This is a genomic window from Mycolicibacter engbaekii, assembly GCF_002101585.1.
Taxonomy (GTDB): Bacteria; Actinomycetota; Actinomycetes; order Mycobacteriales; family Mycobacteriaceae; genus Mycobacterium; species Mycobacterium engbaekii.
This window is the reverse complement of the sequence record NZ_LQOT01000007.1, coordinates 1-57,671: the sequence shown is the minus strand read 5'-3', so window position 1 is coordinate 57,671 and position 57,671 is coordinate 1. Positions and strand designations below refer to the sequence as shown.

At 70.2% G+C, this 57,671-nt stretch carries 45 protein-coding genes and 3 pseudogenes (1 of these 48 running past the window's edge); 17 read left to right on the top strand and 31 right to left on the bottom strand.

Features of this window, described 5'->3' with window-relative positions:
• Together tyrS and AWC02_RS01040 are read right to left on the bottom strand one after the other, a co-directional pair.
• Window positions 1–1,212 carry the 5' portion of a tyrosine--tRNA ligase gene (gene tyrS / locus AWC02_RS01045; RefSeq protein WP_085126417.1) on the bottom strand. 57 nt of this gene lie to the left of the window's left edge, so 1,212 of the gene's 1,269 nt are visible here — the first part of the coding sequence; the start codon lies at window positions 1,210–1,212; its stop codon lies beyond the left edge, outside the window.
• 17 nt (window positions 1,213–1,229) lie between these two features.
• Window positions 1,230–1,841 (bottom strand): DNA-3-methyladenine glycosylase, encoded by a 612-nt coding sequence (locus AWC02_RS01040; protein ID WP_085126415.1) that lies wholly within the window; start codon window positions 1,839–1,841, stop codon window positions 1,230–1,232.
• A gap of 64 nt (window positions 1,842–1,905) precedes the next feature.
• Between AWC02_RS01040 and AWC02_RS01035 the strand changes: the two genes are divergently transcribed.
• Genes AWC02_RS01035 through AWC02_RS01025 form a run of 3 tightly spaced genes read left to right on the top strand, consistent with a single transcriptional unit; the run spans window position 1,906 to window position 4,048 of the window.
• Complete coding sequence (locus tag AWC02_RS01035) at window positions 1,906–2,664, top strand: ABC transporter ATP-binding protein (protein ID WP_085126413.1); 759 nt, start codon at window positions 1,906–1,908, stop codon at window positions 2,662–2,664.
• The gene (locus AWC02_RS01030) at window positions 2,598–3,428 is read left to right on the top strand and encodes an ABC transporter permease (RefSeq protein ID WP_085126411.1); all 831 of its coding nucleotides are present in this window, start codon (window positions 2,598–2,600) and stop codon (window positions 3,426–3,428) included. Before AWC02_RS01035 ends, AWC02_RS01030 begins: the two co-directional genes overlap by 67 nt.
• Window positions 3,425–4,048, top strand: coding sequence for a TetR/AcrR family transcriptional regulator (locus tag AWC02_RS01025; protein WP_085126409.1), 624 nt, complete (start codon window positions 3,425–3,427; stop codon window positions 4,046–4,048). The genes AWC02_RS01030 and AWC02_RS01025 overlap by 4 nt, the downstream gene beginning before the upstream one ends.
• Here the strand turns inward: AWC02_RS01025 and AWC02_RS01020 are convergent.
• Together AWC02_RS01020 and AWC02_RS01015 are read right to left on the bottom strand one after the other, a co-directional pair.
• Window positions 4,014–4,238, bottom strand: a complete 225-nt coding sequence (locus AWC02_RS01020; protein WP_085126406.1) for a Trm112 family protein — start codon at window positions 4,236–4,238, stop codon at window positions 4,014–4,016. The genes AWC02_RS01025 and AWC02_RS01020 overlap by 35 nt on opposite strands.
• On the bottom strand, window positions 4,235–7,222 hold the full coding sequence (locus AWC02_RS01015; RefSeq protein ID WP_085126404.1) for an acyl-CoA synthetase: 2,988 nt from the start codon (window positions 7,220–7,222) through the stop codon (window positions 4,235–4,237). The genes AWC02_RS01020 and AWC02_RS01015 overlap by 4 nt, the downstream gene beginning before the upstream one ends.
• 115 nt (window positions 7,223–7,337) lie before the next feature.
• On the opposite strand from AWC02_RS01015, the gene AWC02_RS01010 reads away from it, so the two are divergent.
• Window positions 7,338–9,116, top strand: coding sequence for an ABC-F family ATP-binding cassette domain-containing protein (locus AWC02_RS01010; protein WP_085126435.1), 1,779 nt, complete (start codon window positions 7,338–7,340; stop codon window positions 9,114–9,116).
• 75 nt (window positions 9,117–9,191) lie between these two features.
• Here AWC02_RS01010 and AWC02_RS01005 read toward each other — a convergent pair whose 3' ends face one another.
• Window positions 9,192–9,842 (bottom strand): SIMPL domain-containing protein, encoded by a 651-nt coding sequence (locus tag AWC02_RS01005; RefSeq protein ID WP_085126433.1) that lies wholly within the window; start codon window positions 9,840–9,842, stop codon window positions 9,192–9,194.
• 96 nt (window positions 9,843–9,938) lie between these two features.
• The gene (locus tag AWC02_RS01000; protein WP_085126431.1) at window positions 9,939–10,607 is read right to left on the bottom strand and encodes a M15 family metallopeptidase; all 669 of its coding nucleotides are present in this window, start codon (window positions 10,605–10,607) and stop codon (window positions 9,939–9,941) included.
• 138 nt (window positions 10,608–10,745) lie between these two features.
• Here AWC02_RS01000 and AWC02_RS00995 point away from each other — a divergent pair, with 138 nt between their 5' ends.
• On the top strand, window positions 10,746–11,417 hold the full coding sequence (locus AWC02_RS00995) for a biliverdin-producing heme oxygenase (RefSeq protein WP_085126402.1): 672 nt from the start codon (window positions 10,746–10,748) through the stop codon (window positions 11,415–11,417).
• Here the strand turns inward: AWC02_RS00995 and argH are convergent.
• The 11 genes from argH to pheS all read right to left on the bottom strand — a co-directional run bounded on the left by argH (window position 11,407) and on the right by pheS (window position 24,977).
• Window positions 11,407–12,819, bottom strand: coding sequence for an argininosuccinate lyase (argH, locus tag AWC02_RS00990; RefSeq protein WP_085126400.1), 1,413 nt, complete (start codon window positions 12,817–12,819; stop codon window positions 11,407–11,409). The two genes, AWC02_RS00995 and argH, sit on opposite strands and share 11 nt — an antisense overlap.
• A complete protein-coding gene (locus AWC02_RS00985) occupies window positions 12,816–14,012 on the bottom strand; it encodes an argininosuccinate synthase (protein ID WP_085126398.1) in 1,197 nt (398 codons plus the stop codon). Before AWC02_RS00985 ends, argH begins: the two co-directional genes overlap by 4 nt.
• A gap of 29 nt (window positions 14,013–14,041) precedes the next feature.
• Window positions 14,042–14,530, bottom strand: a complete 489-nt coding sequence (locus AWC02_RS00980; protein WP_085126396.1) for an arginine repressor — start codon at window positions 14,528–14,530, stop codon at window positions 14,042–14,044.
• Window positions 14,527–15,453, bottom strand: a complete 927-nt coding sequence (gene argF / locus AWC02_RS00975) for an ornithine carbamoyltransferase (RefSeq protein WP_085126394.1) — start codon at window positions 15,451–15,453, stop codon at window positions 14,527–14,529. Before argF ends, AWC02_RS00980 begins: the two co-directional genes overlap by 4 nt.
• Window positions 15,450–16,625 carry an acetylornithine transaminase gene (locus tag AWC02_RS00970; protein WP_085126392.1) on the bottom strand — a complete coding sequence of 392 codons (1,176 nt, stop codon included), beginning with the start codon at window positions 16,623–16,625 and terminating at the stop codon, window positions 15,450–15,452. The genes argF and AWC02_RS00970 overlap by 4 nt, the downstream gene beginning before the upstream one ends.
• Before the next feature lie 61 nt (window positions 16,626–16,686).
• Window positions 16,687–17,556: an acetylglutamate kinase gene (gene argB / locus AWC02_RS00965; protein ID WP_085126390.1), complete on the bottom strand. Its 870-nt coding sequence runs from the start codon at window positions 17,554–17,556 to the stop codon at window positions 16,687–16,689.
• Window positions 17,553–18,758, bottom strand: a complete 1,206-nt coding sequence (argJ, locus tag AWC02_RS00960) for a bifunctional glutamate N-acetyltransferase/amino-acid acetyltransferase ArgJ (protein ID WP_085126388.1) — start codon at window positions 18,756–18,758, stop codon at window positions 17,553–17,555. Before argJ ends, argB begins: the two co-directional genes overlap by 4 nt.
• Window positions 18,755–19,813: an N-acetyl-gamma-glutamyl-phosphate reductase gene (argC, locus tag AWC02_RS00955; RefSeq protein ID WP_085126386.1), complete on the bottom strand. Its 1,059-nt coding sequence runs from the start codon at window positions 19,811–19,813 to the stop codon at window positions 18,755–18,757. Before argC ends, argJ begins: the two co-directional genes overlap by 4 nt.
• Before the next feature lie 55 nt (window positions 19,814–19,868).
• The gene (locus tag AWC02_RS00950; protein WP_085126384.1) at window positions 19,869–21,335 is read right to left on the bottom strand and encodes a dihydrolipoyl dehydrogenase family protein; all 1,467 of its coding nucleotides are present in this window, start codon (window positions 21,333–21,335) and stop codon (window positions 19,869–19,871) included.
• Window positions 21,336–21,435: 100 nt separating this feature from the next.
• Entirely contained in the window at window positions 21,436–23,925 is a 2,490-nt protein-coding gene (gene pheT, locus AWC02_RS00945) for a phenylalanine--tRNA ligase subunit beta (protein WP_085126382.1), read from the bottom strand.
• Entirely contained in the window at window positions 23,925–24,977 is a 1,053-nt protein-coding gene (pheS, locus tag AWC02_RS00940; protein ID WP_085126380.1) for a phenylalanine--tRNA ligase subunit alpha, read from the bottom strand. Before pheS ends, pheT begins: the two co-directional genes overlap by 1 nt.
• A gap of 337 nt (window positions 24,978–25,314) precedes the next feature.
• Here pheS and AWC02_RS00935 point away from each other — a divergent pair, with 337 nt between their 5' ends.
• Window positions 25,315–25,857 (top strand): hypothetical protein, encoded by a 543-nt coding sequence (locus AWC02_RS00935; RefSeq protein ID WP_085126378.1) that lies wholly within the window; start codon window positions 25,315–25,317, stop codon window positions 25,855–25,857.
• A gap of 146 nt (window positions 25,858–26,003) precedes the next feature.
• On the opposite strand, the gene AWC02_RS22765 is transcribed toward AWC02_RS00935, so the two are convergent.
• Entirely contained in the window at window positions 26,004–30,104 is a 4,101-nt protein-coding gene (locus AWC02_RS22765) for a PGRS repeat-containing protein (protein ID WP_207567970.1), read from the bottom strand.
• A gap of 131 nt (window positions 30,105–30,235) precedes the next feature.
• Window positions 30,236–31,141, bottom strand: coding sequence for an adenylate/guanylate cyclase domain-containing protein (locus tag AWC02_RS00920; protein WP_085126376.1), 906 nt, complete (start codon window positions 31,139–31,141; stop codon window positions 30,236–30,238).
• A 155-nt stretch (window positions 31,142–31,296) separates the two neighbouring features.
• Between AWC02_RS00920 and AWC02_RS00915 the strand changes: the two genes are divergently transcribed.
• Window positions 31,297–32,403, top strand: coding sequence for an oxygenase MpaB family protein (locus AWC02_RS00915; protein ID WP_085126374.1), 1,107 nt, complete (start codon window positions 31,297–31,299; stop codon window positions 32,401–32,403).
• A gap of 19 nt (window positions 32,404–32,422) precedes the next feature.
• Here the strand turns inward: AWC02_RS00915 and AWC02_RS00910 are convergent, their stop codons facing one another.
• The 4 genes from AWC02_RS00910 to infC are packed head-to-tail and all read right to left on the bottom strand — an operon-like array spanning window position 32,423 to window position 34,545.
• Window positions 32,423–33,205, bottom strand: coding sequence for a TrmH family RNA methyltransferase (locus AWC02_RS00910; protein WP_085126373.1), 783 nt, complete (start codon window positions 33,203–33,205; stop codon window positions 32,423–32,425).
• 13 nt (window positions 33,206–33,218) lie between these two features.
• Window positions 33,219–33,617 carry a 50S ribosomal protein L20 gene (rplT, locus tag AWC02_RS00905; protein ID WP_085126371.1) on the bottom strand — a complete coding sequence of 133 codons (399 nt, stop codon included), beginning with the start codon at window positions 33,615–33,617 and terminating at the stop codon, window positions 33,219–33,221.
• Window positions 33,618–33,669: 52 nt separating this feature from the next.
• Complete coding sequence (rpmI, locus tag AWC02_RS00900; protein ID WP_046285567.1) at window positions 33,670–33,864, bottom strand: 50S ribosomal protein L35; 195 nt, start codon at window positions 33,862–33,864, stop codon at window positions 33,670–33,672.
• Between the two features lie 27 nt (window positions 33,865–33,891).
• On the bottom strand, window positions 33,892–34,545 hold the full coding sequence (gene infC / locus AWC02_RS00895) for a translation initiation factor IF-3 (protein WP_109560808.1): 654 nt from the start codon (window positions 34,543–34,545) through the stop codon (window positions 33,892–33,894).
• Window positions 34,546–34,933: 388 nt separating this feature from the next.
• Between infC and lysX the strand changes: the two are divergent.
• The 4 genes and pseudogenes from lysX (at window position 34,934) to AWC02_RS23000 (ending at window position 40,973) form a co-directional block, all read left to right on the top strand.
• A pseudogene (gene lysX / locus AWC02_RS00890) lies at window positions 34,934–38,187 on the top strand (bifunctional lysylphosphatidylglycerol synthetase/lysine--tRNA ligase LysX).
• Between the two features lie 17 nt (window positions 38,188–38,204).
• Window positions 38,205–39,515 carry an alpha/beta hydrolase gene (locus AWC02_RS00885; protein ID WP_207567969.1) on the top strand — a complete coding sequence of 437 codons (1,311 nt, stop codon included), beginning with the start codon at window positions 38,205–38,207 and terminating at the stop codon, window positions 39,513–39,515.
• Between the two features lie 10 nt (window positions 39,516–39,525).
• On the top strand, window positions 39,526–39,765 hold the full coding sequence (locus AWC02_RS00880) for a hypothetical protein (RefSeq protein WP_085126427.1): 240 nt from the start codon (window positions 39,526–39,528) through the stop codon (window positions 39,763–39,765).
• A 3-nt stretch (window positions 39,766–39,768) separates the two neighbouring features.
• Window positions 39,769–40,973, top strand: a pseudogene (locus AWC02_RS23000) (winged helix DNA-binding domain-containing protein).
• Here the strand turns inward: AWC02_RS23000 and AWC02_RS00870 are convergent.
• On the bottom strand, window positions 40,942–41,706 hold the full coding sequence (locus tag AWC02_RS00870; RefSeq protein ID WP_085126367.1) for a hypothetical protein: 765 nt from the start codon (window positions 41,704–41,706) through the stop codon (window positions 40,942–40,944). The pseudogene AWC02_RS23000 and the gene AWC02_RS00870 sit on opposite strands and share 32 nt — an antisense overlap.
• A gap of 90 nt (window positions 41,707–41,796) precedes the next feature.
• Here AWC02_RS00870 and AWC02_RS00865 point away from each other — a divergent pair, with 90 nt between their 5' ends.
• Complete coding sequence (locus AWC02_RS00865; protein ID WP_237160268.1) at window positions 41,797–42,477, top strand: TetR/AcrR family transcriptional regulator; 681 nt, start codon at window positions 41,797–41,799, stop codon at window positions 42,475–42,477.
• 12 nt (window positions 42,478–42,489) lie between these two features.
• Here AWC02_RS00865 and uvrA read toward each other — a convergent pair whose 3' ends face one another.
• Window positions 42,490–45,396 carry an excinuclease ABC subunit UvrA gene (uvrA, locus tag AWC02_RS00860; RefSeq protein ID WP_085126366.1) on the bottom strand — a complete coding sequence of 969 codons (2,907 nt, stop codon included), beginning with the start codon at window positions 45,394–45,396 and terminating at the stop codon, window positions 42,490–42,492.
• A gap of 57 nt (window positions 45,397–45,453) precedes the next feature.
• Here uvrA and AWC02_RS00855 point away from each other — a divergent pair, with 57 nt between their 5' ends.
• On the top strand, window positions 45,454–46,140 hold the full coding sequence (locus AWC02_RS00855) for an MBL fold metallo-hydrolase (protein ID WP_085126423.1): 687 nt from the start codon (window positions 45,454–45,456) through the stop codon (window positions 46,138–46,140).
• A gap of 13 nt (window positions 46,141–46,153) precedes the next feature.
• On the opposite strand, the gene AWC02_RS00850 is transcribed toward AWC02_RS00855, so the two are convergent.
• Window positions 46,154–46,600: a universal stress protein gene (locus AWC02_RS00850; protein ID WP_046318176.1), complete on the bottom strand. Its 447-nt coding sequence runs from the start codon at window positions 46,598–46,600 to the stop codon at window positions 46,154–46,156.
• A gap of 235 nt (window positions 46,601–46,835) precedes the next feature.
• On the opposite strand from AWC02_RS00850, the gene AWC02_RS00845 reads away from it, so the two are divergent.
• Window positions 46,836–48,392: a glycosyltransferase family 39 protein gene (locus AWC02_RS00845; protein ID WP_237160267.1), complete on the top strand. Its 1,557-nt coding sequence runs from the start codon at window positions 46,836–46,838 to the stop codon at window positions 48,390–48,392.
• Here the strand turns inward: AWC02_RS00845 and AWC02_RS00840 are convergent.
• Window positions 48,376–49,790, bottom strand: a pseudogene (locus tag AWC02_RS00840) (MFS transporter). The gene AWC02_RS00845 and the pseudogene AWC02_RS00840 sit on opposite strands and share 17 nt — an antisense overlap.
• Before the next feature lie 86 nt (window positions 49,791–49,876).
• Window positions 49,877–52,051 carry an excinuclease ABC subunit UvrB gene (gene uvrB, locus AWC02_RS00835; protein ID WP_085126364.1) on the bottom strand — a complete coding sequence of 725 codons (2,175 nt, stop codon included), beginning with the start codon at window positions 52,049–52,051 and terminating at the stop codon, window positions 49,877–49,879.
• A 70-nt stretch (window positions 52,052–52,121) separates the two neighbouring features.
• Between uvrB and AWC02_RS00830 the strand changes: the two genes are divergently transcribed.
• Together AWC02_RS00830 and AWC02_RS00825 are read left to right on the top strand one after the other, a co-directional pair.
• Window positions 52,122–52,655 carry a ribonuclease FAU-1 family protein gene (locus tag AWC02_RS00830; protein WP_237160266.1) on the top strand — a complete coding sequence of 178 codons (534 nt, stop codon included), beginning with the start codon at window positions 52,122–52,124 and terminating at the stop codon, window positions 52,653–52,655.
• A gap of 40 nt (window positions 52,656–52,695) precedes the next feature.
• Complete coding sequence (locus tag AWC02_RS00825; RefSeq protein WP_085126362.1) at window positions 52,696–53,121, top strand: hypothetical protein; 426 nt, start codon at window positions 52,696–52,698, stop codon at window positions 53,119–53,121.
• Window positions 53,122–53,125: 4 nt separating this feature from the next.
• Here the strand turns inward: AWC02_RS00825 and coaE are convergent, their stop codons facing one another.
• Entirely contained in the window at window positions 53,126–54,346 is a 1,221-nt protein-coding gene (coaE, locus tag AWC02_RS00820) for a dephospho-CoA kinase (protein ID WP_085126360.1), read from the bottom strand.
• 25 nt (window positions 54,347–54,371) lie between these two features.
• Complete coding sequence (gene rpsA, locus AWC02_RS00815; protein WP_046318187.1) at window positions 54,372–55,811, bottom strand: 30S ribosomal protein S1; 1,440 nt, start codon at window positions 55,809–55,811, stop codon at window positions 54,372–54,374.
• 163 nt (window positions 55,812–55,974) lie between these two features.
• On the opposite strand from rpsA, the gene AWC02_RS00810 reads away from it, so the two are divergent.
• Window positions 55,975–57,111: a PrsW family intramembrane metalloprotease gene (locus AWC02_RS00810; RefSeq protein ID WP_419179188.1), complete on the top strand. Its 1,137-nt coding sequence runs from the start codon at window positions 55,975–55,977 to the stop codon at window positions 57,109–57,111.
• A gap of 40 nt (window positions 57,112–57,151) precedes the next feature.
• Here AWC02_RS00810 and AWC02_RS00805 read toward each other — a convergent pair.
• Window positions 57,152–57,671, bottom strand: a 520-nt coding sequence (locus AWC02_RS00805; protein ID WP_133055591.1) for an HNH endonuclease signature motif containing protein, incomplete at its 5' end; no start/stop codon positions are given.

Sequence of the window (57,671 nt, the reverse complement as noted above, 5' to 3'; positions counted from 1 at the left end):
TCCATGCAGGAAGTCCTGGGGCTGCGGCGTCCATTCCTCGCTGTCGACGCGCACATTGTTGACCGACACACCGCCCTCGCCGATGGTGCGCCGGGCGGCCCCACGACTGGCCGACAAACCGGTGGCGACCAGCAGATCCACAATGCCGTCGGCGCCGCCGGGTTCCAGGCGGGCCACCTGCGTCTCCTGTAGGGCCGCCGTCAGGGTGGCCTCGTCGAGCCGGGACAGCTCTCCCCTGCCGAACAGCGCCTGGCTGGCCAGCTCGACCGCCTCGGTGGCCGCCTGCCCGTGCACCAGCGTGGTGAACTCGCGCGCCAGGGCGCGCTGGGCGGCCCGCTCGTGCGGGCGCGCCGCGGTCGCCTCCTCGAGTTCGGCCAGCTCCTCGGCCGTCAGGAACGTGAACCAGCGCAGATACCGGATCACGTCGGCGTCGGCGGTGTTGAAGAAGTACTGGTACCAGGCATAGGGACTGGTCATCTCCGGATCCAGCCACAGGCTGCCGCCGCCGGTGGACTTGCCGAACTTGGTGCCGTCCGCGGCGGTGACCAGGGGCACCGTCAGTGCGTGCACGGTCGCGCCCAGTTTCTGGCGCACCAGCCGGACGCCGGCGATGATGTTGCCCCACTGATCGGAGCCGCCGATCTGCAGCGCGCAGCCGTAGCGCTGATGTAGCTGCACGTAGTCGTTGGCCTGCAACAACATGTAGCTGAACTCGGTGTAGGAGATGCCCTCCTCGAGGCGGCGCCGGATGGTGTCGCGGTCGAGCATCACGTTGACCGAGAAGTGCTTGCCGACATCGCGCAGGAACTCCACCGCCGACAGCGGCGCGGTCCAGTCCAGGTTGTTCACCACCACCGCGCCGGTCGGCCCGGTGTCGAAGTCGACGAAGCGCTCCAGCTGTCCGCGGATCCGCTCGGACCACTGCGCCACGGTGTCGGCGGTGTTGAGGGTGCGCTCGCCGCTGTCGCGGGGGTCGCCGATCAGCCCGGTGGCGCCGCCGGCCAGCACGATGGGCCGGTGCCCGGCCCGCTGGAATCGGCGCAGCGCCAGCAGTGGCACCAGATTCCCGGCATGCAGGCTCGGCGCGGTGGGGTCGAAACCCGCGTAGACCGTGATCGGCCCGCGGGTCACCTCGGCGGTCAGTGCGTCCAGGTCGGTCGACTGGGCGATCAGCCCGCGCCAGCTCAGCTCGTCGAGAATCGTCGTCGGCATGGATCGATTTTCCCGGATCAGTCCGAGGCGCCCGGCGCCGGTGCCCGCGGGCTGCGTCGGTAGGCCGAAACCTCGGGCGTTCCGGCTGCCCACAGCCGCCAGGGCCGGTCGGCCGCGCGGCTGACGCCCACCCGCGGTCCGGCCTGCGCGGCCAGCGGCGCGCCAAGCCGCAGCCGCACCGGACTGCGCGGGTCGAACAAGTCGATTCCGTTGTCCGCCATGGTGATTCCCAACGCCGAACACAGGTTGCCGGGTCCGCGGGCCAGCGACTCCCGCGGTAGCACCTGGCCGCGCCGGCCGCGAGCCACCGGCTCGCCCGCGGCGACCACCGCCGCCCGCAGCAGCACCGCGGCGGCCGTCCCGTCCGGGCCGCAGACCACATTGGCGCACACGTGCATGCCGTAGCTGCGGTAGGTGTAGAGGCGCCCGGGCGGGCCGAACATCACCGCGTTGCGCGCCGTGGGCCCCCCGTAGGAATGCGCCGCCGGGTCCGGCCAGGGGCCGTGCGGCACGCCGCCGTAGGCCTCCACCTCGACGATCGTCGCGTCCACCCCGCGGCAGCTGAGGGTGGCGCCGAGCAGGCGCTGGGCGGCCGTGAGCGGATCCACGGCCAGCCGCACAGCGTTCACCCGGGGAATTCTGCCTGGTCCCGGCCTCTTGACAGGGCGCCGGGCCGGGCCGATTATTCATCACATGATGATTTCATCGCGCGGTGAATTCTCGGGGGACGCTCCGGCCATCTCCGTCGATCACCTGCGCGTCATCCGGGGCAAGCGCCCGGTGCTACACGACCTCTCGGTCCAGATCTGCCCGGGCACCATCACCGGGCTGCTCGGGCCGTCCGGCTGCGGCAAGACCACCCTGATCCGCTGCATCGTCGGCACCCAGCGCATCGCCGGCGGCCGGGTGGAGGTGCTGGGCAGCCCGGCCGGCTCGCGGGAGCTGCGCCGCCGGGTCGGCTACATGCCGCAGGACGCCACCATCTACGACGACCTGCGGGTGCTCGACAACGTGCGGTACTTCGCGGCGCTGGCCGGGGCCGACTCCCGCGAGGCGGACGAGGCGATCGCCGCCGTGGATCTGCAGGACCACCGCGGCGACTACTGCGCCAACCTGTCCGGCGGGCAGCGCGCCCGGGTCTCGCTGGCCTGCGCCCTGGTCGGCCGGCCGGACCTGCTGGTGCTCGACGAACCGACCATCGGCCTGGACCCGGTGCTGCGCGCCGAACTCTGGCAGCAGTTCGGCGCGCTGGCCCGGCGCGGCACGACGCTGCTGGTGTCCAGCCATGTGATGGACGAGGCCGACCACTGCGGCGATCTGCTGCTGATGCGCGAAGGCAGGCTGCTGGCGCGCACCACACCGCAACGACTGCGAGAGGAGACCGGATGTCACGCGATGGAGGAGGCGTTCCTGTCCGTCATCCGGCGCACCACCGCGCTCCGGGCAGGCTGAGCGCACTGCTGGCACCGCGGCCCTTCGTGGCCACCACGCTGCGGATTCTGCGCCAGCTCGCCGGCGACCACCGCAGCGTCGCGATGATCCTGCTGGTCCCCAGCCTGGTCATCGCCCTGATGTATTTCATGCTCTCCGACGCCGTCCATCCGCCGGGCACGCAGTCGCCGTTCAACGCCGCGTGCCTGGTCCTGCTGGGCCTGTTTCCGCTGTTCCTGATGTTTGTCATCACCGCGATCACCATGCAGCGCGAACGTGCGTCGGGAACCCTCGAGCGCATCCTGACCACCCCGCTGCGCCGGGGCGACCTCCTTGCCGCCTACGGGACGGCGTTCTCGGTCGCGGCGGCCGCCCAGGCCACCCTGGCGTGCGTCGTCGCGTTCTGGCTGCTGGATTTCCACACCGCGGGCAGCCCGGCCTGGGTGTTCGGCATCGCGATCATCAACGCGGTGCTCGGTGTCGGCCTGGGCCTGCTGTGCAGCGCGTTCGCCCGCACCGAGTTTCAGGCCGTCCAGTTCATCCCGTTGGTGATGGTGCCGCAACTGCTGCTGGCAGGGATCATCGTGCCGCGGGCGGCGATGCCGGACTGGCTGCAGTGGGTGAGCAACGCCCTGCCGGCCAGTTATGCCCTCGACGCGCTCCAGCAGGTGGGCGCGCACCCGGATCTGACCGGGACCGCGGTGCGCGACATCGCCATCGTGCTGGCGTTCGCGGTCGCCGCACTGGGCCTGGCCGCGGTCACCCTGCGGCGGCAGACACCGTGACGCCCGCCGCGCCGCCCAGCCGCCGGCCGGGGCGCCCCTCGGGCGCCTCGGACACCCGCGAGAGGATCTTGACCTCCGCCCGGGAGCTGTTCGCCGCCAACGGCTTCGCCCACACCGCGATCCGGGCGGTGGCCGCCCGGGCCGGCGTCGATGCGGCGCTGGTGCACCACTACTTCGGCACCAAGCAGCAGCTGTTCGCCGCCGCGGTCGAACTGCCGGTCGATCCGATGATGGTGCTGGGGCCGCTGCGGCAGACCCCGGTGGAAGACCTCGGGCACGTGCTGCCCGAACTGCTTCTGCCGCTGTGGGATTCGCAGACCGGAACCGGGATGATCGCCGCGATGCGCTCGCTGCTCACCGGGGCGGAGGTACCGCTGGCGCGGTCGTTCTTCCGCGACATCGTGGTGGCCGAGCTCGCCCCGCGCGTCGACGAACCGGCCGGGACCGGCGTCCTGCGCGCCGAGTTCGCCGCCAGCCAGCTGATGGGTGTCGTGGTCGCCCGCTACATCGTGGGGCTGGAGCCCATCGCCTCGCTTCCGGCGCGCGAGATCGTGGCGATGATCGGTCCCACCCTGCAGCGTTATCTCACTGGGGAGCTGCCGGACCCGCTTGGGCGATGAGCGCGGCGTGCTCCTCGTCGCCGATGGGTTCGGACTCGTCGATCAACAACACCGGGATGTCGCCGTCGATCCGGTAAGCCCGGCGCAGCCGGGGGTTGTACAGCGCACCAGCACCGGAGCGCTGCACCAACAGCAACGGGCCGCGGTCGGCCGGGCACACCAGGATGTCGAGCAGATCTTGCGGGATCACGGACGGCCGCCGGCCAGTTCGGTGCGCACCGCGGTGGTCAGGCGTTTGAACTGCCGGCTGGTGGCGTCGTAATACCAGGCGTTGCGTCCGGCCTTGGGCAGCCCCGCCTCCCGCAGACCGCCGACCACCGGACGGTAGACGGTGCTCAGCGCCAGGTCGGGCACCACGTGGATCAGGTCGGGCCCGGTACCGGCGGGAATGGCCGCCATCGCCTCGGTGAGGTCGGCGGCGGTGATCGTGGCGCCCGCCTGCACCGTGACCGCCGACACCACCAGGTCACCGCCCTCGGTCGGCACCCGGTAGGTCACCCCCAGGTCGACACCGGTGACCGCACTGAGCGCATCGGTGATGACCACCGGGAACGCGATCCCCCGGTCGGTGGCGATGCGCGACGAACGCCCGCCCACCAGCCAGTAGTCACCGTCGGCGTCGCGCCGGAACAAAAACTCCGTGGAGATCCAGGTGTCGGCCGGGGCGAACACGCCGCGCTTGACCGACGCCGCCGGGTCGATCGGCCCGCGCGGTTTGGCCAGCAGCACCCCGACTTCGTCGGTCTCGGCGACGCGCACGAAGCCCCGGTCGTCTTCCAGGATCAGGTCGAGTTCGGAGTCATAAGCCGCCAGCTCCACCTCCACCGCGCCGGGCAGCGGGCGGCCCTTGCTGCCGACCTTGACGCCGGAGACGTTGGCCAGCACGGCCTGGCCGTCCTTGGTGGCGAAGAACTCCACCACGTTGGCCGGGGCGAACACCTCGGTGACCCGGTTCCACAGGCCGATGGGCATACCCGAGCCGATGAACAGTCGCACCGGGTGGTTGCCCTGCAAGACGAAGTTCGGGTCGTCGATGACCTCGCGCAGCATCGCCCAGGTGTAGGACACCACGCTGACCCCGTACCGGCGCACCTCGGCGACGAACGTGTCCGGATTCAGACCACGCGACAGCGCGATGCGCGCCCCACCGACCACCGCACCGCCGAGGCTGACCAACAGCCCGGACTCGTGGTGGAGCGGGGTCAGGCAGTACACCGTGTCGTTCGGCCCCAGCGCCGCCGCCGAGGCGGTGCCGAAAGCCGAGAGCGCCCACCGGAAGTTGGTGATCTGCTTGGCCACCAGCTCGCCGCCGGCGTTGCCGAAGGCCACGAACGCCAGGTCGCGTGCGAATCCCGGGTTGGGGCGGTACCAGCCGGGCAGTTCCACCGCGTCGGGGTCGATCTGCTCCATGTCGATGACGTTGAGGTCGGTCGGCAAATCGAGGTCGCGGGCTTCACCGCCGCCGAGCACCAGCACCTGGCAGCCCAGTTCCCGGGCGGCGTCGCCGGCCAGGTCCAGGGTGTCGGGGTCGACGATGATGTCGGAGAAGCCGGCCAGCCGGGCCGCGGGCAGCAGATCCCCGTCCGTCGGCATGAGCACGGCCACCGCGCCCAGCCGGGACAGCGCCGCGATCGCGACCAGGGCGCTGGGCCGGGTGGCCATCAGCACTCCCACATGGACGCCCTGGCGCACCCCGACCTCGATCAGGCCGCGGACGACGTTGTCGATGCGCTTGTTGACCGCCTCGTAGGTGTGCACCCGCCCGTCGAACAGCAGGAATTCGCCGTCGGGTGAGTCCGCGGCCTGTTCGTCGATGATGCGGCCCAGCGAGATTCGGGTGTGGTCGTTGATCTGCCCCAGCCGGGCCAGCCGCGGCAGGGTCCGGGCGGTCTCCACCGCCATGGTGCGCACCGACTTCTGCGCCGCCACCAGGGCGTCGGCGGCACCGCGGGCCAGCGTCAGGGCCACCCCCGAAGCCTCGCCCAGGCCGTGCGCGATCCGCGACGTCATCGCGACGCCGCCGCTGCTGGCTCCCCGGGCGGGCTGCTCGGACATCAGCGCCACCCCGGCCGGCTGCGGCCCCATCCCGGACTGCCACAACACCCAGCGCGCCACCGTCGGCCAGGTCTGCTCGGCGGCCTTGGACCCCACCACCAGACCGAAATGCCCCGCCCGCAGCAGGTATTCGAAGACCTTGGCATCCGGGGCGGCACGGCGGATGCCGCGCACGGCCGCCGGCTGCCCGATGTCGTCGACCTCGCCGACGAACGCCAGCACCGGGCAGGTGATGTCGGTCAGCGTGACCAGTTGCCCGTTGATGGCGAAACCACCGGTCATCATCCGGTTGTGGGCGATGAACTGCTTGAGCAGCTCGGAGATCGCCGGGCCCGACCAGGCGATCCAGCCCTCGGACTCCAGGAACCGCCGCTGCGCCTCCCGCGGCAGCAGCGCCTCCCGGTCGTGCAGCTGGCGCATGAAGTCGATCCGGGCCTTGGCGGTCTTGAGCGGGTCCATCATCTGGAAGCCCACCCGGGCCTGCCAGCCCGAGATATCCAGCCGGTTGAAGACGTGGTCGGCCATGAAGCCGGCCACGTTGGCGGCAAGGTTGGGCGGGACGCCCATGGGCAGGGCGGCCAGGGTGTCCACCGGCGATCCGAACGCAATGATGCTGGCGATGCTCTTCGAATGCCGGTACGCCCCGGCCTGATAGGCGAACATGCCGCCCTGGGAGTAGCCGGCCAGGTGCACGTCGCGCCCGGTCGTCTCGGCGACGGTGTCGATGGCCTGGCTCAGCCCGACGATGTGGTCGGCCAGGTTGCGGCGCATGCCGCCTTCGATCTGGTCCGGCGAGCCGAAGTCGATGACCCAGGGGTCGAGGCCGGCGTCGTGCAGGATCCCGACCGCGCCCTCCTCCTGGGTGACGTCCCACATGTTCGCCGACATCATCATCGGGTGCACCAGCAGCACCGGCGGTCCGGGCTGGGGGTGTCCCGGCCGGCTGTCCGGCGGGAAGTACCGCCGCAGCTTGTACATCGGGGTGCTCTCGACGATCTGGAACGGTGAGGGGACGGTGCCGGTCTCCAGACCGCCCCAGCGCAGCACCTCCAGGCCGTTCTGCGCGGTGGCCATCAGCCATTCGACCGGCCGGCTGACGGCCGACAAGTTCAGATCCACCGCTGCTCCCTACACTTCGCGCGCCCGATCAAATGACGTGCACATTCTGGCACATCAGTGCCGCCAGTCCGGCTGGTTCACCATTCGGCAACGGGCAGGCAGTACCGTTCCTGCGGTGGCACACCTGCTCGGAGCTGAGGCCCTGCACCTGCGCTACCCCACCGGTGTGGTGTTGGACTCAGTGACTCTGGGAGTCAACGACGGCGCCCGGATCGGGATCGTCGGCCGCAACGGGGATGGCAAGTCGTCGCTGCTGCGGCTGCTGGCCGGGGCGGTGACCCCGGATTCGGGCCGTGTCACCCGGCGCAGCGGCCTGCGCGTCGGGTTGCTGGACCAGGCCGACACCCTCGACCCCGCCCGCACGCTGGGAGCGTCGCTGGTCGGTGAGCAGGCCGACCACGAATGGGCGTCCAACCCGCGGATCCGGGATGTGGTCGACGGACTGGTGGCCGACATCGCCTGGGACGCAACCATCTCGGAGCTGTCCGGCGGGCAGCGCCGGCGAGCCCAGCTGGCAGCACTGCTGATCGGCGAGTGGGACGTGATCTGCCTCGACGAGCCGACCAACCACCTCGATGTGGAGGGCATCACCTGGCTGGCGCGCCACCTGCAGCAGCGCTGGGCCCGCAACAGCGGCGGCCTGCTGGTGGTCACCCACGACCGGTGGTTCCTCGACGAGGTGGCCACCACCACCTGGGAGGTGCACGACCGCATCGTGGAGCCGTTCCAGGGCGGCTACGCGGCCTACGTGCTGCAGCGGGTGGAGCGCGACCGGATGGCCGCGGCAAGCGAGGCCAAGCGGCAGAACGTGTTACGCAAGGAGCTGGCCTGGCTGCGCCGCGGGGCCCCGGCGCGCACCTCCAAGCCGAAGTTCCGCATCGAAGCCGCCAATGCGCTGATCGCCGACGTCCCGCCGCTGCGCAACGACGTCGAGCTGATGAAGCTGGCGACGGCGCGGCTGGGCAAAGACGTGATCGACCTGCTGGACGTGTCGGTCTCCTTCGACGGCAAGCCGGTGCTGCGTGACGTCGAGTGGCGGATCGGGCCCGGTGAGCGCACCGGGATCGTCGGGGCCAACGGCGCCGGGAAGTCCACCCTGCTGGGTCTGATCGCCGGGACGGTGGTGCCCGACAGCGGCCGGGTCAAGCGCGGTAAGACCGTGCGACTGGGCATGCTCGACCAGCAGTCGACGGAGCTGGCGTCCCTCGCCGAGGACCGCGTGGCCGACGTGCTGGGCCGGCTGCGCAACGACTACCAGGTCGACGGCAAGGAGATGACGCCGGCGCAGCTGCTGGAGCGCCTCGGGTTCGGCAGCGCACAGCTCTCGGCCCGGGTCGGTGAGCTCTCCGGTGGCCAGCACCGGCGGCTGCAGCTGATGCTCACGCTGCTCGCCGAGCCCAACGTGCTGGTGCTCGACGAGCCCACCAACGACGTCGACACCGACATGCTGACCGCCACCGAGGATCTGCTGGACTCCTGGCCGGGCACCCTGATCGTGGTATCCCACGACCGGTATCTGCTGGAGCGGGTCACCGACCAGCAGTACGCGATCCTGGATGGGCGGCTGCGGCACCTGCCGGGCGGGGTCGACGAGTATCTGGCGCTGGCCGCCGAGATGCGCCGGGCACCGGCCGCGCGCCCCGCCGCGCCCGCCGCGGCCGGCGGTCCGCTGTCAGGGGCCCAGCTGCGTGCCGCGCAGAAGGACCTGGCCGCCGTGGACCGCCGGCTGGCGAAACTGGCCGAGCAGATCGAGGCCAAGCATCACCAGCTGGCCGACCACGACCAGTCCGACCACGTGGGCCTGGCCGAGCTCACTCGGGAACTGCGGGCGCTGGAGGCGGAGGTCACCGAGCAGGAAAGCCGCTGGCTGGAGCTCTCGGAGCTGGTGGAGTAGGTCGTAGGTCCCGCGTTCACAGTCCGGAAAGCCCGTTTGCCGTCTTGGACATCGATCTGAGTCAAGCGCTGTTCGTCACTGGACCTCGTGGGCGACGAAACGTGCCGTGACAGTGGCAGACAGCTCGATGTGGTTTGGCTCCAGCACTACCTCGGCCCCGTCATTGGCCGATCCCGTGCGCATCGGCGCGGCAACGCCGCCATACGACTGGCCGTCTTGGTCGACCACCTCAAGGGGACGGACTTTACCGAGCCCTAACGCGTCGGCATACTGCTGGGCGCGGGTGACGGCATCGCGAACAGCATAGGTTCGGGCTTTGACTATTAGCTTCGCGCGCAGCTTATCGGTGAGGGACCACTTGACCCGTTCCAGCCGGAAGCCTTCGACATTCGAGATCCCCTGGCTCACCCAGCGCGACAATTCAGCGAAGTCACGGAACTTCACCTCTAGGTCGACGGCGGCATGGTGAACAAGCGGAAGTTGTTTGCCGTCCCGGTTCCATGGTCGTTCAGACCGTGTACGCAATTGGTTGGCAGACCACCAGGTGACTGAGCCGTTGTCCCGCAGGGGGCTGATCGACGTCTTCACCGCTTCTAAGTCACGCGCCACGCGGTCGTACACCGGCTCCATCTGCGGGCCCTGGTAGGCGACCGTCACATGAGCGGTCCCTCGTTCGGGGGCGTGGAACGACGAGAATGATCCGCGTACCGAAATTTCAGTCGACATGCCAGACAACATAACGGCGGTGTAAGACAAACAAGTCCGCGCCGGAATCCGAATCGGGCACAACCAGACGGCGCTGTGTCGCCAACTGCCGTCACCTCAGCGCTGTTCGAAATGCTGGTAGTCCACCGGCGAGCGCCAGTTTCCGCCCCAGGTCCAGCCCGCGTCGGTGAAGGCGCGCACCGCGTCGTCGCCGGCATGCAGCAGGCCCGGTGCGCTGCTGGCGCGATTGAGGTAGGTCGCGGCGTTGTGCGGCTCGAACCCGTCGCCGTCGACTGACGGGTTCAGCAGCGGGTTGACGTCGATGGCGCGCCCATAGGCGTGCAGCGCCCAGTTGCCCGAGCCCGGGATGCGCCGGCAGTTGAACGCCGAGGTGTTGTTGTCCTCCATCGACAGTTCGTCGTCGCCGCCCCGGTAGGCGGCCGCCGGCCGCATCTTCTCGATCGGGAAGTCCAGCCGGTAGAGGCGCTCGAACACCGCGATCACCTGTGCGACCAGTTCTTGATGCACGATCAGCTCGCCGCGGTGCGGTAGGTCGTCGAAGCCGAGGTGAGTCAGCGTCACGCGCCGCAGTTGCTCAGGGCCGACCGGGCAGCCGGGTCGCCAGGTGGCGCCGAGGTCGGCGGCCGTTACGGCCTCGACGACGGGCTCGATGCCGGCTTGTCCGCCCGGCGGCGGTGCAGCCACCGGCGCGGTGCCCGGCGGCGGTGCAGCGCCGCACTGCGCCAGCACCAGGCAGGCCGCGCCCGCGGTCGCGGCGCGCCTCAGGGTGCACAAGGTCCGGCTGCCGTTGATTCGCTCACGCTAGCCCAACGCGACGCACCGGACGGCGCACCGGGACCGGTGTCGGCGGGTTCATTACGCTGATGGGCGGCGCGCTCGGACCGACCAGGGAATGGATGGGAAATGTCGATGCAGGCCCAGGTGGACCCCGATGCCCTCCGTTCGTTGTCCACCGCGATGCGGGAGGGATCGCAAGCCGCGCACGACGCCGCCGAGGCCTCACCGTTCGTGTCGGAACTGATGGGCGGCAACGTCAACGAACAGGGCTACGCCGACTACCTTGCGCGGTTGCGGATGATCTATGCCGCTCTGGAAGAGGCGGTGCGGCAGCGCCGCGACAGCCCACTGGTGGCGTCGGTCTACGACCCTGAGCTGGAGCGGGTGGCGGCCCTCGACAGCGACCTCGACTTCTGGACGAACGGGACGGCTCGGGCCGTGGATTCGCCTGCCGCTCAGGCGTACTGCGAGCGGATCGCCATCGCCTCAGACGGCGCCCTGCTGGCCCACCACTACACCCGCTATCTGGGTGATCTGTCCGGCGGCCAGGCCATCGGGCGCGTGCTGGACCGCACGTTCGGGCTCGACGGCGCCGGCCTGGCGTTCTATGAGTTCCCGGTGCGGGCGAAACCGTACAAGGACGCCTACCGTGCCCGCCTCGACAATCTCGGCCTTACACCCGACGAGATCGACGGGGTGGTCGATGAGGTCCGGTTCGCGTTCGGGCTGAACCAGGACCTGTTCGACGAGCTGGCCGGGAATCTGGCCGCGTATCGGCGCGCAGACGTCAGCCGTTGAGCCAGCGGCGCTGGTCGGCGGCACGCTCGCGCAGACCCGCCAGCTGCTCGGCCACCCGCACCGGCGCAGTCCCGCCGCGGGCATCGCGGGATGCCACTGAGCCCTCGACGGTCAGCACCTCGCGCACCTGCGGAGTGAGGTCGGCGCTGATGGCGGCCAGCTCCGCGTCGGTCAGCTCATCCAGCCCGACGCCGCGCTGCTCGGCCGCCTGCACCGCGGCGCCCGCCGCCTCGTGTGCGACGCGGAACGGAACACCTTGGCGCACCAGCCATTCGGCGATGTCGGTGGCCAGGGTGTAGCCGGCGGGAGCCAGTGCGGCCATCCGTTCGGTGTCGAACCGCAAGGTGCCCACCAGGCCGGCCATCGCGGGCAGCAGCAGCTCCAGCTGCGCCACCGAGTCGAACACCGGCTCCTTGTCCTCCTGCAGGTCCCGGTTGTAGGCCAACGGCTGAGCCTTGAGGGTGGCCAGCAGACCGGTGAGGTTGCCGATCAGCCGGCCGGACTTGCCGCGGGCCAGTTCGGCGATGTCAGGATTCTTCTTCTGCGGCATGATCGAGCTGCCGGTCGACCAGGAGTCGTGCAGCACGGCATAGCCGAATTCGGTGGAACTCCACAAGATGATGTCCTCGGCCAGCCGGGACAGGTCGACGGCGATCATCGCGAACACGAAGGCGGCCTCCGCGGCGAAATCGCGCGCGGCGGTGGCGTCGATCGAGTTGTCCGCGGCCGCGGTGAAGCCGAGTTCGGCGGCGATGGCGTCCGGGTTCAGGCCCAGCGACGAGCCGGCCAGCGCACCCGAACCGTACGGGGACACCGCTGCGCGGGCGTCGAAGTCGGCGATGCGGTCCACGTCGCGCAGCAGCGGTTGGGCGTGGGCCAGCAGGTGATGCGCCAGCAGCACCGGCTGCGCGGACTGCAGGTGCGTCTTGCCCGGCATGATCGCGCCGGGGTGGGCGGCGGCCTGCTCGGCCAGCGCCTCGACCACGTCGAGCACCCCGGCGGCCACCCGGCGCACCGCGTCGCGCAGCCACAGCCGAAACAGGGTGGCCACCTGGTCGTTGCGCGAGCGCCCAGCGCGCAACCGGCCGCCCAGCTCCGGCCCCACCCGGTCGATCAGGCCGCGTTCCAGCGCGCCGTGCACGTCCTCGTCGGTGACCAGGGGCCCGAAGCTGCCGTCGGCGACATCCTCGCCGAGGCTGTCCAGGCCGACCAGCAGCCCGTCACGCTGCTCGGCGGTGAGCAGCCCGGCGTCGTAGAGCACCTTGGCGTGCGCCTTGGACGCGGCGATGTCGTAGGGCGCCAGCACCCAGTCGAAGTGGGTGGACTTGCTCAGCGCCGCGAGCGCGTCGGACGGTCCTTCGGCGAACCGCCCGCCCCACAGTGATCCCTCGTTGGTGCTCACCCCAAGTCCCGGCGGGCGGAGATCTTCGAGCTCAGGCCGTGGATCTGGACGAAGCCGCGGGCGGCGCTCTGGTCGAAGGTGTCGCCCTCGTCATAGGTGGCCAGGTTGAAGTCATACAGCGACTCGGCGCTGCGCCGGCCGTTGACGATGATGCTGCCACCGTGCAGGACCAGGCGGATGTCGCCGGACACGTGCTGCTGGGTGTCCTCGACGAACACCTCCAGCGACCGCTTGAGCGGGCTGAACCACAGGCCGTCGTAGGTGAGCTCGCCCCACTTGCGGTCTACGCCGCGCTTGTAGCGGCCCAGTTCCCGCTCCAGGGTGACGTGCTCGAGCTCGGTGTGCGCGGTGATCAGCACCATGGCGCCGGGCGCCTCGTAGATCTCGCGGCTCTTGATGCCCACCAGCCGGTCCTCGACCACGTCGAGCCGGCCCACGCCCTGCGCGCCGGCCCGGGTGTTGAGCTCCTGGATGATCTGCAGGACGCTGAGCGGGCGCCCGTCGATGGCCACCGGGCGGCCCTTGTCGAAGCTGATGATCAGCTCGTCGGGGGCGTTGAAGTTGACCGTCGGGTCCTCGGTGTAGTCGTAGACGTCCTTGGTGGGGGCGTTCCACAGGTCTTCGAGGAAGCCGGTCTCCACCGCGCGGCCCCAGACGTTCTGGTCGATGGAGAACGGCGAGCGCTTGGTGACGTTGATCGGGATGTCGTTCTGCTCGGCGAAGGCGATCGCCTTCTCGCGGGTCCAGGCGTAGTCGCGGACCGGGGCGATCACGTCGAGTTCGGGCGCCAGCGAGGCGAAGCCGACCTCGAAGCGGACCTGGTCGTTGCCCTTGCCGGTGCAGCCGTGCGCCACGATGGTGCCCCCGTGGCTGCGCGCGGCATCCACCAGGTGCTTGACGATCAGCGGCCGGCTGATGGCCGACACCAGCGGGTAGCGGTCCATGTAGAGCGCGTTTGCCTTGATGGTGGGCAGGCAGTACTCGTCGGCGAACTCGTTGCGGGCGTCCACCACGACGGCTTCCACGGCGCCGCAGTCCAGTGCCCGCTGCCGCACCACCTCCATGTCCTCGCCGCCCTGGCCGAGGTCGATGGCGACCGCGACCACTTCGCGGCCGGTCTCCTTGCCGATCCAGCTGATCGCCACCGAGGTGTCCAGGCCACCGGAATACGCCAGGATGACGCGTTCGGACATCGAGATCTCCTTGCTGTGTGCTCTTGGTCTTACTGCAGGTCGTTGAGGGCGGCGGCCAGTTCGGCGCCGGTCATCGGCTCACGGGCCGCTACGAAGATGGTGTCATCCCCGGCGATGGTGCCGACCACGTACGGTAGCGCGGCCCGATCGATGGCACTGGCCAGGTAGTCCGCCGCCCCGGGTGGGGTGCGCAGCACGGCGAGATTACCGGTGGCGTCGGTGGACACCAGCAGCTCCCCCAGCAGCCGGCACAGCCGGTCGGTTCCGCCGGAGACCGCGCGCACCGGGCTGCCGTCCTCGGGCACCACATACACCCCGGCTCCCCCGTCGACGCCGCGCAGTTTGACCGCGCCCAGTTCTTCGAGGTCGCGCGACAAGGTGGCCTGGGTGACCTCGATGCCGTCGGCGGCCAGGATCGCGGCCAGTTCGGTCTGGCTGCGCACCGCTGCCGAGGACAGCACCTCCACGATGCGGGCCTGGCGGCCCACCCGCGTGACGCTGCTGTCGGCTCGGCTCATCGCGACCGGTCCAGCAGCCACACCAACAGCGCCTTCTGCGCGTGCAGCCGGTTCTCGGCTTCGTCCCACACCGCACTGTGCGGCCCGTCGATCACCGCATCGGTGATCTCGTCGCCGCGGTGGGCCGGCAGGCAGTGCAGCACGGTGACGTCCGAGTCGGCCAGCGCCACCAGTTCGTCGTTGATCTGGAAGGGCCGGAACGGCGCCACCCGGTCCAGGCCGTCGTCCTCCTGGCCCATCGAGGTCCAGGTGTCGGTGACCAGCACGTCGGCGCCGGTGGCGGCCTTGGCGGCATCGGCGGTGAGGGTGATCGAGGCGCCGGTGTCGGCGGCGCGGGCCTGCGCGGCGGCCACCACGGCGGGGTCCGGGGTGAAGCCATCCGGGGCGGCGACGGTGACGTGCAGTCCGGCGGTGACGCCGCCCAGCATCAGCGAGTGCGCCATGTTGTTGGCGCCGTCGCCCAGGTAGGTCAGTTTCAGGCCCTTGAGGTCGCCCTTGCGCTCGGCGATGGTCTGCAGGTCGGCCAGCACCTGACAGGGGTGGAACTCATCGGAGAGCGCGTTGACGATCGGCACCGTGGCGGTCGAGGCCATCGCCGTCAGGCGGTCCTGGGCGAAGGTGCGCCACACGATGGCGTCGACGTAGCGCGAGAGCACCTGTCCGGTGTCTTCCAGGGTTTCGTCGCGGCCCAGCTGGGTGGAGCGGCCGTCGACGACGACGGCGTGGCCGCCGAGCTGGGCGATGCCCAGCTCGAAGGAGAACCGGGTGCGGGTGGAGTTCTTGTCGAAGATCACCGCGACCCCGCGGGGGCCCTCGAGCGGCCGGGCGCTGAACGGCTTGGCTTTCAGTTCCGCTGCCAGTGCCAGGATTTCGGCCTGCTCGGCCGGGGTGACGTCGTCGTCGCGCAGGAAGTGCCGAATCATGACTGAGCCTCGTTCGCGGTGTCGAGCACTGCCGGCAGGGCAGTGATGAAGCTGTCGATCTGTTCTTCGGTGATGATCAGCGGTGGCGCGAGCCGGACCACGCCGGGCGCGGCGGCGTTGACCAGGAAGCCGGCCTGGCGGGCGGCGAGCTCGACGGCCTTGGCCTTCGGCTCGCGCAGCACCACGCCCTGCAGCAGGCCCTTGCCGCGGACATGGTCGATCAGCGGATGGGCCAGCTCTTCGATGCCGTGGCTCAGCGTCTTGCCGAGTGTGCCCGCCTTGGCGATCAGGTCGCCTTCAACCAGGGCCTCCAGCACCGCCAGCGCGGCCGCGGTGCACACCGGGTTGCCGCCGAAGGTGCTGCCGTGGCTGCCCGGGGTCAGCAGGTCGCCGGCCGCACCGACGGCCAGGCAGGCGCCGATCGGCAGCCCGCCGCCCAGGCCCTTGGCGAGCGTGACGATGTCGGGGACGATGCCGTCGTGCTGGTGTGCGTAGAAGGCGCCGGTGCGGCCGATCCCGGTCTGGACTTCGTCGAGCACCAGCAGCGCACCGTGGGCGGCGGTGATACCGCGCGCCTGCGCCAGGTAGCCGGCGGGCGGTGTGACCACGCCGCCCTCCCCCATGATCGGTTCCAGGAACACCGCGGCAGTGGTCGAATCCACCGCGGCGGCAAGCGCCTTGACGTCACCGTAGGGAACGTGGACCACCTCGCCGGGCAGCGGCTCGAACGGCGCCCGCTTGTCGGGCTGTCCCGTCAGGGCCAGCGAACCCATGGTCCGGCCGTGAAACGCGCCTTGGGCGGCAACGATTTTCGTCTTGCCGGTGAGCCGGGTCATCTTGAAGGCCGCTTCGTTGGCCTCGGCTCCCGAGTTGCAGAAGAACACCCGCGCCGGAACACCCAGATGTCCGACCAGGCCCTCGGCCAGGGCGATGCCCGGTTCGGTCGCGTACAGGTTGGAGGTGTGGCCCAACGTGTTCAGCTGGCGGGTGACGGCCTCGATCACCGCCGGGTGCCGGTGACCGAGCACGTTGACCGCGATCCCGCCGAGCAGGTCGAGGTAGCTCTTACCGGCCTCGTCGGTCACCACCGCGCCCTCGCCGCTGACCAGGGCCAGCGGCGGGGTGCCGTAGTTGTTCATCATCACCGCAGACCAGCGGTCCTGCAGGGTCATTGGCGCCACTCCTCCTCATCGCTCCGCAGGCTCCGCTCTGCATCGTCGTGGACGCGAGTCATCAGGGGTTTACCACCTTGGTTCCGGTGCCGGCATCGGTGAACAGCTCGACCAGGACGCAGTGTTGGACCCGGCCGTCGATGATGTGGGCGCTGGGCACCCCGCCGCGCACGGCGCGCAGGCAGGCTTCGACCTTGGGGATCATGCCGGACTCCAGGGTCGGCAGCAGCCGCTCCAGGGTCGCGGTGTCGATCTCGCTGACCAGCGAATCGGTGTTGGGCCAGTCGGTGTAGAGGCCGTCGACATCGGTGAGCATCAGCAGTTTCTCGGCCCGCAGGGCTTCGGCCAGCGCGGCCGCAGCGGTGTCGGCATTGATGTTGTGCACCACCCCGTCCGGGTCGGGTGCCAGGGTGGAGACCACCGGGATCCGTCCCGCGGCAATGAGGTCCAGCACCGCGGCGGCGTTGACCTTCTCGACGTCGCCGACCAGGCCGATGTCGGTGTCGACCCCGTCCACGGTGACGCTGCGGCGAACCGCGGTGAACAGCGCGGCGTCCTCACCGGTGATGCCGACCGCGTACGGGCCGTGGGCGTTGATCAGGCCCACCAGTTCCCGGCCGACCTGGCCGAACAGCACCATGCGCGCCACATCGAGCACTTCGGGCGTGGTGACCCGGAAGCCGCCCTTGAAGTCGCCTTCGATGCCGAGCTTCTTGAGCATGGCGCTGATCTGCGGGCCGCCGCCGTGCACCACGACCGGGTGGATGCCGCAGTTGCGCAGGAACGCCATGTCGGCGGCGAACGCGTGCTTGAGGGTGTCGTCGGTCATGGCGTTGCCGCCGTACTTGACGACGACGATCCGGCCGTGCAGCTGCTTGAGCCAGGGCAGGGCTTCGGCCAGCACCTGGGCTTTGACGTGTGTGGGAATCATGAGGAGTACGCGGAATTCTCTTCGACGTAGGCGTGGGACAGGTCGGTGGTGCGCACGGTGGCCTGCCCGACGCCGATGTCCAGTTCCACCTTGACCTCGATGTCGGCCGCGGACAGGTCGACCTCGCGGGCGCCGGGCATCGGCATGCCCGCACTGAAGACCGGGAAGCCGTTGAACGACACCGTGATCCGGTCCGGTTCGATGGTGAACGGCACCATCCCGATGGCGGCCAGCACCCGGCCCCAGTTGGGGTCCGAGCCGAACAGCGCGGTTTTGACCAGGCTGTCGCGGGCCACGATCCGGGCGGCGACCAGGGCGTCGCTGTCGTCGGGCGCGCCGGTGACGGTGATGGCCACCCGTTTGGTGACGCCCTCGGCGTCGGCCTGCAGCTGGGCGCACAGGTCGTCGCAGACCGCCAGCACCGCGGCGTCGAGCTCGTCGCGGCTGGGCGTGATCTCGCTGGCTCCCGACGACAGCAGCAGCACGGTGTCGTTGGTGGAGCAGCTGCCGTCGACGTCCAGCCGGTCGAAAGTCAACGCGGCGGCCCGGCGCAGCGCGCCGTCGAGCGCCGCGGCGTCGACTTTGGCGTCGGTGGTCAGCACCACCAGCATGGTGGCCAACGACGGCGCCATCATCCCGGCGCCCTTGGCCATGCCGCCCACTGTCCAACTGTCCTTGTGGTGCAGCGCAACCTGTTTGGGGACGGTGTCGGTGGTCATGATGGCGCGGGCGGCGTCGTCTCCGCCGACCAGGCCGCCGGCCATCGCCTGCACCACCTCGGTGACCCCGGACAGCAGCTTGTCCATGGGCAGCCGGTCGCCGATCAGGCCGGTGGAGCAGACCGCGACCTCGATCGCTCCGGTCTCGGTGCCCCAGGCCGACAACGCGGCCGCGACCGCCTCGGCGGTGGCGTGGGTGTCCTGGAAGCCGCCCGGGCCGGTGCAGGCGTTGGCGCCGCCGGAGTTGAGGATCACCGCCCGCAGCCGGCCGGACGTGAGCACCTGGCGGCTCCACTGCACCGGCGCGGCCTTGACCTGGTTGCTGGTGAACACCCCCGCGGCGGCGTAGTCCGGCCCCTCGTTGAACACCAGCGCCAGGTCCGGCTTGCCCGAAGCCTTGATGCCGGCGGCGATTCCGGCGGCCCGGAAGCCTTCGGGTGCGGTGACGCCCTGCTCGCGTACCAGGGTGTGGCCGGCGGTCACGGTGCCACTCCCACCACGGACAGGCCTTCGGTCTCCGGCCAGCCCAGCGCCAGGTTCATCGCCTGCACCGCCGCTCCACCGGTGCCTTTGACCAGGTTGTCGATCGCGGCGATCGCGATGAACGTCGAGGCGTCCGCGTCGAGGTCCACCGCGAGATGCGCGGCGTTGCTGCCGATCACCGATCCCGTCTTGGGCAGCTGGCCCTGCGGCAGCAGGTGCACGAACGGCTCGTCGGCGTAGGTCTTTTCGTAGGCCGCGCGCAGCTCGGACAACGGCGCGGTGGTTTTCGCGGTGCAGGTGGCCAGGATTCCCCGCGAGGCCGGGATCAGCACCGGGATGAACGCGACCCTGACGTCGCGCTGGGTGACCGCGCGCAGGCCCTGGCCGATCTCCGGGGTGTGCCGGTGCACGCCGCCGATGTTGTAGGCCCGCGCCGATCCGATCACCTCCGAGCCCAGCAGGTCGACCTTGGCGGCCTTGCCCGCACCGGAGGTGCCGCTGACGGCCACCACGGTGACATCGGGCTCCACCAGGCCGGCGGCGACGGCCGGGAACAGCGCCAGCAACGCCGCGGTCGGGTAACACCCGGGGACCGCGATCCGCCGGGCGTCTTTGAGTTTGTCGCGCCCGCCGGGCAATTCGGGCAGCCCATAGGGCCACGTCCCGGCGTGCGGCGAGCCGTAGAAGCGTTCCCAGTCGCCGGGGTCGCCCAACCGGAAGTCGGCTCCGCAGTCGATGACCACGGTGTCGTCGCCGAGCTGTTCGGCCAGCTCCGCCGAATGTCCGTGCGGCAGGCCCAGGAACACCACGTCGTGGCCGGCCAGAACGCTCACGTCGGTGGGTTCCAGCACCCGGTCGGCCAGCGGTACCAGGTGCGAGTGCTGTTCGCCCAGGGTGCTGCCGGCGTTACCCGCGGCGGTCAGGGCGCCGATGCGCAGCCGGCCGTCGGCGTAGGCGGGATGCCCGAGCAGCAGCCGCAGGATTTCCCCGCCGGCGTAGCCGCTGGCGCCGGCCACCGCCACGTTGATCGCTGTAGTCACCGGGCGATTCTGCATGACTATGCGGCCATATGCAAACTAATTACGCTACGGGCGCGCCGCCCGAAGGGTGTCACGTCACGCCGGCCGGGGTCTGGGTCACCGCGGCGTCGCGGTAGGCCTCCAGCAGCCGCAGCCACACCTCGCTGATGGTCGGAAAGCACGGCACGGCATGCCACAACCGGCTGATCGGCACCCGGCCCGCGACGGCCACGGTGGCCGAATGCAGCAACTCGGCCACCCCCGGGCCGACGAACGCGACGCCGAGCAGGTACTCGTTGTCGACGTCGACCACCATGCGCGCCCGCCCGCGGTATCCGTCGGCGTGCAGCTGGGCGCCCACCACGGCATCACCGATCTCCACGTCCACCACATGCACCCGGTGGCCGGCACGCTGGGCCTTTTCGGCGGTGAGGCCCACCGCGGCCGCTTCGGGGTCGGTGAAGAACACCTGCGGCACCGCGTGGGTGTCCGCTGTCGCGGTGTGGCAGCCCCACGGCGCGGGGTCCAGCGGCCGCCCGGCCGCGCGGGCGCCGATCACGTCGCCGGCGATGCGGGCCTGGTACTTGCCCTGGTGGGTCAGCAGCGCCCGGTGGTTGACGTCGCCGCACGCGTACAGCCAGCCGTCCTCGACGGCGCGCACCCGGCAGGTGTCGTCGACCTCCAGCCAGTCACCCGGGGTCAGTCCGACGGTCTCCAGCCCGATGTCGGCGGTCGCCGGCCGGCGGCCGGTGGCGAACAGGATCTCGTCGACCTCCAGCGCGCTGCCGTCGGTCAGTTCCACCTGCACCGGCCCGTCCGCCTCGCGGCGCTGCAGCCGGGCGACCGAGACGCCGAAGCGCACATCGACTCCCGCGTCGGTCAGCCCGCCGGCCACGTACTCCCCGACGAACGGCTCCATCCGCGGCAGCAGCCCCTTCCCGCGCACCAGCAGCGTCACCGCCGAACCCAAACCCTGCCAGGCCGTGGCCATTTCCACCCCGACGCCCCCGGCGCCGACGACGGCCAGACGCCGCGGGACCGAGGTCGCTTCGGTGGCCTCCCGATTGGTCCACGGGCGCACCTCGGGGATGCCGGGCAGATCCGGAAGCGCCGCACGGGTTCCGGTGCAGACCACCACCGCCTGCCGGGCGATCAGCCTCACCTCGCCGCCGGGCGTGGTGACCACCACGCGCCGCGGGCCGTCCAGGCGGCCGTCGCCGCGCACCAGGGTCGCGCCGATTCCGGCGATCCAGTCCGCCTGCCCGTCGTCGTGCCAGTCCCCCACGTAGTGGTTGCGCCGTCCGAACACCGCGGCGGTGTCGATCGCCGAACTGACGGCCTGGCGTGCGCCGGCCACCCGGCGGACGTCGTCGAGGGCCAGCACCGGCCGTAGCAGTGCCTTGCTGGGCACGCAGGCCCAGTACGAGCACTCGCCGCCGATGAGTTCGCGCTCGACCACCGCCACCGTCAGCCCGGCGGCCCGGGCGCGGTCGGCGACGTTCTCCCCGACCGGTCCGGCGCCCAGAACGATCACGTCGTAGGTTTCGGCTTCGTTCATCGGGCGGACCCCCTCGAAGTCACGCGGCAGGACGGGCGCCTCCCAGCATGCCCGAGCAGGGGGTTTCGCAACAGCCCGCGAACGCACACACCCGCAGGCGTCAGCGCAGGGCGGCGCCCACGGCCTCTCCGGCGCGGGCGACCGCGGCGTCGCGGGCCGCGCTGGCCTCGTCCTCGGTCAGCGTCCGGTCGGCGGCCCGGAAGCGCAGCGCGAACGCCAGCGACTTGCGGCCCTCCCCGACCTGCGGGCCGGTGTAGACGTCGAACAGCGCGATGTCCTCCAGCAGCTCCCCGGCGCCCTCACGCACCGCGTCGGCCACCGACTGCGCGGTCACCTTCTCATCGACCACCAGCGCCAGGTCCTGGAACACCGCCGGGAACGGCGACACCCGGGGCGCCGGCAATGAGGGCGTCACGGCGATGGCGTCCAGGTTCAGCTCCACCGCGCAGGTGCCCTTGGGCAGCCCCGCTCGTTCGATGACGGCCGGATGCAGCTGCCCGGCATGACCGATCAGGGTCTCGCCGACCAGTACCTGCGCGCAGCGGCCCGGGTGCCAGGGCAGATACGCCCCGGAGCGCAGCGTGACCTCGACGCCGCTGGCCCGGGCGATCACCCGGGCCGCCTCGATGGCGTCGGCGGCTTCCACGGGACGGCCCGGACCCCACGGCCCGCGGGGTTCGGCCAGGCCGGTCAGCGCGACCGCGACGTGCTGCGGCTGGCGCGGCAGAGCCGCGTCGATTCCGGCGATCTCGGCGTCGGTCGGGCGCCGGGCGGGCGTGACGGCCGGGAACTCGGCCGCCTCGGCAGGCTGCACCACCTGCGCGATGGTGAACAGGGCGACGTCGCCCATGCCCCGGGAGACGTTGCGGTTCAACGCTTCCAGCAGGCCGGGCAGCAAAGTGCCGGCCAGCTGCGGCCGGTCGGCCTCCAGCGGGTTGAGCACCGACACCGTGGCGCGGCGGGGGTCGTCGGCCGCCAGCCCCCAGGTGTCGAAGACCCCGGCGGGCAGAAACGGCGAGGTGAGCACCTCGACATAGCCGGCCAGGGCCAGCGATTTGCCGATCGCGCGGCGCCGGCGCTGGGTGGCGGACAGCCCGCGTCCCGCCGGTGCCGTGGGCAGCACCGAGGGGATGGTCTCCAGACCCTCCAGCCGCAGCACCTCCTCGACCAGGTCGGCGGGTTGCCGCAGGTCCGGACGCCAGCTCGGCGGGGTGACAATCAGCACGCCGGCGTTGCGGGCCACCTCGCAGCCGGTCTGGGTGAGCCGCCGGGCGGTGGTGCCCTCCGGGTAGCCGACCCCGGCGACCCGATCGGGCAGGTCGGCCGCGATCTGCACGGCGGGCGGGCTCCAGTTGTCCACCGGGGGCTCGCCGCGCCAGTCGGTCAGGCCCGGTTCGATGACTCCCCCGGCGATCTCAGCCAGCAGCTGCGCACAGCGGTCCAGCACGCCCACCGAAATGGCGGGGTCGACGCTGCGTTCGTAACGCCGGGCGGCCTCGCTGGGCAGGTGCAGCCGCCGCGCGGTCCGCGACACCGCCGCGGGATCCCAGATCGCGGCCTCCAGCAGCACATCGGTTGAGTCCTCGCGCATTTCGGTGCTGCCCGAACCCATCACGCCGCCGATCGCCGCGGTGGCGACGTCGTCGACGATCAGCACGTCCACCGGTTCCAGCTTGCGTTCGACGTCGTCCAGCGTGGTGACGGTCTCGCCCGGGCGGGCGAAGCGGACGTCGAATCCGCCGGTGATGCGGGCGCGGTCGTGGGCGTGCATCGGGTGACCGAGTTCGACCATCACGTAGTTGGTGGCGTCGACGGCCGGGGAGATGGCCCGGATGCCGCAGAGCGCCAGGCGGCGTTGCAGCCACCACGGCGATACCGCCGCGGGGTCGATACCGGTGACGCTGCGCAACGCGAAGCGGCGCACCCCGGTGCCCGGCTGCACGCTCAGCGGCCAGGCCTCGCCCTCGGCGGGCAGCGGAGTCACCACCTGCGCGGAGGCCGGGTCGAGGTAGTCCAGGTCCAGGGCGCAGGCCAGGTCACGCGCCAGCCCCCGCACCGACATGCAGTAGCCGCGGTCAGGGGTGATGGCCAGCTCATAGACCACGTCGTCGAGGCCCAGCACTGCGGTCGCGTCCGCGCCCGGTTCGGCGGTGCCGGCCGGCAGCACCAGGATGCCCGAGTGGTCGGTGCTCAGCCGGATCTCGGCGGCCGAGCAGATCATGCCGTCGGAGGTGCGTCCGTAGGTCTTGCGGGTCGCGATGGCGAAGTCGCCGGGCAGCACCGCGCCGGGCAATGCCACCACCACCAGGTCGCCGACCGTGAAATTCCTGGCGCCGCAGACGATGTCGCGCAATTCCGCTTCGCCGACGTCCACCCGGCAGGCCCGGATCGGCTTCTTGAACTCGGTGAGCTCTTCGATCTCGGCGACCCGTCCGACCTTGAACGGCCCAGTGACCGGGCCCAGGGTGTGGACGCCTTCGACCTCGTGGCCGATCCGCAGCAGCGCCTGCTCGAGTTCCTCGGCGGTGATGTCAAACCCCGGCGCACCGGCGATCAGGGTCTCCCGCAACCAGCTGTAGGGAATGCGCATCAGGCACCCACCCCGAACGGCAGGGAGAACCGGACATCGCCTTCGACCATGTCACGCATGTCCGGAATTCCGTTGCGGAACTGCAGGGTTCGCTCCAATCCCATGCCGAATGCAAAACCGGAGTATTCCTCCGGGTCGATGCCCACGGCGCGCAGCACGTTGGGGTGCACCATGCCGCAGCCGCCCCACTCCACCCAGCCCGGCCCGCCCTTCTTGCCCTCGAACCAGATGTCGACCTCGGCCGACGGCTCGGTGAACGGGAAGAAGTGCGGGCGGATGCGGGTTTTGGCGGCCGGCCCGAACTCGGACCGGGCGAAGGCGTCCAGCGTCCCGCGCAGGTGCGCCATGGTCAGTCCGCGGTCGACCGCCAGCCCCTCGACCTGGTGGAACACCGGGGTGTGGGTGGCGTCGAGCTCGTCGGTGCGGAAGGTGCGCCCGATCGAGACCACGTAGACCGGCAGTTCCCGGGCCAGCAGGGCGCGGATCTGCACCGGTGAGGTGTGGGTGCGCAGCAGTTGCCGAGATCCGGGCGGGGCGATGTGGAAGGTGTCGGAGTCGCTGCGCGCCGGATGGTCGACCGGGAAGTTCAGCGCGTCGAAGTTGAAGTGCTCGGCTTCGACCTCCGGCCCTTCGGCCAGCTCCCAGCCCATGGCGATGAAGGTGTCGGCGACGTGTTCGGCCAGCATGGTGATGGGGTGGCGGGCGCCGACGGGTTTGCGTGCCGAGGGCAGGGTGACGTCGATGCTTTCGGCGGCCAGCACGGCGGCGTCGCGTTCGGCGCGCAGCTCCGCCAAGCGCTCGTCGTAGGCGCGCTGAGCATCGCTGCGGGCGGCATTGACCCGGCGGCCCGCGTCGGCACGGTCGGCCTTGTCCAGTTTGGCCAGGGCCTGGCGGGCCAGGGCCAACGGCGCCCGGTCACCCAGGTGCTCGGTTTTGGCCTGCGCCAGCGCGTCCAGGTCGGCTGCCGCGGCGAACGCGGCCTGCGCTGCCTGCAGCGCGGAGGTCAGGGTCGCCTCGGAGATGACGGACGGGTCGACTGGTTGTTGGCCCACGCGACGAGACTCTCCTTGCTTTCGGGAGTTGACTTGGAAGCGTTTCGAGGACGACCCCGGACACCTCGGCCTTGATGAGCAGCCGGTCCAGATCATATAGAGCACGTCGCAAACCGCCACAGTGAGCTGCGTGGAACCCCTGGGCACCATCGCATCCTGGGGAACACACGTAAGAAATCCTGTGTCGAAACCGACTGAAATAACAGTTGAACCTTGGAAAACCCTCAGCTACTGTCCTTATTTATCTACTTTCGTCAGTCTTTCTCCACTGGAGGACACGGTGAAGCCTTTGCAAGCCGCCTTAGTACATGCCGGAGTAGCACTTGCCACGGCAAGTGTGCTTGTCTCCACTCCAGTTGCCGTTAATGCCTCGGGACTGGCCAACTACGACATCACTCTCACCGCGGACGCGCAGGACCTGGGCGACCCGTTCGGTGTTATCCAGCACATCTTCGAAGAATCCGAGCACCAGTTCTCCACGGGCTTCGAGTACGTGTCCCTCGGCGAGCTCGCGCTGGGCGCCAGCCAGCTGGCCGCGGGATTCGCGAATGCGTTTGTCTATGCGCCGCTGGCCGGCGCGCTGACGGTATTCGACGCGGCAGTGGGGCAAGACCCCGTCTGGTTGAGTGTGCCCGACTTCTACTTTCTGGCTTTCGACCTCGAAGACACGTTCGAGCAGGTCGACTATATGCTCGGCCAAGCTTTCGACCAGATCGCCCAGAGCTTCGATGAATTCGCCGCCGGAGACTTCAACCTGGCCGCGGCCAGCTTGGCCTACGGCTTCACCAACATCTTCACCGACATTCCCCTGCAGCTCCTGGTGGGTGCGGTTTCCCTGTTCGACGGGTTCGACGACGTCGACGGGTTCGACCTGTTCTAGAAGCAACCCTTCGAGCCACTTCGGGGAACCGGTGTCGTTCCTGGGAAGCGATGCACGCACAACGCCCGGCCGGAAACTCCGGCCGGGCGTTTGTGCGATCTACCGCTGATCGATCAACCAGCAGAGGTGCGGGACAACCCCGCCTCCTACTCGTTGCCGGCAGGCTCGGCGCCCGCGCCGCCGGCGCCGCCGTCGCCACCGCTGGTGGTGGTGGGGGTAGCGGGCTTGACGCCGGCCTCGCCGGCCACGTTGCCCGCCTTGCCGCCGGTGCCGCCGGTGCCGCCGACACCGCCCCTGATGTTGCCGAGGCCGTCGCCGCCCTTGCCGCCGCTACCGCCGTCGCCACCTGTGCCGGTGGTGTCGGCGGCGGTGCTGCTGCCGCCGGCACCGCCGTTGCCGCCGGCGCCCACCATGACGGCCCGGCCGTTGGTCGGCGCGGCGCCACCCGGCAGGAGCAGGCTGCCGCCGGCCCCGCCGTCGCCGCCCTTGCCGCCGTTTCCGCTGGTGCTGCTGCCGCCGGCGCCACCGGCGCCACCATTGGCGGCCCGCCAGCTGCCGTCTCCGCTGTTGCCGCCCGTGCCGCCGTCCCCACCGTCGCCGGTGGTGCCGGTGCCGCCGGCGCCGCCCGCACCGCCGGCGCCGCCGGAGCTGAACTTGTTGCCGCCGGAGATCCCTTCATAGCCGTTGCCGCCGTTGCCGCCGTCGCCGCCGGTCTCCCCGTTGCCGCCGGCGCCACCGCGGCCGCCGTTGCCGCCGAAGCTCAGGATCTGGCCCTTGCCGGTCACACTGCCGTTGACGTCGCTCCAGCCGGTGCCCTTGGCGCCTTGGCCGCCGGTACCGCCCTGGCCGCCCTGGCCGCTGGCGCTGGTGCCGCCGGCGCCACCGGCGCCGCCGCTGCCCCCGGCGACGGTGCCCTGGCCTCCGGCACCGCCGTTGCCACCGTTACCACCGGGGCCGCTGTCGGCGGCGTCCTTGGCACTGTCGGTGGCCGCACCACCGGCGCCACCGGCGCCGCCGTTGCCACCCCAGATGACCTCGGTGCTGCCGTCGTTGTCATCGTCGGCTCCGCCGGCACCGCCGTTGCCGCCGTTGCCGCCGCCACCCGTGGTCCCCGCGCCGCCGGCGCCCCCGGCACCGCCCGCTCCGGAGACGCCCAGGACGGTGCCCGCCCCGAACTTGTTGGCGAAACCGTCGATGCCCCAGGTGCCGTCGGACTTCCAGCCGGTGGCCACGCCGCCGGCCCCGCCGTCGCCGCCGTTACCGCCCTTGCCCTCGCCGGTGACGGCGCCACCGTCGCCGCCCTTACCGCCGACACCGCCGTACTGGGTGCCCTCGCCGGCCTTACCGCCCGTGCCGCCGTCGCCGCCGGCGCCCTTGACGGCCGCGCCGCCCTTACCGCCGGCCCCGCCGTTGCCGCCCCGGGTGGCCACGGAGCTGCTGTCTTCGGAGAGCTTGGCTGTGGCGTTGCCGCCGTTACCGCCGTCACCGCCGTCGCCCTCGGTCGTGCCGCCGGCGCCGCCCTTACCGCCGGCTCCGCCGTTACCCCCGGTCAGGGCGTTGCCGGTCTCGTCCTGTTCCGCGTTGCCACCGGCACCGCCGTTGCCGCCGTGGCCGTGGGTGCCGCCGCTGCCGCCGTCGCCGCCGGCGCCGCCGTTGTGGTGCAACTCGGTGCCCGCGGCACCGTTGCCGCCGTGGCCGCCCTGGGCCGTGTCGATGACCCCTACGCCGTCGGCGCCGGCGGTCCCCGCTTTGCCGGTGCCCTCGGCACCGCCAGTGCCTGCCTCGCCGGCGGCACCGCCCTTGCCCGCAGCGCCGGCGTTACCGGCGTTGCCGCCAATGCCGCCCGAGCCGAAGCCGTACTGGCCCCGGTGATCCCAGTGCCCCGCGGCGCCGTTACCGCCGTCGCCACCCGCACCGCCCTTGCCGCCCAAACCACCGTCGCCGCCGTCGCCGTTGGCGCCGCTGTTGCCGGACTCCGAAGTGCCGCCGGCACCACCCGCGCCGCCCTTGCCGCCGTCAAAGCCCGTGCCGCCGTTGCCGCCCTTGCCGCCGGCGCCGTTGTTCTCGCCGACGATGCCGGGGCCGCCCTTGGAGCCGGTCACGCCGTGATCGCCGTTGCCGCCCTTGCCGCCGGCGCCGCCGTTACCGCCGTCGCCGGACTCCGAAGAGCCACCGGCACCGCCGGCACCGCCGTTACCGCCGTTGCTGACCGATCCGTCGCCGCCGTTGCCGCCGTTACCGCCATTGCCGCCGTCGCCGGTGGTGCCGGCGCCGCCCGCACCGCCAGCACCGCCGTTGCCGCCGCCGTTGCCGTCGCCGCCGTTACCGCCGTTACCGCCGTAGTCGTGTGCGCCGTCGGCGTCGGCGCCTGCACCGCCCGCGCCGCCGTGACTGGCCTCGACCGGCTGCAGGCTGCCGGCATCGCCCGCCAAACCCTTAGCGGCGCCCTCGCCGCCGGCCTCGCCGCCGGCGCCGGCAGTGCCGGCCACCGCGCCGTTCGCGCCGGCCTGGCCGCCGTCGCCGCCCGCACCGTCGAGGCCGCCAGAGCCGTTCACGCCCCAGACACCGGTCGCACCGGCGCCGCCGTCACCACCGGCACCGACCGCGCCGCCGTTGCCGCCGCGGCCGCCGTTGCCGTTCAGGCCCGCTTTGCCCACGTCATTGGTGCCCTGCAAGCCACCCGCGGCACCGCCCTTGCCGCCGGTGCCGCCATGGAAGCCGTTACCGCCCTGGCCGCCGGCCTGGCCCGCGCCGTCGTTGACACCGCTGACGCCATCGGCGCCGTTGCCGCCCCTGATGCCGGCGTGCCCGGCGCCGCCCACGCCGCCCACGCCGCCGTTGCCGCCGTTGCCGGCCTCGGCGCCGCTGATACCGCCCTGCCCGCCGACACCGCCGGTACCTCCGGTGGCGCCTACATAGGTGCCGCTGATGCCACCGGCACCGCCGTCACCGCCGCGGCCGCCGTTGCCGATCTGGCCGCCGGTACCGCCCTGGCCGCCCTGACCACCGTTACCGGCGCTGCGCGTGTCGTCATCACCCCCGGCGCCCCCGGCGCCGCCGGTACCGCCCTGGCCGCCATTACCGGTCTCGCCGCCGTTACCGCCGTTGCCCCCGGCGCCGCCGTTGCCCGCCACATGGTCGGCGGTGGCGTCCACACCGGCACCGCCGGTACCGCCCCTGCCGCCATCGCCGAGGGTCGCGGTGTCCTCGCCGGCTGCGCCGGTGCTGCCCAGCGCGCTGCCCGCACCGCCGTTACCGCCCTGGCCCCCGACACCGCCGGCACCGCCCACGCCGCCCGTGCCGCCGTTGAGGTTGTCGGCGTCGCCGGCCGCACCGGTGCCGCCCTGGCCGCCGGCCCCGCCGACACCGCCCTTGCCGCCCGCACCGCCGCTGCCGAAGATCGAGTCGCTCGCGGCGCCACCGTTGCCGCCCCGGCCGCCCTCACCACCGGTGCCGCCGATGCCGCCCACGCCGTTGCCGCCGTCCAGCCAGGTGCCGGCCAGCCCGGTCTCGCCGGTCAGGCCGACTCCGCCGGCGCCACCGGCACCGCCGATGCCGAACAGCCAGCCCAGGCCGTCGCCGCCGTCGCCGCCGTTGCCGCCCTCGCCACCGGCGCCACCGGCGCCACCGATACCCATGAACCAGCCACCGGCACCACCGTCGCCGCCGTCTTGACCGGCAATCCCGGCGCCGCCGGCACCACCGTTGCCGAACCACCCGGCGTCGCCGCCGTCGCCGCCGCCGACGAGGCCGTCCTCGCCCGCGGAGTAGCCGGCGCCACCGTCACCGAACCAGAGGCCACCGGTCCCGCCGTCGGGGTTGTCCGCGGTGCCGTCGATGCCGTCGCCGATATAGAACTGACCTTCTGGAGCCCAGCTGTTGACCGTGTCGATGATCCACGCGTTGGCCGGATTGTCGATCCAGGAGTCCACAAACGTGTACATCGGTTGGTAGACCAGCACGTTGAACAGCCCGGTCAGGTCAAACGGGTTGGCGTCCGCCAAGCCCGGGTCAGCCGACCAGTTGAACCACGACCCGATGTCCCAGGCAGTGCTGTCCCAACCGGTCGCCGAATCTGTGACGGCGAAAAGATCAGTGAGCCAATCGAAATCCCAGTCGGCGTTGGCCTCAGGCGACGCGGCCAGCGGGGCCACACCGAACGACAGGAACGCTGCCGCCGTCCCACCGGCGCCTACCAGCCGATTCTTCTTACGCCCGTGGTTGCGACGCTGCTCCCGACGTGACATGACTCCCCGCTCCTGCATAAAGGCGACCTGTGGAAAACCGGTCAATAGTTATGGTGCTCACCGCAGGGTATTCCAAGGAACGGGGTTCATCCACTCGAAAGGGCGGCCGCCGGAGCCGTGGCGAGGCAGGATCAGTCCGGGTCCGGGGCGCTCTGGCGAACTGCCTTGAGCCGGTACATCACCAGATCTGCCGGGACACCGCTGGTCTTGGCCGCGAGCACCTGACGGCGCGCCCGCTTGGCAACCACGCCCAACTCGGCCAAATCGGCCGGATCAATGCGTTTCAGGGTCGGCCCGGAGACCACGATGCCGCCCTTGATGGCGCGTTCCATGACCCGGGCCGCGATATTCACGTCCACCCCGAGCCAGTCGTCGGCCAACCGCTGGGGCCGGCCGGTGTGGATGCCGACCCGCATCCGCGGAGTGTGTCCGTTGACCTCGACCTCGCGAATCGCCTCTTGGGCCGCCAGCAGCGCCGCCACCGCCACCAACGGGTCGCGGAACACCGCCATCATCCCGTCCCCCATCCGCTTGACGATGCGGCCACCGGCGTCCAGCACCGGCGGCTCGATCGCCCGGGACACCCGCCGCAGCAGGGTGAGGGTGGCATCGTCGCCGGACTGCAGCGACCAGGCCGAGAAGCCGACCAGGTCGGTGAAGACCAGCGTCGCCTCCGCGTCGCCCGGTCCGCGCGAAATCCGTTTGGTCAGCGCCTGCCACACCTGCAGGGCGCCCAGGCTGACTTCCCGCGACGCCGCGGATCGGTCCCCGATCAAGCGGCCGGCCGCCCGCGCGGCCGACTCCGGCCCGCCGTCTCCGGCCGTGGACAGCGGATCACCGAACTCCGGATCGCCGGGCAACACCTGGCGCACCCGGCGAACCAGGTCCACGATCCGGATGTCGTTGGTGGTGCGGTTCAGCCACGCCGCAGCCTCGTCGAGCGAGAACTGCGGGCGACTGTTGGGGCTCTGCGGGGCGGGATTCTCCACGTTGTCCCCGAGCCCATCGGCCTCCCCGCGGGCCCGCTCGAGGTCCATGCGAATCAGCGTAAGTGGCCATATCGACCCCGGCAACGGCACCGGCAGGTGGCGCACGCCACGATCGGCTATTTTGTTGCGACGCGCCACATCTAATGTAGACAACGACTGTTGTCACAATTATCGTGGTTTCAGGTTCCCAGACAGGAGACGTGATGACCGTTACGCCGACCGCGTCCGTCGAGCAGCCCGCACAGGCCGCCGACAGCAGCGCTCCCGCCGCTCCCAAGCCGGCCCCGGCGGTGGAGCCGTTGACCTCCGATTCCCTGACGTGGAAGTACTTCGGCGACCTGCGCACCGGCATCATGGGCGTCTGGATCGGTGCGATCGAGAACATGTACCCCGGCCTGGGTGCGGGCGTCACCGACCACTCCACCATCTTGAGCGAGCCCATGCAGCGCGTCATGCGGTCGGTCTACCCGATCATGGGCGTGGTCTATGACGGTGCACGCGCCCAGCACACCGGCTCCTCGATCCGCGACTACCACCGCGACATCAAGGGAGTCGACGAACAGGGCCGCCGCTACCACGCCCTGGACCCCGACACGTTCTACTGGGCGCACGCCACGTTCTTCATGCTCATCATCAAGCTGGCCGAATACTTCGACGGCGGACTGACGCTGGCCGAAAAACGGCAGCTCTTCGACGAGCATGTGCAGTGGTACCGGATGTACGGCATGAGCATGCGCCCGGTGCCCAAGTCCTGGGAAGACTTCTGCGAGTACTGGGACCGCGTCTGCGAGGAAGAGCTGGAACTGACGCCGGCCGCCATCGACATCCTGAACATCAAGATTCCCAAGCCGTGGTTCGTGCCGATGCCCGACGCGGTGTGGCACCAGATGTTCAAGCCGGCGCTGGCCGCCCAACGCTGGGTGGCGACCGGGCTCTTCGAGCCGGCGGTGCGGGAGAAGGCCGGCCTGCGCTGGTCGGAGAGCGACGAGGTGCTGCTGCGGCTGCTGGGCAAGGTCAGCCACCTCGCGTTCAGCGTGGTGCCCGACGAGATCCGGCTGCACCCGCGCGCTTTGGCCGGCTACCGGCGTGAACAGGGCAAGATTCCCAGCGACACCCCCGTGGTGGAGGCGCCCTGGTTCGCCGGGCCGCCCAAAGAGCGGCGCCGCAGCGGCATGCACTACGTGCCGCCGGTCAGCCCGGGGATGAAGCTGGTGGAGCGCGCCGGGGCGTTGATGCACAGCACCTTCTCGCTGGCCGCCGGCGCCGGGCTGACCCCTCGGCCGCCACGCCCCCGCCGCAAGGCCGCCTGAGGCGGGCGGGGCGGCCGCGCTACTGGCGGCGCTGCACCCGCGCGCTCTGATACAGGCAGATCGCCGCTGCCGCAGCAACATTCAGACTCTCGGCGCCTCCCGACATCGGGATGCGCAGCCGGTGGTCGGCGGCTGCGGCGGCGTCGGCCGGCAGCCCCTGGGCCTCCGGACCGAACAGCCACGCGGTGCGCGCGGTCAGCACCGGATCGGCGTCGTCCAGGCTCAGCTCGCCGTCCAGCGCCGTGGCCACCACCTGCAACCCCGCCCCGTGCAACGCCGCGAGCACGGCACCGGTGTCGGCGACCACTGCCACCGGAATGTTGAAGATGCTGCCCGCCGAGGAACGCAGGCACTTGCCGTTGTAGGGATCGACGCTGTTGCCGGTCAGCACCACCAGGTCGGCGCCGGTGGCATCGGCGATACGGATCAAGGTGCCGGCGTTTCCGGGTTCGCCGATACCCACCGCGACAGCCACCAGCTGCGGCGACTCGGCCAGCGAATCCTGCAGATCGGCGTCGAAATGCGGGCACACCGCCACCAATCCGGCCGGGGTGACGGTGTCCGACAGTGCTTTTGCCGCGCGTTCGGTGATGAGGTGCACCGGCGCCTGCGCGGCGGCCAGTAGGTCGGCATGACGCTGCGCCGCCGACTCGGTGGCGAAGACCTCCAGGGCCAAGCCGCGGCTGAGCGCGGACTCGACCAGATTGGGCCCCTCGGCCAGGAAGCGCCGTTCGCGCTTCCTGGCCGCGTGCCGATGCAGCTTGACCGCCGCGACCACCCGGGCCGAACGTTCGGTCAGCATCGGCGCGTTCGGGTCAGGCAGCCTCTCCGGAGGCAGAAGCCGGCGCGTTGACATCGCTGGGCAGCGCGGCCCGGGCGACCTCGACCAGCGCGGTGAACGCCGCGGCGTCGCTGACGGCGATCTCGGCGAGGTTCTTGCGGTCCACCTCCACACCAGCGGCCTTGAGGCCCTGGATCAGGCGGTTGTAGGTGATGTCGTTGGCGCGGGCGGCCGCGTTGATGCGGGCGATCCACAGCTTGCGGAACTCACCCTTGCGGGCTCGACGGTCCCGGTAGGCGTAGGTCAGCGAGTGCAGCTGCTGCTCTTTGGCCTTGCGGTACAGCCGCGAACGCTGGCCACGGTAACCCTTCGAAGCCTTCAGGACTGTACGACGCTTCTTCTGGGCGTTGACTGCGCGCTTCACGCGTGCCATGGGATGTTCCTACTCTCGTTGTGCGTAAGGGGAAACGGTGCGAGAACGGCAATCAGCCGTTGAGCATCGCGTTGACGCGCTTGGTGTCGCTGGCGGCCACGTCGGTGCGGCCGGCCAGGCGGCGGGTGCGGGTGCTCGGCTTGTGCTCGAGCAGGTGGCGAGCGTTGGCCTTCTGCCGGACGATCTTGCCGGTTCCGGTGCGGCGGAACCGCTTCGAAGCGCCGCTGTGGGTTTTCGCCTTAGGCATGTTTCCTCAGTTCTGGTGTCGGGGTTTTCAGTTCTCGGGCTGCTGCTCGGCCGCATCCGCCGCAGGGGCGGCTGCTGCCGGGGGCTTCGCACCCGCGCCGGCATCTTCTGCTGCCTTGGCGCGGGTCTTCGCGCCGCGGTGCGGTGCCAGCACCATCGTCATGTTGCGTCCGTCCTGCTTGGCGGAGGTCTCGACGAAGCCGTACTCGGCGACGTCGGCGCCCAGCCGCTGCAGCAGGCGGTAGCCGAGCTCGGGCCGGGACTGCTCACGGCCGCGGAACATGATGGTCACCTTGACCTTGGCCCCGGCTTCGAGGAAGCGGACCACATGGCCCTTCTTCGTCGCATAGTCGTGGTCGTCGATCTTGGGACGCAGCTTCTGTTCCTTGACGACGGTCTGCTGCTGGTTCTTGCGAGACTCGCGCTCCTTTTGAGCCGCCTCGTACTTGTACTTGCCGTAGTCCATGATTTTGCAGACCGGCGGTTTGGCGGTCGGTGCGACTTCGACAAGGTCGAGATCGGCATCCGCGGCGACGCGAAGCGCATCTTCGATGCGCACTATGCCTACCTGCTCCCCGCCCGGGCCGATCAATCGAACCTCAGGTACACGAATGCGCTCGTTGACGCGGATCTCAGTGCTGATGGGACCTCCTTGGGTAGTCTTCGGTCGCGGCCGCCGCAGTGCTCGTCCGGACGCAGCGGCGCTGACCCCACCCACCAGCAAAAAAGCCCTGCATGAAGCAGGGCCCATACCGACCGATCACGGCCTGAAAAGCATCAAGCCGCCCGCGCTGTGCGCAGAGCAAGCGGTTCGCACCGCCTGCGACCGGACCACAGAACCTCTTCGGCCCGTGGTGGGAGGGAACTCCACTTGCTGTCCTGGCTTACGCCGGGACGGTCGCACAGGAGAGTGTAGCAGCAGTTCAGCACGGGTTGCGCCCACCGATCCCGCAAACCCGTCGCGCCTCACACCATGTTCGCGGGTTCTCTGCCTATTCTGCCTGGCTATGACCTTGACTGTGCCGCCCGTGCCGCGCTCGCGCAACCGGGCGCCGTCCCGGCTCCACTGGGTGCCCACCGCGGCGGCCTGGGCGGTCGGTATCGCCGCGGGTCTGTCGCTGCTGGCGAGCATGTCGCCGGTGATCCGGTGGGCCATCCGAGTGCCGCGCGAGTTCATCGACAAATACCTGTTCAACTTCCCCGACACCAGCCTGGCCTGGGCTTTCGTCCTGGCGCTGCTGGCAGCCGCGCTCAGCGCGCACAAGCGCATCGCCTGGTGGCTGCTGATCGCGAACCTGGTGATCGCCGGCGGCTGGAATGCCAGCCGGCTGCTCACCGGCAGCTCCGACCGCGTCCAGGTCATCGGCGGCGCCGCGGGCCTGGTGCTGCATGCGGCCGCGATTCTGGTGCTGGTGGCGGCCCGCAACGAATTCTGGGCCAAGGTGCGCCGTGGGGCGCTGCTGAAGTCCGCCGCGACGCTGGCCGCCGGCTGGGCGGTGGCGATACTGCTGTGCTGGGGGCTCATCGAACTGTTCCCCGGGACGGTGGAACGGCCGCTGCGGCTGCCCTATGTGGTGAATCGGGTGGTTGGTTTCGGGCTGCTCGAACCGGACCTGTTCCCCGGCAAGCCCGACCTGGGGCTGCGCGCGCTGTGCGGGCTGCTCGGGGCGCTGGCCCTGGTCGCCGCGGCCATCGTGCTGTTTTTGTCCCAGCGCTCGGACAACGCGCTGACCGGCCAGGACGAGTCGGCGATCCGCGGACTGCTCGAGCAGTACGGGCAGAACGACTCGCTGGGCTACTTCGCCACCCGCCGCGACAAATCGGTGGTGTTCGCCCCCAACGGGCGCGCCGCCATCACCTACCGGGTGGAGGTGGGTGTCTGCCTGGCCAGCGGCGACCCGGTGGGCGACCCCAGAGCCTGGCCGCAGGCCATCAACGCCTGGCTGCGGGTCTGCCGGGACTACGGCTGGGCGCCCGGGGTGATGGGCGCCAGTTTCGCCGGCGCACAGGCCTTCCGGGACGCCGGACTGAGCGCGCTGGAACTGGGCGACGAGGCGATCCTGCGGCCCGCGGAGTTCAAGCTGTCCGGCCCGGACATGCGCGGGGTGCGCCAGGCCGTCACCCGGGCCCGCCGGTCAGGCCTGACGGTGCGGATACGCCGGCACGGCGACATCGGCCCCGAGGAGATGGCCCGCGTCATCGAACGCGCGGACGCCTGGCGCGACACCGAGTCCGAGCGCGGCTTCTCCATGGCGCTGGGCCGCCTCGGCGACCCCGCCGACGCCGAGTGCCTGCTGGTCGAGGCGGTGCGGGGCGACAGCGGCGAGGTGGTGGCGATGCTGTCGCTGGTGCCGTGGGGGCACAGCGGGGCGTCGCTGGACCTGATGCGCCGCAGTCCGCAGTCCCCCAACGGCACCATCGAACTGATGGTCAGTGAGCTGGCGCTGCAGGCCGGCACCGTCGGCGTGAACCGGATCTCCCTGAACTTCGCGATGTTCCGGTCCGCTTTCGAACAGGGCGCGCAGCTGGGCGCCGGGCCGGTGCTGCGCCTGTGGCGCCGGTTGCTGATGTTCTTCTCGCGCTGGTGGCAACTGGAGACGCTGTACCGCTCGAACATGAAGTACCGGCCGCAGTGGGTGCCGCGCTACGCCTGCTACGAAGACGCCCGGCTGATCCCCCGCGTGGGCGTCGCCTCGGTGATCGCCGAAGGCTTCCTGGTGCTGCCCTTCTCGCGGCGCAGCGAGCAGCACACCGGTCAACACTCGGCCGTGCCGGAGCCGCTGGCCGCCTCCGGGCAGTTGCACAACGACGGGACGGCGCCCGACTGCCCGGAGTACGCCGTGCCCGGCCCAGCCCGGCCCCGGCTGCCCGAGCAGGTCCGGGTCCGGATGGCCAAGCTGAAGTCGTTGCAGGACAGCGGCGTCGACGCCTACCCGGTGGGGCAACCGCCCAGCCACAGCGTGCGCCAGGCGCTGGCCGGCGCCGCCGGGACCGTGTCGGTGGCCGGGCGGGTGCTGCGGATGCGCGACTACGGCGGTGTGCTGTTCGCGCAGCTGCGCGACTGGTCAGGCGAGGTGCAGCTGCTGCTCGACGACGCGGTGCTCACCGAGGCCGGCGACGCCCGCGCCGCCGACTTCAGCGCCGGAGTGGACCTGGGCGATCTGGTCGAGGCCACCGGCCGGATGGGCCAGAGCCGCAACGGGACGCCCTCGCTGCTGGTGACGCAGTGGCGGCTGATCGGCAAATGCCTGCGCCCGCTGCCCGACAAGTGGAAGGGCCTGACCGACCCCGAGGCGCGGCTGCGGACCCGCTATGTGGACCTGGCCGTCAACGCTCAGGCGCGCGAGCTGATCACAGCGCGCAGCAACGTGCTGCGCTCCATTCGGGACACCTTGTTCGCCAAGGGATTCCTGGAGGTCGAAACCCCGATCCTGCAGCAACTGCACGGCGGGGCCAACGCCCGCCCCTTCGTCACCCACATCAACGCCTACGACCTGGACCTGTATATGCGGATCGCCCCGGAGCTCTACCTCAAGCGACTGTGTGTGGGCGGCGTGGAGCGGGTGTTCGAGCTGGGCCGGGCGTTTCGCAACGAGGGCGTGGACTACAGCCACAACCCGGAGTTCACCCTGCTGGAGGCTTACGCGGCCCACGGCGACTACCTCGCCTGGATCGACGGCGCGCGTGAGCTGATCCAGAACGCCGCGGTGGCGGCCAACGGCGCGCCGGTGGTGATGCGGCCGGGACCGACGGCCGGCTCGAACCGGTCGACATCTCGGGGCTCTGGCCGGTGGTCAGCGTGCACGACGCGGTGTCGGCGGCGCTCGGCGAGCAGATCGACGCCGGCACCGAGCTGCCTGCGCTGCGCAAGTTGTGCGACCGCGCCGGCGTGCACTACCTGCGCCAGTGGGATGCCGGCGCCGTGGCGCTCGAGCTCTACGAGCACCTGGTCGAGGCCCGCACCGAGCAGCCCACCTTCTACATCGACTTCCCCACCTCCGTCTCGCCGCTGACCCGGCCGCACCGCAGCAAGCCGGGCGTTGCCGAGCGGTGGGACCTGGTGGCGTGGGGCGTGGAACTGGGCACCGCCTACAGCGAACTCACCGACCCGGTGGAGCAGCGGCGCCGGTTGCACCAGCAGTCGCTGCTGGCCGCCGGCGGCGACCCGGAGGCGATGGAACTCGACGAGGACTTCCTGGCCGCCATGGAGTACGCGATGCCGCCGACCGGCGGGCTGGGCATGGGCGTGGACCGCGTCGTCATGCTCATCTCCGGGCACAGCATCCGCGATACGCTGCCGTTCCCGCTGGCCAAACCCCGCTAGGCATACCGCGGTCCATCATGGATGGGGTGATCCTGTCCAGTGGCGAACACACCTCGCTGATGCACGGCTGGGTCCCGGTCACGGTGCAGGCGGCCGCGGTCGCGATGCTGGTGCTGGCCGTGGGCCGCCGGCCCCGGAGCTGGCTGTGGCGCCTGCCCGTGATCAGCGGCGTGGGGCTGCTGGCGGCGGGCGGCGCGTACTGGTTCGTCACCGACGACGGGCTGTCCGGCCAGCCGCCACCGGCGACCCTGTGGATGTGGATCGCGCTGACCGGCGCCGCCGCGGCGCTGCTGGTTCTGGGTTGGCGCGGTGCGGCCTGGTGGCGCCGCGGTGTGACCCTGCTGGCGGTGCCGCTGTGCCTGATCAGTGCGGGAGTGAGCCTCAACACGTGGGTCGGTTACTTCCCGACGGTGCAGAGCGCCTGGAGCGATCTGACGGCCGGGCCGCTACCCGACCAGAGTGACCTGGCCACGGTGCATGCGATCGCCGGCTCGGGCGCGATGCCGGCGCGGGGCCGGGTGCTGCAGGTCGCGATTCCCGCCGACGCTTCCCATTTCAGGCATCGCGGCGAACTGGTGTATCTGCCCCCGGCGTGGTTCGCCCACAGCCCGCCGCCGGAGCTGCCCGCCGTGATGATGATCGGCGGCGAGTTCAACACCGCCTCGGACTGGCTGCGCTCCGGGGGTGCGATCGCCGCCGTCGACGACTTCGCCGCCACCCACCACGGCAATGCACCGGTGCTGGTGTTCGTCGACTCCGGCGGCTCCTTCAACAACGACACCGAATGCGTCAACGGCCCGCGCGGCAACGCCGCCGACCATCTGACCAAGGACGTGGTGCCGTATCTGGTCTCGCACTTCGGGGTGCGGCCGTCGCACTGGGGTGTGGTCGGCTGGTCCATGGGCGGCACCTGCGCGGTAAACCTGACCGCGATGCACCCCGAGGAGTTCAGCGCCTTTGTCGACATCGCCGGCGATCTCGGCCCCAACGCGGGAACCCGCGCCCAGACCATCAGCCGGCTGTTCGGCGGCAGCGCCGCCTCCTGGGCGGCGTTCGATCCCTCGACGGTGATCGCCACACACGGTCGCTATTCCCCCGGGGTTTCGGGGTGGTTCGCGGTCGACAGCAGTGCCACCAAGGCCGATACCGGCGGCCAGCTCGCTGCCGCGACGACGCTGTGCGCGCTGGGACGGGCCAACGGGATCGACTGCGCGGTGATCACCGAACCGGGCCAGCACGACTGGCCGTTCGCCGGGCGGGTGTTCGCCCACGCCCTGCCCTGGCTGGCCTCCCGGCTGGGCACTCCGGGAGTGGCGCCGGGGCGGTAACGTGGCCGGCATGGGTGACGATCCGGGCGACCCGCAGCCCGACACCGGCTACGACGCCACCGGTGTGCCGACGTTCGACTCTGTCCGCGAGAAGATCGAGCGCCGCTTCGAGACCTCGATCGGCGCCCAGGAGCTGGATTCCGAGACACCCGAGGGCCGCACCGTCGAGAAGCAGTTCGAGGACCGCCAGCGCGCGGCCGCCGAGAAGCTGGAGCAGATCCGCAGGTCGATGCGCGAGGGCGAGCACTGACCGGTGCGGAGCTTCACCGTCGCCGAGCGGCGAAGCCGTTTGGCGCGCCGGCATTTTCTTGCCCCCGGTACCCCTGACGAGCCGATAGACCGGATCGCCGCGAAGCTGGTCGGGCTGCATGCCACCGATCCCGCCACCCCCTACCTGTCGCTGTGGGCGCGGAATCTGAAATTCACCGTCGCGGACCTGAACGACGCACTGTACGAAAAGCTTTCCCTGGTCAAGCATCTGGCGATGCGACGCACGCTGTGGGTGATCGATCCCGCTGATCTGCCCGCCGTGCAGGCGGCGGCCAGCGATCGGGTGGCCGACACCGAGCGGCGCCGGCTGATCGCCGATGTGACCAAGGCCGGTGTGGCCGAGGACGGCGAGGAGTGGCTGACCAGGGCCACCGCCGCCGTCCTGGCGCACCTGGGCGAGCACGGCCCGGCCAGCAGCGCCGAGCTGCGCGGGGCCTGCCCGAACTGGCCGGCACCTACGATCCCGCGCCGGGAAAGTCCTACGGCGGCCAGACCCATCTGGCGCCGCGCGCGCTGACCGTGCTGGGCGCGCAGGGCCATATCGTGCGCGGGCCCAATGACGGCGGCTGGACCTCGTCGCGGCCGCGGTGGGCGACCGCGGAGAGCTGGCTCGGCGGTTCTGGCGCCCCGCTGCCCGCCGAACCCGCGCAGGCCCAGCTGATCCGAACCTGGCTACGCGCGTTCGGCCCGGCCACCGCTGACGACATCAAATGGTGGTTCGGCACCACCAAGACGGTGGTGCGCCGGGCATTGGGCGAGATCGGCGCCGTCGACGTCGACCTGCACGGCACGCCCGGCTATGCGCTGGCCGACGACCTGGAGCCAGAACCCGAGGTCGAACCGTCGGGTGCGCTGCTGCCGGGCCTCGACGTCACCACCATGGGCTGGTATCACCGCGACTGGTACCTGGGTGCGCACCGCGGCCGGCTCTTCGACAACAACGGCAACGCCGGGCCCACGGTGTGGTGGAACGGCCGAATCGTCGGCGGTTGGTATCAGAATCCGGCCGCCGAGGTGCAGCTGCAGCTCCTGGAGGATCCGGGCCGGGCGGCCCGCTCCGTGCTGGAGCGCCGGGCGCGGGAGCTCACCGCGTGGCTGGACGGGGTGCGGGTGCCGCCGCGGTTCCCGTCGCCGCTGGTGAAGGCGGCAGCAGTCGCTACTGCGGCGAAGCGCCGAACTGCTTTTTGAGCATCGCGTACCCCCAGGCCAGTACCAGCCAGGGCGCGATCAACCACGGACCGTTCAGCAGAATGAACTTGACGCCCAGATCCATGAAGCTGTCGGTATTGATCGATGGGAAGCCGGCGATGATCTCGGTGCCGTAGTAATACCAGGTCAGGACGGTATGCGTGACGGCCGTCGACATCACCAGCAGGGTTCCCCGGTAGTCGGTGAACTTGGACCGAAACAGCAGGACGAGTCCGGTGACGCCCACGCAGGCGTTGATCACCGACAGCACCTCGATCATCAAGAAGTTGGGTTCGGCGTGCAGATAGCGCAGGTCGCCGCCGTCGATGTAGTTCCACCAGGGATACGCCCACGCCGCATCGCGCGCCCCGGCGATGGCCTTGTGCAGAATCAGCCAGCCGAGCTCCCAGCTGAGATGCGTTGCGTAGGAGCAGATCACGAACGGCAGAGCTACCGCCTGGAGGCGCTGAAATCGGGTCCACGTCCGAAGCGACGGGATCGGCAGGAACGCCGCAAAGATGCCGAGGAAGTAGGCAGCGGTCGCCTGCACGACCATGGCATCGGCGATGAAGGGACGGTCCACGCCGCTGTGAAATGCCAAGTAGCTGTACACCGGAAAGGCGAGGGCCAGCGAGCCGAACGCCACGGTCCATATGATGCGCAGTCCGCGCGACCGCGGAAGTGTCATCGAGATCTGCGGCGATGGTTCCCGGCTCAGCTCCGTGGTCGCCATGGGCGCACCTTCCCCAGTTCCCGATCGAGCTATGGAGTAATGACGACTCTGTTAACCAGAATCATGATTACTGTGGCACCGTAGCACCTCGTGGACACTGCGCCAACGGTCGATCGAGAGCAGGGGGCGGCCATGGAACCGAACCGATCCACGCCACCGGTCGCCGATATGGCCGACGCCCGCAGGGCCATGTACCAACAGCAGATCGTGGCCGCGGCCGAGTACGAATTCAGTCGCTCCGGCTTCGCCGCCGCGCGGGTGAGTGACATCGCCAAGACCGCGGGCGTGTCCTTGGCGACGGTCTACAAGCACTTCGGCGGCAAAGACGAGATCTGGGATGCCCTCAATGCCGCGCGCATGCAGGAGTTCGTCGCCGCCGTGCGCCTACGCACGGACGACATCGACTCCCCGCTGGAGGCGATCCTGGTCGGAGCGCGAGCCGAGGTTGAATTCTTCGCAGCACACCCCCACTTCCTGCAGCTGCATATCAATGAGGGACTGAGCTGGGCATCGGCCTCAGCCGAACTGGGCCGCGGGGGTCAACGAGCAGCGTGGCGAACCGGGATGGACATGATCACCCGAGCAGCCGAGATCGCGGCGGACGCTGGCCAGATCCACCTGCCTCCGCGAATCGCTGCGGCACTGGTCATCTCGGCCGTGCAGATCTGGCTCACCGACTGGGTCTCTGCGGGCAAGACCGAGCCGATAGAGGCTGTTGCCGACGCTGTCGTGCGGCACCTGCGAGTCAGCCTCGGCGCTGCGCCGGCTTAGCAGGCACCGACCCTAGGCGCTGGCCTTGCTACGCCGTTTCACGGCCTTGGCGGGTTTGGCCGGGGCGCCCAGGATTTCGGCGAGGAACTTGCCGGTGTAGCTCTCCGGCACCGCCATGACGTCCTCCGGCGTGCCGGTGGCCACCACGGTCCCTCCCCCGGCGCCGCCCTCGGGACCCATGTCGATGATCCAGTCGGCGGTCTTGATGACGTCCAGATTGTGCTCGATGACGATCACCGTGTTGCCCTTGTCCACCAGGCCGTTGATGACACCCAGCAGCTTGGCGATGTCCTCGAAATGCAGGCCGGTGGTGGGCTCGTCGAGGATGTAGACGGTGCGGCCGGTGGAGCGCTTCTGCAGTTCCGAGGCCAGCTTGACGCGCTGCGCCTCACCGCCGGACAGCGTGGGCGCCGGCTGGCCCAGCCGCACGTACCCCAGACCGACGTCGACCAGGGTGCGCAGATAGCGGTGGATGCCGGTGATGGGCTCGAAGAACTCCGCGGCCTCTTCGATGGACATGTCCAGCACCTCGGCGATGGTCTTGCCCTTGTAGTGCACCTCCAGGGTCTCCCGGTTGTAGCGGGCGCCGTGGCAGACCTCGCAGGGCACATAGACATCCGGCAGGAAGTTCATCTCGATCTTGATGGTGCCGTCGCCGGTGCACGCCTCGCAGCGGCCGCCCTTGACGTTGAAGGAGAACCGGCCGGGCTGATAGCCGCGGACCTTGGCCTCGGTGGTGGCGGCGAACAGGGTGCGGATCTTGTCGAACACCCCGGTGTAGGTGGCCGGGTTGGACCGCGGGGTGCGCCCGATGGGCGACTGGTCCACCCGCACCAGCTTGTCCAGGTGATCGAGGCCGGTGATCCGGGTGTGGCGGCCCGGCACCAGCCGGGCGCCGTTGAGCTTGTTGGCCAGCACCGTGGCCAGAATGTCGTTGACCAGGGTCGACTTGCCTGAGCCCGACACCCCGGTGACCGCGGTGAGCACGCCGAGCGGAAACGCCACGTCGACACCGGACAGGTTGTGCTCGCGCGCACCGACCACGCCGAGCTGCCGTTTGGGATCGACTTTGCGGCGCGCCTGCGGCACCGCAATGCTCTTCGCCCCGGACAGATAGGCCCCGGTGATGGAGTCGGGGTTGGTCAACAGGTCGCGGTAGGGCCCGCTGTGCACGATCCTGCCGCCGTGCTCTCCGGCGGCAGGACCGATGTCGACGATCCAGTCGGCGTGCGCGATGGTGTCCAGGTCGTGTTCGACGACGATCAGGGTGTTGCCCAGGTTGCGCAGGCGGACCAGGGTCTCGATCAGCCGGCGGTTGTCGCGCTGATGCAGCCCGATGGACGGCTCGTCGAGCACGTAGAGCACCCCGACCAGACCCGAACCGATCTGGGTGGCCAACCGAATACGTTGCGCCTCACCGCCCGACAACGTTCCCGCGGCCCGGGACAGGGTCAGATACTCCAGCCCGACGTCGAGCAGGAAGCTCAGCCGGGACTGGATCTCTTTGAGCACCTGCCCGGCGATGGCCTGCTCCCGCGGACCCAGCGTCAGCGCGTTGAGGAAGTCCGCGCAGTCCGCGATGGACAGATCACACACCTGCGCAATGGATCTGCTGCCGTAGTCACCGGCGGCCAGCGTCACCGCCAGAATCTCCGGCTTGAGCCGGGTGCCGGCACATTCCGGGCAGGGCACATCCCGCATGAATCCCGCGTAGCGGTCCTTCATCTGCTCGGATTCGGTCTGCTCCATCTTGCGCTGCAGGAACGCCATCACACCTTCGAAATCGGTGTAGTAGGAGCGGGTGCGGCCGTAGCGATTGCGGTAGCGCACGTGGACCTGCTCGTCGGAGCCCTCCAAGATGGCTTTGCGGGCCTTGGCCGGCAGTTTGCGCCACGGGGTGTCGACGTCGAAGCCCATCGCCTCACCGAGGCTGGCCATCATCCGGGTGAAGTACTCGCTGGTGGGGCCCATCGACCACGGCACCACCGCGCCCTCGGCCAGGGTGCGCTCCGGGTCGGGCACCACCAGGTCGGCGTCGACCTCCTTGCGGATGCCCAGGCCGGCGCATTCCGGGCAGGCGCCGTAGGGCGAGTTGAAGGAGAACGACCGGGGCTCCAGGTCGTCGACGGACAACGCGTGCCCGTTGGGGCAGGCCAGCTTCTCGGAGAACCGCTGCTCGCGGTGGGGATGGTCGTCTTCGCGGTCGACGAACTCCAGGACGACGATGCCGTCGGCCAGGCCCAGCGCGGTCTCCACCGAATCGGTGAGCCGCTGCTTGGCCGACTCCTTGACGGTGAGCCGGTCCACCACGACGTCGACGTCGTGCTTCTCCTGCTTCTTGAGCTTGGGCGGGTCGGTCAGCGAGTGCACCACCCCGTCGACCCGCACCCGGCTGTAACCCTGGGTGTTCAGCTTGTCGAAGAGGTCGGCGAACTCCCCCTTGCGGGTGCGCACCACCGGCGCCAGCACCTGGAACCGCAGCCCCTCGTCCATGGCCAGCACCTGGTCGACGATCTGCTGGGGGGTCTGGCGGGCGATCCGCTCGCCACAGACCGGGCAGTGCGGGGTGCCGGCCCGCGCGTACAGCAGCCGCAGGTAGTCGTAGACCTCGGTGATGGTGCCGACCGTCGAGCGCGGGTTGCGGTTGGTGGACTTCTGGTCGATGGACACCGCCGGCGACAGGCCCTCGATGAAGTCGACGTCGGGCTTGTCCATCTGGCCCAGGAACTGGCGGGCATACGCCGACAACGACTCGACGTAGCGGCGCTGGCCCTCGGCGAAGATGGTGTCGAAGGCCAGCGAGGACTTGCCCGAGCCCGACAGCCCGGTGAACACGATCAGCGCGTCACGCGGCAGGTCGAGGTCCACACCGCGCAGGTTGTGTTCACGCGCGCCCTTGACGATCAGCCGGTCAGCCACGGGTCCATGCTAGGTGGCTCTACCGACACCCAGCTCAGGGCCAGTACCGTGACGGTCATGACGTCTGAGATCTCGGTCACCGACAGCTACACCGGACACGTCGAACCCGGAACCGCCGCCCGCCGCACCCTGCCCGGAGCAACCATCATCAAGGCCTCGGTGGGGCCGATGGACAACAACGTCTACCTGGTGACCTGTGCCCACACCGGCAAGACGCTGCTGATCGACGCGGCCAACGACGCCGAGCAGCTGGTGGCGCTGGTGCGCGAGCAGGCCCCGGACGTGGCGCTGATCGTCACCAGTCACCAGCACTTCGACCACTGGCAGGCCCTGACCGCGGTGGTCGAGGCGACCGGCGCCCCCACCGCGGCCCACGCCCTGGACGCCGAGCCGCTGCCGGTGACCCCGGACCGCATTCTGGCCGACGGTGACACCGTGACCGTCGGGGATCTGAAGTTCGACGTGATCCATCTGCAGGGGCACACCGAGGGGTCGGTGGCGCTCGCGTTCGACGGCGCGGCCAGCGGCGGGGTGACGCAGCTGTTCACCGGCGACTGCCTGTTTCCCGGCGGCGTCGGAAAGACATGGCAGCCCGGGGATTTCGAGCGCCTGCTCGGCGATGTGAGCCGCAAGGTGTTCGACCGGTACGGCGACGACACCGTGGTGTATCCCGGGCACGGCGACGACACGACGCTGGGCGCCGAGCGTCCGCACCTGGCGGAGTGGCGGGAACGGGGCTGGTGAGCTCCCCCGCTAGCTAGCCGGTGGTGTGGACGATCAGCACGTCGATCTTGGAGCGGCGCGACACGTTGGCCGGCACCGAACCGAGCAGCCGGCCGGCGATGGTGCTCAACCCGACGTTGCCGACCACCAGCAGGTCGGCCTTGACGTCCTCGGCCAGCTCCACCAGCGCGTCGACCGGGGCGCCGACCACGGCCCGCTCCTCCACCTCATAGGCGCCGGCAGCGATGGCCCGCTCCTTGGCCTCTTTGAGGATCGCGTAGATGGGGGCGTTGCCGGAGGCCTTGTAGCCCTCGTCCTTGAGCGCGTCTGCGGCGCGGGGGTCGTCGGCGTGCGGCAGGTAGGCGGTGGCGATGATGACCTTCGCGCCCTCGCCGGACGCCAAGTGGGCCGCGCGGTCAACGGCGCGCAGCGACGAGTCCGAGCCGTCCGTACCGACCACCACGGTCTTGTAGCCGCTCATGGGTAACCCTCCCGGTGCTTAGTCGCCATAGTTCGCTTAAGAAGCCATGGCGACACTAACCCGTCGATGCCCCGATTGGGGGCGATTGGCGTCACATGTCGCCTGCGCGGCGGGTCACACAGGCCCCTGACCTGCCCGGAAGAACGGCCAGACGGCCCCGTGACGTAGCTGACACGGTGCGCGAAACAGGTAGCGTGGACGTCGTAACCGTCACCGCTACCGACAGCGCACGCCGTTGAGCCAGGTCCTGACCCCGGCGCCGGTGGGTACCGAACCGGGCCCGTCGCCGCAGCCGCCGCGTTCGGCGGATGCGGCCCTGATCGCTGTTGCCGCAACGGTGATCAGCGCCGCCGGCGCCAACCGGCCGTCCATGTGGTTCGACGAGGCCGCGACCATCTCGGCGGCCACCCACCGGACGCTTCCCGAACTGTGGCGGCTACTGACCCACATCGACGCGGTGCACGGGCTGTACTACCTGTTCATGCACGGCTGGTTCGCGGTCTTCCCCGCAACCGAATTCTGGGCCCGGCTGCCCAGCAGCCTGGCGGTGGGCGCCGGGGCCGCCGGGGTGGTGGTGCTGACGCGCCGGTTCGCGGGCCGGCCGGTATCGCTGTGCGCCGGTGCGCTTTACGCGATACTGCCCCGGTTGACGTGGGCCGGGGTCGAGGCGCGCCCGTACGCGTTCTCGGCGATGGCCGCGGTCTGGCTCACCGTGCTGTGGGTGCGGGCGATCCGGCGCAACAGCGGGCCGGTGTGGGTGGGCTACGGGCTGGCCCTGGTGGGGGCGACGCTGCTCAGCACGTTCACCGTGCTCATGGCGGCGGTGTACGCGGCGACGCTGCCGGCGCTGGGGGCCGACGGTGCGGCGAAGCGCCGCTGGGCGGTGGCGACCGGCGGCGCGCTGGCCGCGGTGGCTCCCTTCCTGTGGTTCAGCCACGGGCAGATCCGGCAGGTTGCCTGGATCAGTCCGCTGAGCCCGCACACCGTGGCCGAGATCGTTGTGCAGCAGTACTTCGACAAGAGTGTGTCGTTCGCCGTCGCGGCGTGGCTGCTGCTGGCCGCCGCCGTGGTGGCTGTTGCCACCGGTGCGCGCCGGGCGCTCGCCGAGGACACCCGCCGACTGGCGGTGCTGTGCGTGGCCTGGATGCTCATCCCGACCGCGGCGGCGGTGGTCTATTCGGCGGCGGTGAAACCCATTTACTACCCGCGGTATCTGATCAGCACAGCGCCGGCGATGGCGATCGCGCTGGCCATCGCCGTCACCACGATCGCCACCTCACGCCGCACGGTCATCGCGCTTGTCACCCTGCTCGTCATCACGGCGGCCCCCAATTACGTTGTCAATCAACGTGATCGCTACACCAAAGAAGGCTGGGACTACAGCGCGGTGGCCGACGTGATCGTCGAGCATGCCCAGCCCGGGGATTGTCTGCTGATCGACAACACCACCCGATGGTTGCCCGGCCCGATCCGGGCGTTGCCGGCGGGCCGTCCCGAGTCGTTCGCGAAGCTGACCGACCCCGGCCTGGGACCGCACCGCCAGACGTTGGGCCGATTGTGGGACGGGCACCTGGGCGTGGGCGCCTTACGCGACCAACTCGACCGGTGCCCGGTCATCTGGACGATCACCGACCACGATCGCGCCCTGCCGGCCCATCAGGCGGCGGTGGTCCTACCGGCAGGCCGCCGGTTCGCCCGCACGCCCGACGGGCAGATGCTGCATTCGCTGGGATTTCGGGTCGTCGAACGCTGGCAGTTCACCTACTCCCAGGTGATCAAGTCCAGCCGGTGAGCTCACGCGACGCGCCCCGGCTGGCCCGCACCGCGACCACGCACCCCAGGGCGGCGAGGACGGCGAAGATCGCGAACAGCCAGCGCGCCGCGGGCTGGCCGGTGCTCATCGCGGTGTTGACCACCAGGCCGGCGAATCCGGCCCCGAACGCCCCACCGATCAACTGGACGGTGTTGATGGCCGCGGCGGCGGTACCGCCCTCGGCCGGGTCGTCGACGCAGCTCATCGCCCACGCCGACAGATGCGGCCAGCCCGCCCCCACCCCGATCCCGACCACCAGCAGTGCCAGCGCCCAGATCGCGGCGACGGCGGTCGGGTCGTAGTGGTTCATCCGCGCGAACGCGACCACCGTCAGCCCCGCCGCCATCACCAGCGGCGCGCTGATCACCAGGCCGATCACCACCCGCGCCCGGCTCACCGAGGCGCTGGCGATCTCACTGAACGTCCACCCGGTCGACAGGGCCGCCCCCAGGAAGCCGGCCATCACCGGGGGCAGATGAGCCAGCCGCTGGCCCAGCAGCGGGATGTACAGGTTGGCCTTGGTGGTGGCCATCAGCAGGCCCAGGGTCAGATAGATCCACTTCTCCCGACCGGGATGGAACGCGCTGGGCGGCAGCACCGCCGCCGCAGATCGCCGGTCCACGACCAGGAACACCACCAGCAGGACGGCGCCGACCAGCAACAGTCCCGCCGCGGCCGGCAGGCTGCGCGGCAGCTGCGCGACACTGACCGCCAGCGCCGCCCCGCCCAGCAACACCAGGGACCGGATCGGGATTTTCGCCGGTTCGCCGCGGTGGCCGCTGCTGCCGGCGGTCAGCACCATGCCGACCCCCACCGCCATCGCCACGGTCAGCACCGCCATCACACCGAACGCCCAGCGCCATACCCCGAACTGGGCGAACAGGCCGCCGGCCGCCGGGCCGACCAGGGTGCCCACCCCCACATGGCCGACACCAGACCGGAGGCCCGGGTCCACAGCCAGCTGGGCAGCACCGCGTTGATCAGCGCATAACCGAGGCCGGCCAGTAAGCCGCCGCCCATGCCCTGCAGGGTGCGGCCGATCAACAGGACTTCCATGTGGGGTGCCAGCGCGCACACCACGGTGCCCAGACCGAAGGAGAGCAGCCCCATCAGGTACGACGTGCGGGAGCCCAGCCGGACCAGCACCGCGTTGGCCGCGGCCGCGGCGATCACCGAGCCGACCAGATACAGGGTGGTGACCCAGGCGTAGAACCGCTCGCCGCCGATGTCCTTGATGGTGCTGGGCAGCAGGCTGATGGTCAGGAACTCGTTGGTGGCGTACAGCGCGACGCCGCCGGCCAGCACCGCCGACGTGCCCAGATAGCGCCGACCGAGCAACTCCCGCCAGCTACCAGTGCTGACCGCGGAGTCACGCATCACCGCTTCAGTCAGTTCCCCCACCACCGCTTGCAGTCAATCACGGATCGCCGGGCCACGCGAAAGGCCGCGGGCCGGCGTCGCCGTCACTTGATGCCGGCCGCGTCCATGCCCCGCAACTCTTTCTTGAGGTCGGCGATCTCGTCGCGAATCCGGGCGGCCAGCTCGAACTGCAGGTCACGTGCCGCGTTCATCATCTGCTCGGTGAGGTCCTTGACCAGGTCGGCCAGCTCGGCCCGCGGCATGTTGGTGGTGTCGCGGCCCTCGATGATCCCGGCGCTGACCGCCCGGCCGCCGGGCTCGCCCTGGGCGCGCCGCCCCCGTGAGGCGTTGCGGCCCGAGCCGGCGACCTCGACGGCCTCGGTGTCTTCGACCTCCCGGTACACCTGGTCGAGGATGTCGGCGATCTTCTTGCGCAACGGCTGCGGGTCGATGCCGTGCTCTTCGTTGTAGGCGACCTGCTTGGCCCGACGGCGTTCGGTCTCGTCGATGGCCTCCCGCATCGAGTCGGTGATCTTGTCGGCGTACATGTGCACCTCGCCGGAGACGTTGCGGGCGGCACGGCCGATGGTCTGGATCAAGCTGCGGGTGGAGCGCAGGAAACCCTCCTTGTCGGCGTCGAGGATCGCCACCAGCGACACCTCGGGCAGGTCCAGGCCCTCGCGCAGCAGGTTGATGCCGACCAGCACGTCGTAGTCGCCGAGCCGCAGCTGACGCAGCAACTCCACCCGGCGCAGGGTGTCGACCTCGGAGTGCAGGTACCGCACCCGGATCCCCATCTCGAGCAGGTAGTCGGTGAGGTCCTCGGCCATCTTCTTGGTCAGGGTGGTCACCAGCACCCGCTCGTCGGCCTCGGTGCGCTGCCGGATCTCGGCGATCAGGTCGTCGATCTGGCCCTTGGTGGGCTTCACCACGACTTTGGGGTCCACCAGGCCGGTCGGGCGGATCACCTGCTCGACGAACTCACCGGCGCTCTGGCCCAGCTCGTAGGGCCCCGGAGTGGCCGACATGTAGACGGTCTGCCCGATCCGATCGGCGAACTCCTCCCAGGTCAGCGGCCGGTTGTCACATGCCGAGGGCAACCGGAAACCGAACTCCACCAGGTTGCGCTTACGCGACATGTCACCCTCGTACATCCCGCCGATCTGCGGCACGGTGACGTGCGACTCGTCGATGATGAGCAGGAAATCCTCCGGGAAGTAGTCCAGCAGGGTGGCCGGCGGCGTTCCGGCTCCGCGCCCGTCGATATGACGCGAGTAGTTCTCGATGCCCGAACAGAAGCCGACCTGCCGCATCATCTCGATGTCGTAGCTGGTGCGCATGCGCAACCGCTGGGCTTCCAGCAGCTTGCCCTGACCCTCCAGCTCCTCGAGCCGGACGGCCAGCTCCTGCTCGATGGTCGAGATGGCCTGCGTCATCCGCTCCGGGCCCGCGACGTAGTGGGTGGCCGGGAAAATGCGCAGCGAGTCGACTTTGCGGACCACGTCGCCGGTGAGCGGGTGCAGGTAGTACAGCGCCTCGATCTCGTCGCCGAAGTACTCGATCCGAACGGCCAGCTCCTCATAGGAGGGGATGATCTCGACGGTGTCGCCGCGCACCCGGAAGGAGCCGCGGGTGAACGCCATATCGTTGCGGGTGTACTGCACGTCGACCAGCAGCCGCAGCAGGCCGTCACGCGGCACCTCCACGCCGACCTGCAGTTCCACGGAGCGATCCAGGTAGGACTGCGGGGTGCCCAGGCCGTAGATGCACGACACCGAGGCCACCACCACGACGTCGCGCCGGGACAGCAGGCTCGACGTCGCCGAGTGACGCAGCCGCTCCACGTCGTCGTTGATCGAGCTGTCCTTCTCGATGTAGGTGTCGGTCTGGGCGATATAGGCTTCCGGCTGGTAGTAGTCGTAGTAGGAGACGAAGTATTCGACCGCGTTGTGCGGCAACATCTCTCGCAGCTCATTGGCCAACTGCGCGGCCAGCGTCTTGTTGGGCGCCATCACCAGGGTGGGCCGCTGCAGACGCTCGATCAGCCAGGCCGCGGTGGCCGACTTGCCGGTACCGGTGGCGCCCAGCAGCACCACGTCTTTCTCCCCGGAGGTGATCCGGCGTTCCAGTTCGGCGATGGCGGCCGGCTGGTCACCGGCGGGCTGATATTCGCTGACGACCTCGAACCGGCCACCGGTGCGGACGATACCTTCGACGGCGTCGGCGGCAGGCCGGTACTCCGAATGCGCGACGATGGGGTGTTCGGTTGCGAATGCCACGCAGACCAGAGTAGGCCGCGCCTCCGACAGCGCCAGCCGGCGCGAATGGCCCAGGAAGGAGGGCGTCGCGGTGCATCCGCCCAAGGAAGAGACCTTCGACCTGCCCGGCTACACCAACACCGACCCCAAAGGGGTGGTGCGCGCCGTCGACGTCTACACCGTGCACCCCTGGGGCCTGTACATGGCGCGCCCCACCCCCGGCCGGGCCCAGTTCCACTACCTGGAGTCCTGGCTGCTGCCCGGCCTGGGCCTGCGGGCGAGCGTCTTCCACTTCAATGCCGGACACGAGCGCGAGCAGGACTTCTACCTCGACATCGGCGAATACACCGCCGGCCCCGCGATCTGGCACTCCCGGGATCACTATCTGGACCTGGTGGTCCACACCGGGGCCGGCGTCGAGCTCACCGACACCGACGAGCTGATGGCCGCCGTGGGCGAGGGCCTGCTGAGCCGGCACGACGCCGAGCGGGCGGTGCTGCGGGCGGTGGCCGCCGTGGACGGCCTGGCCCGCAACGGCTACGACTTGCAGCGCTGGCTGGGCAGCCTGGGCATGCCGGTGACCTGGCGCGGAAGTTCCGAGGCCGGCAGGGCGACAAGCCCATGAGATCCGGGGTTGCGGCCAGACCACGCTAAAATTCGCTGATATGAACGCCAAACTGCGAATCGGTGTCGCCGCCGCGACGATCGCGGCCCTGTTCGGGTGCGGTCAGCTGATCCCGGTACCGGCGGCAGCCGCCGACGAACTGCACAACGTGACCTACATCGCCAAGGTCGACGCCTGGTCCAGCGGCAACGTGGTCACCTTCATGCGCAACGACTACGAGACCGCCAGCGCGGACCTCGACGCATTCGGTACCGCGTTCGAGGCCAACACCGTGATGACCGACCCCAGCAAGGCGGGGATGGTGATCCGGCTGCGTTTCCCGACCACCGCGACGGTGCACTGCGAGATCAAGGTCGACGAGGTCACCACGGTCAAGAGCTCACGCTTCATCAACACCTGGGGTAACACCAATGACCCCCACACGGGTGCGATGCTGTGCGGTGCCCTGATCAGCAGCATGGCCTGACCGGCTAGCTGGGACCCCAGCCCGTGCGGTCGGCCCAGGCCCACGCCTGCCGGTAGGCGGTGTCGAACCAGGCTTCCTTGACCTTGGCGTATGCCGGTAGGCCGCCGTCGATCCCGGCCTGTTCGGCCTCGCGCTTGACTGCCAGGTACTCGGCGCGGGCGTCGGCGTCGGCCGACAGCCAGGCCGGAAACAGCAGGGCGAACTGCTGATTGGGCCAGCCCTGCACCCGGATATGGACGTTGGTGGCCCGCCCCGGGTCGGCAGAGGCGTGAATGCGCTTGCGCCACAAGGCCGGATCCTGGGTGTGATCGAACTCGGCGACCGTGCTGCGGGCATCGGGCTTGCCGTTGTCGGAGGTGACGTCCTCCAGCCGGGGATAGCCGGCGTTCAGCAGAGAATCGGCGAGTTCATCGGCCACCGCCAGGGACTGCACCGTGACCTGCACATCGATGACATCCTTGGCGTCCAGTCCGGCCACCGCGGTCGAGCCGATGTGGTCGACCCGGGTCGCGCGGTGCCCGCAGGCGGTGCGCACCCGCGCCAGGATGCGTTGCGCCTGATCGGCCCAGGTGGGATCGGCCGGCACCAGCCGTGTCGGTGACGGCACGGTCGTGCGGCTGCTCAGGTTGTGCGCGAACGGCAGGATGCGCTGCTCCCAGAGCTCGAGCGCCTGGGCGGCCAGATCCTCCGGGCTGCCGGAGTTGTCCAGCCAGACATCGGCGACGTCGCGCCGCTGCGGTTCGGTGGCCTGCGCGGCGATCCGGGCCCGCGCGTCGGCCTCGGACATCCCGCGGATCTCGGTCAGCCGGGCCAGGCGGGTCTCGACGTCGGCGTGCACCACGACCACCAGCGGGAACAGCGGGGCCATCTGCGACTCGACCAGCAGCGGGATGTCCTCGATGATCACCGCATCATGGCCGGCCGCCTCGATCAGCTCCGCGCGGCGGTGCGCCACCAACGGGTGCACGATGCCGTTGAGCGTGGCCCGCTTGTCGTCGTCACTGAACGCGATCGCCGCGAGCGCCGGACGATCCAGGGCACCGTCGGGAAGCAAGATCCCCGGCCCGAAGGCCTCGACCAATTTGGCCAGGCCTTCGGTGCCGGGTTCAACGACCTCACGGGCGATGACGTCACCGTCGACGATGACGCCACCGCACCGGCTGAAGGTAGCCGACACTGTCGACTTCCCGGCGCCGATACCGCCGGTCAGACCGATACGCAGCATCTGCGCCCCTTCGGTTGGGCGCGCGCTATGCGCTGTTGCCGGCGAGCTTCTCGCGCAGGGCGGCGAGCTGCTCGTCACTGGCCAGCGAACCGCCGGCCGGAGCCTCGTCGCGGTGCGAGCCGTTGGCGCCCGAGCGGGACTCGGCGTGCTCGGCAGCGGCGAACTTCTCCATCTGCGCGGTGTGCATCTTGTGCCGGCGCTCGGCCTCGGCGTAGCGGGCCTCCCACTCGGTGCGCTGCTTGTCGAAACCTTCGATCCACTCGTTGGTCTCGGCGTCGAAGCCCTCGGGGAAGATGTAGTTGCCCTGCTCGTCGTAGCTGTCGGCCATGCCGTACTTCGAGGGGTCGAACTCCTCGGTGTAGTCCTCGTTGGCCTGCTTGAGGCTCAGCGAGATCCGGCGGCGGTCCAGGTCGATGTCGATGACCTTGACCATGGCGTCGTCGCCGACGGCGACCACCTGGTCCGGCACCTCGACGTGGTGCTCAGCCAGCTCGGAGATGTGCACCAGACCCTCGATGCCCTCCTCGACGCGGACGAACGCACCGAACGGCACCAGCTTGGTGACCTTGCCCGGGACGATCTGACCGATCGCGTGGGTGCGGGCGAAGTGGCGCCAGGGGTCTTCCTGAGTGGCCTTGAGCGACAGCGAAACCCGCTCGCGGTCCATGTCGACGTCGAGCACCTCGACGGTGACCTCGTCGCCCACCTGAACCACCTCGGACGGGTGGTCGATGTGCTTCCAGGACAGCTCGGAGACGTGCACCAGGCCGTCCACGCCGCCCAGGTCGACGAAGGCGCCGAAGTTGACGATCGAGGACACGACGCCCTTGCGGACGGCGCCCTTCTGCAGCTGGTTGAGGAACTCGCTGCGCACCTCGGACTGGGTCTGCTCCAGCCAGGCGCGACGCGACAGCACCACGTTGTTGCGGTTCTTGTCCAGCTCGATGATCTTGGCTTCGATCTCTTTGCCGATGTAGGGCTGCAGGTCGCGGACCCGGCGCATCTCCACCAGCGAGGCCGGCAGGAAGCCCCGCAGGCCGATGTCGAGGATCAGGCCGCCCTTGACGACCTCGATGACGGTGCCCTTGACGGCCTCGTCCTTCTCCTTGAGCTCCTCGATGGTGCCCCAGGCGCGCTCGTACTGGGCGCGCTTCTTGGACAGGATCAGGCGGCCTTCTTTGTCCTCTTTGGTCAGGACCAGGGCCTCGACCTCATCACCGACGGACACCACCTCGTGGGGGTCGACGTCGTGCTTGATGGACAGTTCGCGGGAGGGGATGACCCCTTCGGTCTTATAACCGATGTCGAGCAGGACCTCGTCCCGGTCAACCTTGACGATGGTCCCTTCGACGATGTCGCCATCGTTGAAGTACTTGATCGTTTTGTCGATGGCGGCGAGAAAGTCCTCGGCCGAGCCGATGTCGTTGACGGCTACTTGCGGCGAGGTGACGGTGGGACTTGGCATGTGTGGGGTTGCTCCGGACATTGTGGCGTAGTAGGGACGGGTGTTGTCACGCATGCTGGGCATGCGGTGGCCACGATCTTGGTCTAGAACTGGTCGAGGCCTACCTGTTAAGGCTACTCGACGCGTTGCACGCTGGACAAACCGGTGGCTACGCTCCGTCGCTATGCCTCAGATGCGGAACCGGCGGAAGGTCGGAGCGCCGCTCATCGTCCTCGTCCTGCTCACCATCCTGACCATCTTCCTGTTGCTGCTGTTCACCGCCGCCAACCCGGGCGGAACGCTGACCGCGCTGGTGCTGTCGAGCATGTCGATGCTGGTGGTGCTGTTGTGCTACCGGTGGCTGGACCGCTGGGAGCCCGAGCCGCGCCGGCTGCTGCAGCTGGCGTTCCTGTGGGGCGCCTCGGTGGCGGTGGTGCTCGCCGTGGGCCTGGAGACCTTCGGGTCTTCGGTGGCGACGGTTCGGCCGCTGGTGTCGAAGACCTTCGACATGGCCGCCATCCAGGCGCCGTTCATCGAGGAGGCGGCCAAGGGGCTGTTCCTGCTGATCATGCTGACCGGGCGCCGCCGCCTGGCGCTGAACTCGATGACCGACTGCATGGTCTACGCGGGCGTCGTGGCGGTGGGTTTCGCCTGGATGGAGGACATCGTCTACATCGCTCCGGCCGACTCCCCCGCGCAGCTGGCCGCGGTGGCCATCGCCCGGCTGATCTTCGGCCCGTTCGCCCACCCGCTGTTCACCACGATGACCGGTATCGGGGTGTTCTTCGCGCTGCGCCGGCACGGCTTCTGGCCGAAGGCCATCCTGATTCTGCTCGGCTACCTGGCGGCGGTGACCATGCACGCCTCGTGGAACGCCTCGCTGGCGATGGGCGGCGGGCAGCTGTTCCTGGCGACCTACGTGTTCTGGCTGGCCCCGGTGTTCCTGTTGATGGTGCTGCTGGGCATGTTGAGCCGCCGCCACGAACAGCACCTGGTGGCCAGCAAGCTGCCCGGCATGGTGGCAAGCGGGCTGATCAGCCCCAACGAGGCGACGTGGCTGGGATCGATCCGCCACCGCAGGATGGCGATCCGCGAGGCGACCCGCATCGGCGGGCGGCCCGCCGGCCGGGCCGTCAAGCGGTTCGCCACCCAGGTGGTTCAGCTGGCGTTCATGCGCGACCGCATCGACCGCGGCTTCGGCGACCCCGAGGTGTTCGCGGCCCAATACGAGGACGCCTACGGCGTGCTGGCAGCTCGAGCCGCCGCCCCGGTGCTCTACACCATGGCCGGGTACCGATCCCCGGAACTCATTCGGCGCTGACCGGTCCCACAGGCAGGGCTCCGCTTTACAAGGCGGCGCCTTAAAAGGGCGGCGGATCGTCGTCGGGGTCCGGTGGCGAGACCCCGGTCCCCGCGACGCGATCGACGCGCCACCCGGCTTGGCGGGCTTGGCGGTTGTGGCTGCGTTCGGCGGCGATGCGGGCGGCGCGGTGTTGGGCGCGGGTGCGCCGGCGCCGCGGCATCAGCGCGGTGCGCTCACCACGCGCCGCATCCGGTGCCTGCCGTGGCGGCGCCAGCTCCCCCGTCGGCGCGCATAACTGCGGGAACACCAGGGCGCTGCCCGGGGTGGTGACGTAGATCTGCCCCGACGGCGAGGTCAGGATCACCGTGCCGTCCGGCAGCTGCTGGTCCCGCCACCCCCAGAAGGTCTTCACCAAATGATGTGTGCGGCAATAACACTTCAGATTCGACGCATGGGTCGGCCCGCCGTCACCGAACGCGATCGTGTGGTCGATGTCGCAGCCGGCCGCCGGCCGATCACAGCCCGGCCAACGGCACGTCAGATCCCGGCAACGCACAAAATCCGCCAATCCCTTCGAG

What these genes read in the sequence shown, in the direction of transcription:
- AWC02_RS00980 (WP_085126396.1), bottom strand. Translation starts at nt 14,530, where the DNA reads ATGAGCCGAGCCGACAGCAGCGTCACGCGGGTGGGCCGCCAGGCCCGC.
- AWC02_RS01035 (WP_085126413.1), top strand. Translation starts at nt 1,906, where the DNA reads ATGATGATTTCATCGCGCGGTGAATTCTCGGGGGACGCTCCGGCCATC.
- pheT (WP_085126382.1), bottom strand. Translation starts at nt 23,925, where the DNA reads ATGCGCATTCCCTACAGCTGGTTGCGGGAGACCCTGATCGCCGGTGCG.
- AWC02_RS00950 (WP_085126384.1), bottom strand. Translation starts at nt 21,335, where the DNA reads ATGAACGAAGCCGAAACCTACGACGTGATCGTTCTGGGCGCCGGACCG.
- AWC02_RS00970 (WP_085126392.1), bottom strand. Translation starts at nt 16,625, where the DNA reads ATGACCCTGCAGGACCGCTGGTCTGCGGTGATGATGAACAACTACGGC.
- AWC02_RS00850 (WP_046318176.1), bottom strand. Translation starts at nt 46,600, where the DNA reads ATGAGCGGCTACAAGACCGTGGTGGTCGGTACGGACGGCTCGGACTCG.
- argF (WP_085126394.1), bottom strand. Translation starts at nt 15,453, where the DNA reads ATGATTCGGCACTTCCTGCGCGACGACGACGTCACCCCGGCCGAGCAG.
- AWC02_RS01005 (WP_085126433.1), bottom strand. Translation starts at nt 9,842, where the DNA reads ATGTCGACTGAAATTTCGGTACGCGGATCATTCTCGTCGTTCCACGCC.
- AWC02_RS00810 (WP_419179188.1), top strand. Translation starts at nt 55,975, where the DNA reads ATGCCTCAGATGCGGAACCGGCGGAAGGTCGGAGCGCCGCTCATCGTC.
- coaE (WP_085126360.1), bottom strand. Translation starts at nt 54,346, where the DNA reads ATGCTGCGTATCGGTCTGACCGGCGGTATCGGCGCCGGGAAGTCGACA.
- AWC02_RS01030 (WP_085126411.1), top strand. Translation starts at nt 2,598, where the DNA reads ATGTCACGCGATGGAGGAGGCGTTCCTGTCCGTCATCCGGCGCACCAC.
- AWC02_RS00915 (WP_085126374.1), top strand. Translation starts at nt 31,297, where the DNA reads ATGACCGTTACGCCGACCGCGTCCGTCGAGCAGCCCGCACAGGCCGCC.
- AWC02_RS00910 (WP_085126373.1), bottom strand. Translation starts at nt 33,205, where the DNA reads ATGCTGACCGAACGTTCGGCCCGGGTGGTCGCGGCGGTCAAGCTGCAT.
- rplT (WP_085126371.1), bottom strand. Translation starts at nt 33,617, where the DNA reads ATGGCACGCGTGAAGCGCGCAGTCAACGCCCAGAAGAAGCGTCGTACA.
- AWC02_RS00920 (WP_085126376.1), bottom strand. Translation starts at nt 31,141, where the DNA reads ATGGACCTCGAGCGGGCCCGCGGGGAGGCCGATGGGCTCGGGGACAAC.
- rpsA (WP_046318187.1), bottom strand. Translation starts at nt 55,811, where the DNA reads ATGCCAAGTCCCACCGTCACCTCGCCGCAAGTAGCCGTCAACGACATC.
- AWC02_RS22765 (WP_207567970.1), bottom strand. Translation starts at nt 30,104, where the DNA reads ATGTCACGTCGGGAGCAGCGTCGCAACCACGGGCGTAAGAAGAATCGG.
- AWC02_RS00870 (WP_085126367.1), bottom strand. Translation starts at nt 41,706, where the DNA reads ATGGCGACCACGGAGCTGAGCCGGGAACCATCGCCGCAGATCTCGATG.
- argB (WP_085126390.1), bottom strand. Translation starts at nt 17,556, where the DNA reads ATGATTCCCACACACGTCAAAGCCCAGGTGCTGGCCGAAGCCCTGCCC.
- AWC02_RS00885 (WP_207567969.1), top strand. Translation starts at nt 38,205, where the DNA reads ATGGATGGGGTGATCCTGTCCAGTGGCGAACACACCTCGCTGATGCAC.
- rpmI (WP_046285567.1), bottom strand. Translation starts at nt 33,864, where the DNA reads ATGCCTAAGGCGAAAACCCACAGCGGCGCTTCGAAGCGGTTCCGCCGC.
- AWC02_RS00855 (WP_085126423.1), top strand. Translation starts at nt 45,454, where the DNA reads ATGACGTCTGAGATCTCGGTCACCGACAGCTACACCGGACACGTCGAA.
- AWC02_RS00825 (WP_085126362.1), top strand. Translation starts at nt 52,696, where the DNA reads ATGAACGCCAAACTGCGAATCGGTGTCGCCGCCGCGACGATCGCGGCC.
- argC (WP_085126386.1), bottom strand. Translation starts at nt 19,813, where the DNA reads ATGCAGAATCGCCCGGTGACTACAGCGATCAACGTGGCGGTGGCCGGC.
- AWC02_RS00880 (WP_085126427.1), top strand. Translation starts at nt 39,526, where the DNA reads ATGGGTGACGATCCGGGCGACCCGCAGCCCGACACCGGCTACGACGCC.
- AWC02_RS00985 (WP_085126398.1), bottom strand. Translation starts at nt 14,012, where the DNA reads ATGTCCGAACGCGTCATCCTGGCGTATTCCGGTGGCCTGGACACCTCG.
- AWC02_RS00995 (WP_085126402.1), top strand. Translation starts at nt 10,746, where the DNA reads ATGTCGATGCAGGCCCAGGTGGACCCCGATGCCCTCCGTTCGTTGTCC.